This window comes from Afifella sp. JA880, from assembly GCF_025379905.1.
Classification (GTDB): domain Bacteria; phylum Pseudomonadota; class Alphaproteobacteria; order Rhizobiales; family Afifellaceae; genus Afifella; species Afifella aestuarii.
In genome coordinates this window covers 904,359-958,628 of record NZ_JAOANH010000002.1, presented here as the reverse complement: position 1 = coordinate 958,628, position 54,270 = coordinate 904,359, and the positions used below count along the sequence as shown (strand labels likewise).

Below are 54,270 nucleotides of genomic sequence, written 5' to 3'. Positions count from 1 at the left end.
CCGTCCCTATTCGGCGGCGGCCGATTCCGGTTCGCGGCCACCGTCGTTGAACTGCAGCTCGGCGAGGCGTGCATAAAGGCCGCTCTTGGAAATGAGCGCCTGATGGGTGCCTTCCTCGACGAGCGCGCCGTTCTCCATCACCAGGATGCGGTCGGCATTGCGCACGGTCGCGAGCCTGTGGGCGATGACGAGGCTGGTGCGGTCCTTCATCAGCGTTTCGAGGGCGGCCTGGACGGCGACCTCGCTTTCCGCGTCGAGCGAACTCGTCGCCTCGTCGAGGAGAAGGATCGGCGCATCCTTCAAAAGCGCGCGGGCAATGGCGATGCGCTGCTTCTGGCCGCCCGAAAGGGTGATGCCGCGCTCTCCGAGCACCGTGTCGTAACCTTCCGGAAGCGCGCGGATAAACTCGTCGGCATTGGCGGCCTTGGCGGCTGCCTCGACGTCTTCGCGGCTTGCCGTCTCGTTGCCGAAGCGGATGTTGTCGAAGGCGGTCGCGGCAAAGATCGCGACGTCCTGCGGGACGAGCGCGATGCGGCGGCGCACCTCTTCCGGGTCGGCCTCGGTGATCGGAACGCCATCGACCATGACGGAGCCCGTCTGCGGGTCGTAAAAGCGCATGAGGAGAGCGAAAACCGTCGATTTGCCGGCGCCCGAAGGGCCGACGATCGCTACACGTTCGCCGGCTCGGATGTCGAAGGCGACATTGTGGAGAACCGGACCTGAGCCTTGCGGATAGGCGAAGGAGAGCTCGTCGAAGCGCACCTCGCCGCGGGCCGGGGTGGGCAGGGCCACAGGATTTTGCGGCTTCTTGATTTCGGGTTCCGTCTCCAGAAGCTCGACGATCCGCTCGGTGGCGCCGGCTGCCTGGCTGATCTCACCCCAGACCTGGCCGATCTCGCCGAGGCCCGCGGCTGCAAACACCGAATAGAGAACGAACTGGCTGAGGCGACCGCCCGTCATGGTGCCGTCGACGACCGCCTGCGCGCCCCACCAGAGGACGACGACGACGCTCGCAAAGACGATGAAGATGGCAAAGGCGGTGAGGGCCGCGCGCGCCGCCGTGGCGCTGCGAGCGGCCTGGAAGGCATCCTCGATGCGCACGCCGAAATAACGCCGCGCCGGGGTCTCCTGATTGAAGGCCTGGACCGTGCGGACGCCCGAAATCGCTTCCGAGGCATAGGCGGAAGCTTCCGCCAGGCGATCCTGGGCGAAGCGTGAACGCTGGCGCACGCGCCGCCCGAACCACAGGATCGGCACGACGATGAAGGGGATCGCAGCAAGCACCAGAGCCGACAGGCCGGGGCTCGTCACCACCATCATGACGACCGAGCCAAGGAACATCATGATGTTTCTGAGCGCGACGGAGGCGGCAAAGCTGATCGCGGCGCGGATCTGTGTGGTGTCGGCGGTGAGGCGCGACAAAATCTCGCCCGAGCGCGCCGTGTCGTAGAAGCCTGCCGAAAGCTGCATCATCCGCGTGAAGAGACCGTCGCGCAGGTCTGCGACGATGCGCTCGCCAAGCGTGGTGACGAGGTAGAAGCGCGCGGCGCTCGCACCGGCGAGGACCGCGACCACCACGAGCAGCATGGTGAAGTAACTGTCGATGAAGCCGGCGTTATCGGCGGAGAAGCCGAAATCGACGACGCGCCTCACCGCCATAGGGATCGCGAGCGTTGCCAGTGTCGCAAGGATCAGCGCCGCAAGCGTCGCTGCGACACGTCCGCGATATCTGGCGAAATAGGGGACAAGCGCCTTGAGAGGGCGCAACGACGAGCGGCCGGCCTTGCGCGGCCTTTTAGAAGAGCGATCGGTCATTTGGTTTTGCAGGGAGCACGATTGGACATGTGGTGCAAGGGTTGCTGCACGGACTTGATAGCGCATGCCGGCTTCTGTATATCGCCGACGACAATTGCCTTTCTGCGCGGTGAAAGCCGTGGCATGACGATGGGCGCAGCGACGTAGGGCACGGACCTTGGGCGAAAGCGCCGAAGGCAGGCGGGCCGCTCCAACCGACGAGACGAGACATGAAGAAAGACATCCATCCGGATTATCATCCGGTCAAGGTCGTGATGACCGACGGCACGGAATACTGGACCCGTTCGACCTATGGTGAGGATGGTGCCTCGCTGCAGCTCGATATCGATCCTTCGACGCATCCGGCCTGGACCGGCGGCGGCCAGCACCTCATCGACCGCGGCGGTCGCCTGTCGCGCTTCAAGAACAAGTACGCCGGCTTCCTCGGCTAAGTCGCGTTGGCCGCTCCGAAAGGGCCCTTTCCCTAGGGAGCGGCAAGGCGCGGCAGCCGCAAAACGCCGCCTGCGTTCGTTGAACGTCAGAATCAAAAAGGCCGCTCCGAAGGGGCGGCCTTTTTTGCTGGCGCGATGTTTGTCGGTGGCATCGTTGTCGGCGGCATCTTCGTAGGCGGCGTCGGCGAAGAACGCCGGCAATGCCGATATGCGAGCCGAAACTGCGCCCCGGCGAGGAGCGTCGTTTCGCGGGGCGGCTCGAGCGTGCTTTGCCTTGCAGGCGTCAGCCGACACGTTTCTCGAAGGCGTCCTGAAGGGCTGCAAGCTGGCTTGCCACCGGGCTCGGCGCTTCCTCCAGGGTCGAACGACCATCGTCGAAAAGCGCCGCGTCGATCATCTGCACCCGCTTCTGCAGGGACACGGAGCGGTCGATCAGCGCCTTGAACCCTTCCGGAAGCTCTTCCCAGCCGGGACCGCGCATGGCGGTCAGCGCCTGATCGAGGTGGATCTTGTGCTTTTCTTCGGCCGCCTGATCGAGCGTCATCTCACCTTCGTTCACCGCGCGATGCAGGAGGAGCCAGGAGGCGAGCTGCATCAGCCGCGTGGTGAGACGCATGGATTCCGTTGCATAGACGATGGACGCGGGACGATTGAGCCCGGACGCGGCGGCCCGCCCGTCCCCATCGAGATAGGCTGCCGTCTCCTCGACGAGCTGCATGCCCGCCTGGAACAATTCGCTGAATGTCTGCGAATGCGCATATGCGCGCCCGAAAGACAGTGGCTCTTCGCGGCTACCCGTTTGACGCATGGACTTGATCCCTTTTGGCTATTCAAAGCCGAGGGCCGCGCCTCGGCAAGTGCGGGAGCCGGGTTCTCCACCGGCTTCTCGATCGTGGAGCCAGTTCAGACACCCCGACGAGGCCGAATTCAAACGGATTGTAATCAAATAGTAAAGATCGCGACGCGGCCTAAAAAAAGAGCCGCTGGGCGGCTCTTAGGCTGATACAGGGAGGCGTCAAACAGAGTGAACAGGATCACTCAGATCCAAACCTGATTGGATGGTGTCATTAGAAATTAGAAAGGTTAATCCGCGGTTAAGCGGGGAACGACAAGCTGAACGATCGGCCCTCAGCGCTTGAAAACCGCGTCCGCCGCGGCGCGTCCGCCCTTCTTGCGCGTCAGCTCCTGCTTGATGCGGACAATCTCTGCCTCGCAAAGCGCGATGCGTTCTTCGAGCTCGTGTTCTGAAAGGAGCGAGAGGTCTTCCCCCACCGTATGGACCGGCTTTTTCACCGGCCTGTCGTCGTCTGCAAACATCGTCGCCCATCTGGTTTCGGCCTTTGGCGCGAAGGATAACGCTGCATCCGCTGGCTGTCAGCGTTTCATTGTCGGCGCTTCACCCATTCAAAATCCGACTTTCACGCGCTAGGTTCACGGCAGATTGTGGGGAGGATGCATGAACATTCCGCAGACGATGGAAGCCGTTGCCATCACCGAGCCGGGCGGGCCGGAGGTGCTGGCGCTCGAAGAGCGCGCCGTGCCGCAGCCGGGAGAAGGCGAGCTTCTCGTCAAGGTCGCAGCGGCGGGCATCAACCGGCCGGACGTCCTGCAGCGGCTCGGCCGCTATCCCGTGCCGAAGGGGGCCTCCGATATTCCGGGGCTCGAAATCTCCGGTCATGTGGTGGCGGCAGGCGAGGGCGCGGAACGCTTCAGCGTCGGCGATGCGGTGGTGGCGCTTCTGCCCGGCGGCGGCTACGCCGAATATGCGACGGTGGCTGAGACGAACGCTCTGCCGCTGCCGCAAGGGCTGTCGCTCATCGAAGGCGCGGCCTTGCCGGAAACGACGTTCACCGTCTGGCACAATGTCTTCGAGCGCGGCTCGCTCAGGCCCGGCGAGACGCTCCTCGTGCATGGCGGCACGTCGGGCATCGGCACGACGGCGATCCAGCTCGCCAAAGCCTTCAACGCCCATGTTCTGGTGACGGTGGGGTCGGATGAACGCTGCGAGGCGGCGAGGCGCATCGGCGCCGACCGGGCGATCAATTACAACAGCGAAGATTTCGTCGAGGTGGTGCGCGAGTTCACCGGCGGCGACGGCGCTGACGTCATCCTCGACATGGTCGGCGGCAGCTATACGCAGCGCAATTTGCAGGCGGCGGCGGTCGACGGACGGGTCGTGCAGATCGCGTTTCTCAAAGGGCAGCGCGCGGAGGTCGATCTCGCGCTGATCATGCAGAAACGGCTCATCCTGACGGGCTCGACCTTGCGGCCTCAATCGGTGGAAGCGAAGGCCGAACTCGCGCGCATGCTGGAGGAAACGGTGTGGCCGGCGATCGCGGCCGGACGCTATACGCCGGTCATTCACGCGGTGGTGCCATTTGCCGATGTCGTGGAAGCGCACCAGATGATTGATGCTGAACATGTCGGCAAGATCGTCTTGAAAGTCGATCCGCGCGCATAGCTTTGCGACCTCAAGCTTATCGCAACGGCGCATTGCGTGCTTCGCCGGGTGCCCGTATATGTCGGGCAACTTCCCGTCCACCGACGTGAATCACGCTCTGCCGGAGACCCTCCGGCAGAGAACACAGGAGGATCATGCCATGGCGTCAACGCCTCTGATGCCGAAAGCGACCGCCGTATGGCTGGTCGACAATACTTCGCTCACCTTCGAGCAGATCGCACATTTCTGCCGGCTGCACCCTCTCGAAGTCAAAGCGATCGCCGATGGTGACGCCGCCCAGGGTATCAAGGGGATCGATCCGGTGATCGGCGGACAGCTGGCGCGCGATGAGATCGAAAAGGCCGAGCGCGATCCGACCTATCGGATGAAGATCCTGGTCTCCAAAGTGCGCGTGCCGGAGACGAAGCGGCGCGGTCCACGCTATACGCCCGTCTCCAAGCGGCAGGACCGGCCGAACGCCATTTTGTGGCTCGTGCGCAATCATCCGGAACTGAAGGATTCGCAGATCATCCGTCTCGTCGGCACGACGAAGCCGACGATCGAGGCGATCCGCGAGCGCACGCATTGGAACTCGGCGAACCTGCAGCCGGCCGATCCCGTCACGCTCGGCCTGTGCTCGCAGCTCGAACTCGACCTCGAAGTCCGCAAAGCGGCGAAAAACGCCCCGGCCGTGGAAGAAGAGGGCGCACGCCTTCTGTCCGCGGAAGAGACGACGCGCCGTCCGCAGCCTTCCGAAAGCGATACCGGACACGAGCGCGAGCCCGACATCGATCCGGATTCGGTTTTCGCCAAGCTCAAGAATTTGAAGTCGAGCGACGTCACCTGATCCCGCGTGAGCTCAGTTGTCAGCAGCTGAGTTTTCGGGAGGGCTTGTGGAGAAAATTCTGACGGTGGCGGGTGATCCCGCCACCCTTTCTTTGACCCTGGTGGTGCTCGTTGCCGGCACCGTCAGAGGCTTTGCCGGGTTCGGCGCCGGCCTCGTCTTCGTCCCCTTTGCAGGATCTCTGATCGGACCTCGCGCCGCGGTCATCATCTTGTGGGCGATCGATTCCCTGCCGACGCTGCCCATCCTCATTCCGGCTTTGCGTGTGTGCAATTACCGCTCCGTCCTGCCGGCGGCAGGCGGTGTGGCGTTGTGCGCGCCCTTCGGCGCCTATCTCCTTGCGACGGCCGATCCGCTCGTCTTGCGCTGGGGCATGTCGGGGGTGGTTCTCGCGCTCGTCGTCCTGCTCGGCTCCGGCCTGCGCTTCACCGGGCCACGGCGTCCCGCCTCCGCTTTCGGCGTCGGCATGCTGTCGGGGCTTCTCGGCGGTGCGACGCAGCTCTCCGGGCCGCCGGTCGTCGTCTATTGGATGAGCGGGCACGAGGCGGCAGCGGAAATCCGCGCCAATCTCATCGTCTTCTTCGCGCTGTCGACGGTGATCACGGGGTTGTCGTTCTGGGCGAACGGCATCTTCAGCGAAGACGCGCTGATACGTGCGGCGGTCGCCGCGCCCGTCTATTTCGTCGCGCTCATTCTCGGACAGAAGATGTTCGGCTTTGCCTCCGAAAAAGTGTTCCGGAGGGTGGCGCTCGGCCTCATCGTCGCCGCCGCCATCATGGCTTCGCCCGCCTTCGACGGGGTGCTGCGGTAAGCGTGCAATGCAGCCGGCCGGACGCCGGCTGCTGATTTTGGCGCGGTCTTTCCGAAGCCGCGTTTCTCAGATGCTCAGGCGGCGGAGAGCCGCTCCATGACATCTGCATCGACGTCGAAGTTCGCATAGACGTTCTGCACGTCGTCGTCGTCTTCGAGCGTGGCGATGAGCTTCATCAGCGTGCCGGCCTTTTCTTCGTCGACCGGTGTCAGGGTCTGCGGCTTCCAGATGGCGCGCACGGATTCCGCATCGCCGAGCGTTTCGGCAAGCGCGGAGGAGACGTCGCCCAGATCCTCGAACTCGGTGAGGATGGTGTGGCCTTCCTCGTCGCTTTCGACGTCGCTCGCGCCGGCTTCGATCGCGGCTTCGAGCACCTTCTCCGGGTCGCCGGCGGAGGCCGGGTAATAGATCTCGCCGACACGCTCGAACATGAAGGCGACGGAGCCGGTTTCACCGAGCGAGCCGCCGTTCTTGGCGAAATAGGAGCGCACCGCGCCGGCCGTGCGGTTGCGGTTGTCGGTCATCGCCTCGACGATGAAGGCGACGCCGCCGGGGCCATAGCCCTCGTAACGGATCTCTTCGTAATTGTCGCCGTCGCCGCCGGTCGCCTTCTGGATCGCACGCTCGATGTTGTCCTTCGGCATCGACTGCGCCTTGGCATTCTGCACGGCCAGGCGCAGGCGCGGATTCGAATTCGGATCGGGATCGCCGACCTTGGCGGCGACGGTGATCTCCTTCGACAATTTGGAGAACAGCTTGGAGCGGGCCGCATCCTGGCGGCCCTTGCGGTGCATGATGTTCTTGAACTGTGAATGGCCCGCCATTGCGGTTTTACCTGCGTCTTGTCGTGAATGTCTCTGGGGAACGGAGGATATAATGGGGAGTGGCGAAGGCGTCTAGGTGGGGAAGGAGACGATCGACTGTCGCCGCGCCGCATTTTGCGCCTGCGGCATAGCGGTCACTTGCCGCAATTGATGCCTGTGAGTAGGTGCTGAGGCAACGCGCGGGGTTTTGCCGCGCGATGGAGCCTTGATGCTGGAGATTGTCAGAGCCCTCTGAGGCTCCCCTGGACGTTTATCCAGGTGGAGACGCGAAGCGGCAGAACGAACGGGCGCGGCCTGAGGGCGGCGTGCGCGCTCTGCCCCGTGCTTTCTCCGATCCAGGCATTTTCCATGAATATCTCGAAGTTCGAGCAGCGCGTGTTGCACGCGCTCGCTCAGGGCGGACGCATTCGTCATGAACGAAGCGGTGGTCGCAAGATCACCCACGTCACCTGTTTTACCCGCGACGGTTTCGTGCTCTCCGATTGCACCTTGCCGGTCTTTTCCCGGCTTCTGTCGAAGGGGCTGATCGAATCGCGCGGCGGCGCGCCCTATCAGATTTCTGAACGGGGCCGCCGCAGCGTGCGGGCACAGCTCGATAATCGGTGAAAACCGCGGGCGGTGAAGGAAACCGTGGGCGGGGCGCTCTCCGGCTCTACGCCGTTTTGACCAGCAGAATACGGGTCGGTGGCCCGCCTTCATAAGACATCTCGGCATTCAGGCTCCTCGCCATGGCGGTGACGAGCTTGGTGCCGAGACCCGTGCCGGTGGGGGTTGCTGTGCCGTTGAAGCCTTTGCCGTCGTCCTCGACGCTGAGGCGGAAGCCGCCCGGCAGGGTCGTGAGATCGACGCGGATGTCGCCGTCCTCTTCCTCTCCATAAGCGTATTTGCAGGCATTGGAGACGAGCTCGTTGACGACGACGCCCAGCGAGACGGCCTGATCGGTGGTGAGGCGCAGCCCGTCGGTGGTGAGATGGACGCGCCGCGCCGCGGTCTCGCTCGACCAGGTCTCTTCCAGGCCGGCGGTGAGCGCGCTCAGATAGTCGCCCATGTCGACGCTGTTGATGTCCTGCGAGGTGTAGAGCCGGCGATGCACCTGGCCGATCGCATAGACGCGCTGCTGGGTGTCCTTGAGCGCGATCTTCGCCTCTTCCGCCTCGACGGCGTTGGCCTGCATCTGGATGAAGGAAGAGACGATCTGGAGCGAATTGGCGACGCGGTGGTTGGCCTCGCGCAGAAGCGCCGAGAGGCGCTCATTGGAGGCTTTGAGTGCGTGCTCCGCCTCATGCTGGGCCGCGATCAGACGCTGATGTTCAAGCGTCGTCGCGAAGGAGGAGGCGAGAAGGTCGAAGAATTCCTCACCGACGGTCTTCACGACGTAGTCTTGGGCGCCGGCCTTGAGAGCCGCCACCGCGATGGAGCTCTCCTCCGAGCCGGTGACATAGACGACCGGAGGAGGCGAGGGCAGCGCGTTGATGAGAGGAAGCGCGTCGAGCCCCGTCTTGCCGGGCATGTAATGGTCGATGGCGACGAGATCGAACCTGTCTTTCTCAAGAAGGGCGAGACCTTCGTCAGCGCTTCCGGCGGTGGTGAGTTCGTAACCTCGGCGGGCAAGCGCGCGGCGCGTCAGGCGCCGTAGCCCCTCGTCGTCGTCGATATAGAGAATGCGGGGCATTTCATCCGGTCTTCAAGGGGTAAATCAGGCTTCGATTTCGGGTTCGGGAACCTGGATAACCGAAATGAACAGGCCGAGCTGACGGATCGCCTGGGCGAAGGATTCGTACTCGACGGGCTTGGTGATATAGACGTTGGCGCCAAGATCGTAGCAGCGCTCGATCTCCATCTTGTCGTCGGTGGTCGTCAAAACCACGACGGGCGTGCGGCGGAGAGGACTGGTTTCCTCCTTCATCCTTATCAGGATGTCGGTGCCGCTCATGTCGGGCAGGTTGAGATCGAGAAGCACCAGTGCCGGGCCATTATGGGTCGGGCCCTCGGGGCTGTTGAAGAGGAATTCGACCGCGGCCGTTCCCTCGACGAAATGGCGGACCGGGTTGTTGACGCCTGCGCGCCGGATGTTTTTTTCGATGAGACGCGCATGCCCCTCATCGTCTTCGATCATGATGATGGTGACCGGTTGATGGCTCGACACGACGGGTTCCTACGCTTTCTGCAATTCTGGCGGCATTGAAAGGCGGAAGGTTGCGCCTTCGTCAAGCGTCGAATCGCACTCGATCGTTCCACCCAGGCGGTAGGCCAAAGCACGGACATGTGCGAGCCCGATGCCTTCGCCCGGCTGATCCTGCGATCCGGAACGGCGGAAGAGGTCGAAGATGCGCTCGTGATCCTTCGGATCGATGCCGCGTCCGTTGTCCTGGACCTCGATGATGATGCGCCCGGATTGCTGACGGCCCCGCACCTTGATGAGGCCGGGGCGCCCGGGCTTCAGATATTTGACGCTGTTTTCCACGAGATTGGAGATGATCTGCTCGATCGCCAGGCGATCGGTCACCAAAGTCGGTATCTGCTCGATGCGGATCTCGGCGTCGAGCTCCTGAAGGCGATGCTGCAGCGTGTCGGCGATGCCGGAGACGAGGCCGTTCATGTCGATCCTTTCCGGCGACAGAACCCGGCGTCCGGCCCGCGACAGATGCAGGATGGCGTTGATGAGGCGGTCCATCTTCTGCGTCGACGAGCGGATGAAGCCGATGGCCTCGGGCAGATCCTCCTCGATCGTCTGCCGCACCTCTTCGGTGACGAGGTCGGGCGCCTCTTCGCGGGCTTTTGCAATCAGCTCCGTCAGGGGCTTGATCGCCACCTCCAGCTCGCTGGTGAAGCCCATGACGTTGACGAGCGGTGAGCGCAGATCGTGGGAGACGATGTAGGCGAAGCGCTGGATCTCGTCGTTCGCCCGCTGCAATTCCGCCGTGCGCTCGCCGACAGCCGATTCCAGATCTTCGTTGAGGAGCTGCAGGCGCTCGCCGGCGGTCGTCAGGGCATGCACGTTGCGGCGCGTCGCCCAGATCGTGCCCCCTGCGAGAGCCACGAAGATGATGCTCGATAGCGCCAGCACGACATAAGAGAGCTGCACGTTGCGGAATTGGCGGGCGCGCCGCTCGACCAGCAGAGCCTCTTCGGCCTGCAGCATATCGGCGGCTGCGGCGCGAGCCCGGCGGATGACAGCGATATCCTCGTCATCGAACGTCGTCGTGCCGGCCGCGGCGCCTGCCCTCTGGCGGCGATTTTGAAGCGTGTCGCGCGCATAGGCGAGATGGGTTGCGACGAGTTCCCGCAGGGTTTCGAGGCGCTTCTGCTGTTCGGGATTGTCGGTAATGCGGGCTTCGACCGCATCCATGCGGGTCTCGATCTCGCCGGCGAGCTCTTCGAAGGCGTTGGCAAAACGCTCGTCCGCCGAGAGAAGATAGCCGCGCCGTGCCGTTTCCGAACGTTCGAGCGCAGCCCCGAGCTCGGCAAGGCTTGCGGCGACTTCCTGCGTGTGCACCACCCATTCCGCACTGATCTGGGTCTGGCGCAGCACGACCAGAAAGCTGACGCCTGCGGCAAGCAGCACGAGAAAGCCGCCGACGATTGCAGCCAAGATGAAGCGGCTGATGCGCCGTTCCGAATTTTTCATGGTTCTGGGTCACCCGGCAGGAAGAGAAGAGGCCATAGCCCGCTTGCAGGCGCGGCTCAATCGGCGGGAGGGACGCCGGCTAAATTGATCGCCTGATCCTTCCTCAGGCTGTCGGGGAAGGATCGATGGCTGGGGCTCGGCCTCCGTCGCCGTTATCCGCCCGGTGAACGGCTCGCCCGGCAGGCGCGGTGCCCTCAATCGGTGTCGTGGTCGGGCTCCGGATAGACGTCTTTGAGAACGGCGTCGAAATGATGTTTGACGGCATCGTTGCACTTGCACGAGCGGGCATGGAGTGCGGAATGATCGCGCACCAGCAGGGAGCCGCGCTGCGTTTCCAGAATGCCTTCCGCCTTGAAGGTCTGCATGACGCGGCTCGTATAGGAGCGACCGACGCCGAGCATGCGGGCGAGCTGCTCATGCGTCAGCGGAACAATGTGGTCGCCTGTCCGCTCCATCGTCGCGACGATCCATTTCGCCGCCCGCTGGTCGACGGAATGAATGGCATTGCAGGTGATCGACTGCAGCATCTGTGCGACCAGGCAATCGGCGTAGCGCGCAAAGAGGTGCCGCACCGCCCGCGATTGCTGTTTCGCCGCCTCGAGCTCCGAGAGCTTCAGGGCGACGAACGGGCCTTCGAATTTGACGATGATGCGGGAGAATGCGGGGAGACGGCCGGCGCTGACGATGCCGCCGACGGCGCCTTCGCGGCCGATCAGAATGGTCTCGGTGTCTTCGCCGTCCTCGTTGGCGACGAGAAACGAGGCGAGCGCCGGTCCGCACGGAAAGTAGACGATGTCGACGTTATCGCCCGGATTGTACATGACATGGTCGCTGTGGCGGTGCAGCAGCTGGAAATGCGGTGCGAGAAGGGCGTAATCTTCGTCCTTCAGCACCTTCAGGAGATTGTTGAGGGGGCGCGTCTCCGCCGAAGTCTCCCGGGCCGGATCGTGTAACATTGGCGCTCGTCCCGCGCGTGTCTCAGTTTCCCGGTTTTATGTGCGGTAGTGAACACAGCGCAACCCATGATGTGTGGCGATTGTGCCGCACTCCGTCGCATCTGGAGGCGAGCTTGTTGCCTCTTTGCAGAGCGCTCTCACCCCCGCAGGACGCCCGGGAGGATGATTAAACCCCGCAAAAGGCCGGTTTTTCGAGCCCTTTGCGGGTAAATCGGTATCCTTGCCCTACCTTGTGTTCACAAGTGAACAGACAGCGGGGCGGAGTTCGTGCTTGCTAGCGGCCCAGAGCTGGCCGAATTCGTGCGTCAGATTCGCTCCGCCCACCGCATCTGGGCGTAACAGCCAGTGGCACGTGATGCGGTTGCACCCGACTGTTCGTTAGGAAATTCTTTCATTGAGGTCTGTCCGCGCTCTTCTGCACGCCGCTACGGCCGAGCTTCATGCCGAGGTCGAAGCGCGTCTCAATCCGATGCTCGTTCAAGGCGAGACGGGGTATGCTTCGTTTCTGCGCGCGAATGCGGCCGCGATCCTCCCCGTCGAAGAGACGCTGGAGATTGCCGGTATCGAGGCGCTGCTTCCGGACTGGGACGAACGCCGGCGGAGTGCGGTGCTTCTCGACGACATCCAAATTCTGGGGGCGGAGCGCCCGCAATCCGTTTCTGCGCCTGAGATGCACGGCGAAGCCTTCATGCTGGGGGCGGTCTATGTGCTGGAAGGCTCGCGCCTCGGCGCGAAGATCCTGACACGAGACATCCTAGCCGAGGCGGGCCCGCGGATGAAGGTGGCCTCACGGTTTCTTCGTCACGGCGAAGGCCGGAAATTGTGGCCGAGCTTCGTCGAAAGACTGGAGGAATCGGCCGCCGTGCACGACGCGCCGGACGAGGCTGTGAAGGGCGCCGAAACCATCTTTGCGCTTTTCGATGCGGCAGCAGAGAGCGTTGCAAAGGCCGACCGGGTGCTCGCCCATGTCTGATCCGACCCAATTCGAAGTCGATCTGACGAATTGCGATCGCGAGCCGATCCATCTTCTGGGGGCGGTACAGCCGTTCGGATTCCTCGTGGCCGTGTCGCGCTCGAGCTGGGTGGTGACGCGCGTGTCGCGCAACGCGGCGGAATGGCTCGGACGTCCGGGCGAGGAGCTCGTCGGTCTGCCGATCGACCAGGTCTTTCTCGGGCAGGCCGTGCACACGATCCGCAACAATCTGCAGGGCGCGGTGATGGGCGAGACAGTGGCGCGCGCCTTCGGCGTGACAGTCACGGAAGCTGGCCTCGTCTGCGACATGGCGGTGCATCTCTCCGGCGACGAGGTGGTCGTGGAGTGCGAACGCTCCGTGGCCGAGCCCGCCGCCAATGCAGCCGCCATGGTGCGGGGCATGGTGGCGCGACTGCAGCGCACGGACGATCTCAGGAATTTCTACCGCATCGCCGCGCGCGAAATGCAGGCTTTGACCGGCTTCGATCGGGTGATGATCTACCGTTTCGATCATGACGGGTCGGGCGAGGTGATCGCGGAATCGGCGCGTTCCGGCATCGGCTCGTTTCTCGGGCTGCACTATCCGTCGACCGATATCCCGCGCCAGGCGCGCATTCTCTACGAGAAGAACTGGCTGCGGATCATCCCGGATATCTCGGCGGAGCCGTCGCCCGTCGAGCCGGCGCTCGACCGCAACGGTGAGCCACTCGATCTGTCGATGAGCATTCTGCGCAGCGTGTCGCCCATTCATATCGAATATCTGCAGAATATGGGCGTCGATGCCTCCATGTCGGTGTCGATCCTGCGCGAAGGGCGTCTGTGGGGTTTGTTCGCCTGCCATCATTACGCGCCGCATCACGTCACTTTCGAGCGGCGGACGGCGGCGGAACTCTTCGGTCAGATGTTCTCGCTTCTGGTGGAAAACCGCGAGCGCCAGACCGAAGCCGAATATGAGGAGCGCTCCAGCAAGCTGCACAATCAGCTCGTCGCCGTGATGGCGACCGAAGCGACGCGGTTTGAGAGCATCGTCGACCATCTCGACGAGATCGCCGACCTTCTCGTCTGCGACGGCATCGGCCTGTGGGTGGAGGGGCGCGCCACGTTGCGGGGCCTGACCCCCAATGAAGACGACTTTGCCGGGCTTGCGGGGTATCTGCGCGACAGGGGCGTGAACGCGGTGTGCGCCGAACACGAGATCGGGGCGAAATACGAACCCGCACGGCGCTTCTCAGATCGTGCCGCCGGCATGCTCGTCGTGCCCCTGTCTCGGCAGCCGGGCGATTATCTCGTCTTCTTCCGCAAGGAGGTGACGCGCAGCGTCAATTGGGCGGGAAATCCGGAAAAACCGGTGAGCGTCGGACCGCTCGGGGCGCGGCTCACGCCGCGCAAGAGCTTCGAGATGTGGAAGGAGACGGTGAGCGGACAGTCGATGCCGTGGTCGCCGGTGGAGGAGCGGATCGCCGAGGGCCTGCGCGTCAGCCTTCTGGAAGTCATCCTCCAATTGTCCAATCTGACGGAAGCGGAGCGCCGCCGCGCGCAGGAGCGGCAAAAGCTCCTCATCGCCGAACTCAACCATCGCGTCCGCAATATCCTGAGCCTCATTCGCGGCGTCATCAACCAGAGCAAGGACGCGACCAGCATCGAAGCTTTTACGGAAGTCGTCGGTGGACGCATCCAGGCTTTGGCGCGTGCGCATGACCAGATCACCTCGGACGATTGGAGCCCGGCTTCATTCCGCAATCTGGTGACGACGGAGGCGGGCGCCTATCTCGGCGGCAAGGCCGACCGGGTCGTGCTGACCGGCTCCGACGTGCTCGTGCAGCCGGAGGCGTTTACGACCGTCGCTCTCGTCATCCACGAGCTCATCACCAATTCGGCGAAATATGGCGCGCTGTCAGACAGCCGCGGCCAGATCGACATCATGACCGATTTCGATACGTTCGGCCGGCTCGTCATCGATTGGGGCGAGCGCGGCGGCCCACCGGTCAAGCCGCCGAGACGCTACGGCTTCGGCTCCACGGTGATCGAGCAGTCGATCGTGCATGATCTCGGCGGCGAGGCGAAAGTCGATTACGAACTGACGGGGCTCAAGGCGCGCTTTGTCATTCCGCCCAAACATTTCCAACGCAGCGAGATCGTCGTGGACACAGTGAAAGAGGCCGTCAGGGCCGACGAGCAGGAGATCGCTCTTCCGGCGGACGTTCTCGTCGTCGAAGACAACATGATCATCGCGCTCGACACCGAGCAGATGCTTCTGTCGCTCGGTGTCGGAAATGTCCGCACCGCGAGCGGCGTGAGCGATGCTTTGAAGGAGATCGAGCGTCAGGCGCCGGATTTCGCGCTTCTCGACGTCAATCTCGGCGCGGAGACGAGCCTCGAAATCGCCGAGCGGCTGGCGGAGATGGGTGTACCCTTTGCATTCGCGACCGGCTACGGCGAGCAGGCGGCACTGCCCGCGCCTTTCGACGTCACGCACAAAGTGCGCAAGCCTTACAGCGCGCAGTTGCTGCAGGAGGCGATGGTCGGCGCCGAGCGGGCCTAGCCCGAGTGCTCTACGAGGTCGCCTGGAAGGCCTCGTCGAAGACGATCTCGCCGGCGGGCAGAGCGTCGGTGAAGGGAAGAGCGAGCAGGTTTTCCGGCGGCACGCCCGGGATTTGGAGCTGCGGCAGATTTTCGAAGCCGAAGCGCTCGTAATAAGCCGGATCGCCGACGAGCACGCAGCCCTTGCTGCCGAGCGCGCGCAGCTTCGTCAGGCCAACTTCCATCAGCACCGAGCCGACGCCCTTCTTCTGCACCTCCGGAAGGACGGCGATGGGACCGAGCCCGTGCCAGCCAGTTGTCACCTGACCGTCGCTGCCGGTGATGGTGACGGGCGAGAAGGCGGCCTGGCCGAGGATGCGGCCATCGGCTTCCGCGACAAGGGCGATCGTCGCCATGCCGCGCGTCCATAGAGCGTCGATGATGAAGGCTTCGGTGCCCGCCGCGTACGGCTTATGAAGGAAGGCCTGTCGCACCACTTCCTTGACGGCGGTGCGGTCGGCCTCGTTTTGATCCCGGATCTGCAGCTCGCTCATCGTCCTCATCCGCCAGTCCGCGTTCGGGGCAGATAAAGGCAATTATTTCAAGGCGCAAGCGAGGCGCGAGGCCGCGGGAGAGAGGTTTGGAGGGAGCGCCCTCAGGCGCCCCCTCTGTGCGGGTGTCAGCCTGCGATCATGGCTTGCAGGCGCTTCAGCCCCTCGCGGGCGAAATCGAGGATGGCGGGGTCGACGAGACGACCGTCGCGCACCTTGTCTCCGACATTGCCGATGACGATCTGCGGCCCGCCGACGAGCCGACATTCGGCGGCGTGGAGCGTCTCGTTGAGCTGTGCCTGTGCCCTGACGCCGCCCGTGAAGGCGGGTGAGGCGGACACGACCAGAACCGGCTTGCCCATGAGAGAGGACGATCCGCGCGGGCGGGAGGCCCAATCGAGGGCGTTCTTCAAGACGCCCGGAATGCCGTGATTGTATTCCGGCGTGGCGATGACGAGGCCATCGCTTGCCGCGACCGCCTCACGGAATTCGCGCACCGCCTCCGGTGCGTCGTCGCCATCGAGATCGGCATTGTAGAGCGGCAGATCGACATGGCCGATCTGAAGTTCGACCGTGCCATCATTGTCTGCCGCGAGGCCCTGCAGAACGGCGCGGGAGTAGCTCTCGCGGCGAAGGCTCCCGGGCAGTCCGAGGAGTTTCGTTTTCGTGGCTGACATCGTTCAGGCCTGCGGCATGGCCGGGCCGGTGCCGGCACCGGTCGTTTCGATGGCCTTGGCGATGTCAGCGAGATCGTCTTTGGTCAGCTCGAGCGTTGCCGCATCGATCCAGCCATCGACCTGACCCGGATTGCGGGCGCCGACGATGGCCCCGGTGACGCCAGGCCAGGCGAGTGTCCAGGCAACAGCGACGGCCGGCACCGTGGTGCCGTGCTTGTCCGCGATCGGCTTCAGGCTGTCGGCAAGCGCCAGGTTTTTTTCGAGCTTTTCGCCGGTGTAGTCGGGATTTCTGGAGCGCCAGTCGTCCGCCGGCAGGGCCCGCGCGCGCTCGACACTGAAGCGACCGCTCAAGAGACCCGACTGCATCGGCGAATAGACGATGACGCCCGTCTCATGTGCGTCGCACCAGGGCAGTTCCTTTTCCGCCACCTCGCGCTTAATCGCCGAAAACGGCGGCTGCAGCGTGTCGACATGGCCAACGGCCTCGGCCTTTTGCAGCTGCTCGGCATTGTGGTTGGAGAGGCCCGCAGCGCGGATCTTGCCTTCCTTTTTCAGCTCCAGAAGCGTCTGCCAGTATTCTTCCACCGGCGTGCCGTCATTGGCCGGCCAGTGCATCTGGTAAAGATCGATGCGCTCCACGCCGAGGCGCTTCAGCGAGGCTTCCACCTCGCGGCGCAGGCTGTCGGCGGCGCCGATGCGCTCCGGCATTTTTTTGCGGTCGTTCTCGTCCCAGACGAGACCGCATTTGGTGAAGACATAGGGGCGTTCGCTGGCCGGGACATCGGCGAGCGCCTTCTTCACTACCTCTTCGGAATGGCCGAGGCCGTAAACGGCGGCGGTGTCGACCCAGTTGATGCCGCGGGATACGGCGTGACGGATGGCGGCGACGGATTCGGAATCGTCCTGCGCGCCCCAGCCGACGGCCCAGTCGGGACCGCCGATCGCCCAGGCGCCGAAGCCGACGCGGGTGATGTTCATATCGGTGCGGCCGAAGCGTTTCGTCGGCAGGTTCGTCTTCGCTGGTGTGTCGAGCATGGGGGAACTCCCGTTGTTTCCGTTGCGGTGCACATAAGGCCCGATCGGGGTTCTTCAAAGCGGGAGGCTGGATTGCGTGACTTGCCGGCGTGGATTTCAGGCGGCGGCCTCTTCGACGATTTGGTCTGTGATCACCTTGAAGCCGGCGAGACGCGAGGCGCCGAAACTCGTGGAGATCGCGACGTCGGTCGCGTCGCGCCCGCGCGCCATGAGGATGCGCCCGATGCGCGGATGGTTGTGGCGGGCATCGAACGTGTACCAGCGACCGTCGAGATAGGCCTCGAACCAGGCACTGAAATCCATCGGGTTCGGATCTTCCGGCACGCCGATATCGCCGAGATAGCCCGTGCAATAGCGGGCGGGAATGTTCATGCAGCGGCACAGAGCGACGGCGAGATGGGCGAAATCGCGGCACACGCCCGTCTGCTCGTAATTGCCGTTCACGGCGCTGCGCATCGGATCGGCCTTCAGATAATCGAAGGTGATGCGCTCGTGGGCGTAGTCGCAGATGGCTTGGATCATCTGCCAGCCGGGCGCCACATGCCCGAAGAGCGACCAGGCAAGATCGGTCAGCCGGTCCGTCTCGCAGTAGCGACTGCCGAGAAGGAAGAGGAGCACGTCGTCGGGAAGCTCGTCGACCGGCGTCTGGCGGGCGTCGGGCGCGACCTCGTCGGGCAGGCCATCGTCGCGGATGGTGAATTGGGTCGACATGCGCAAAAGCCCGGCCGGGGCCACGATGCGGGTGCAGATGTTGCCGAAATCATCACGGTAATCGCGGGAGGGGATTTCGGGGTCGAAGGTGATGTGGTGCGGGGTCTCAAGATCGCGGAGCCGCGAGGGGTGCACCGACAGGACGAGCAGCATCGGCGTCGGCTGCGCACACTCATATTCGATGTCGAAACCAGCTCTGATCTTCATTTCTCCTCAAGTGGTTGGAGGGTCGTGCGGTTCCCGCGGAAGCGGGCGCAATTTTAGGCAAACTTCACCCTTCATCCTCGCGGGCGACCTTGACCATCACCTCCATGCCGAGATCGTCGTCCGGCATGCCGAGATACGAGCCCGACAGGGGCAGGGCTTCGCTCGGATCGCGGGCGACGGCGATGCGGATCAAACCTTCATTGCCGAGGATGGCATTGGTCGGGTCGATGTCGATCCAGCCGGCGCCGGGGAGATAGACCTGCACCCAGGCATGGGTGGCGCCGCCGCCATGGATGTCGTGGCTGTCGCGGGCCGGCACGTAGAGATAGCCCGAGACGAAGCGTGCGGGCAGGCCGAGGGCGCGCAAAGCCTCGATCATCAGCTCCGTGAAATCGCGACAGGTGCCGCTGCGCAGCGTGAGCGTTTCGGCGGGATCCTGGATGCCGTGGTCGCGCCGACTATAGGCATGGTCGTGCCGGATCGCGTGGATCATCGCGGTCAGAAGCTCGAAGGTCGGAAGCGGCTCCGACGGGTCGAGGAAGCTTTCCGCCCAGCGCAACAATGTGCCGTCAGGATCTGGATAGCGGCGGACAAGGAAGGGGCGCAGATCCTCCTTGTCCTCGTCGCTGAGCGAAACCGGCAGGAAGCGCGCCTCCTCGTCGAGATTGATGCCGGCGGGATGCGCGCGGAAATGGGCGACGCGGATGACGCTTTCGAAGACAAGCGACGTGGCGAGGACGGAATTGCTGCCGCCACTGAAGCGCGCGACGCCGACGCGGTTGCCGAGCGCATCTTCGTGCCAGCGCAGGCTGACCGGCTCCGGCGTGATGGTGAGCGTGGAGGAGAGGAGATGCTGATCGTGCCCCTCGCGCGGCAGGAACATCATGCGATGCTCCCCGAAGCCGACCCGTTTCCGGTAGCGATAGGTCGTGACGTGAGTGACTGTGTAGATCGGCACGACGCTGCGCTTACCTCTCCTCGGGCGTTCCGGCAGGGGTGTTCTGCGGGCGTCCTTCTGGGTGTTCCGGCTTTTGCTCCAACCATCATAGCGCCAAAACGCTTGCGCCGGCGTGGCGATCGCAACGGCCGCCTGCTCAGCCGCGGAATTGCCGGGGATGCGGCGTCAGGGGTGGGGCGCGTCCGGGCGGTGGCGGGTGTCGTCGTCGTATTTCGCCAGAGTGTCGTCGAGATGCAGCCAGAAGAGTTTGGCCGTCACATAGGCGTGGCGGTCCGGCGAGAGGCGGTCGGCCTCGTCGAAGAGCCCGGCATGGATGTAGATCTCGCCGGGCAAGCGGGAATCCAGATAGGTCAAGGGCGTGCCGCAATCGGCGCAGAAGGAGCGGGTGACACCCGGAGAGGATTGCCGGTCTTTCGGGGCGCCGTGCCAGACGACGAGATCGCTCGGAAACCCGGCCCAGACAACGGCGGGCGCGCCGGTCTGACGCCGGCAGTCGCGGCAATGGCACCAGGAGACCTGAAGGGGTTCGCTTTTCGCCTCAAAGCGAACGGCGCCGCAAAAGCAGCGCCCGTGCAAAGGCAGGTCGACCATTTCACGCGCCTTTCTCTCGACGACCGGCCCGGGGGGCGGCGAGTGCTCGCTCAGTCTTCGTCGTCCCAGAAGGTCGGTACGGATCGTTCCAGATGCGGCCCGAGCCTCACGGCCGCGACCTTCCTCGCCAGGCCGGTCGTATCATCGACGTCGACGGCGATCCCCGACAAGGTCGCTTCTTCCATGGCAGGCCCGAGACGGCCGGAAGAAATTTTCGTCACAGCGCGGTGCAGAGGTTCGTCTTTCTGCATGCCGATGATGGAATCGTAATCGCCGCACATGCCGATGTCGGTCATCATGGCCGTGCCGCCAGGCTGAATGCGGTAATCGGCGGTCGGAACATGCGTATGCGTGCCGACGACGAGGCTCGCCCGGCCGTCGAGGAAAGCCGCCATGACCTGCTTTTCGCTCGTCGCTTCGGCATGGAAATCGACGATGATGGCGTCGCAGTCGCGGCCGAGCGGCATCGCCGCGATTTCCCGCTCCACGGCTGCGATCGGGTCATCGAGGGCGGTCATGAAGAGCTGCCCCATGACGTTGATGACGAGGACGCGCGCACCGGAACGGGCCGTATAAATGTTGGCGCCGCGGCCCGGCGTCTGCGGCGGATAATTGAGCGGACGCAGGAACCGTTCCTGCCGTTCGGCAAAAACGAGCGCTTCCTTCTGATCGAAGGCGTGGTTGCCCGTGGTGATGCAATCGGCGCCCGCGTCGAGAAGCTCCTGAAAGATCTTTTCGGTGATGCCGAAGCCGCCGGCGGAGTTCTCGCCATTCACGACGACGAAATCGAGCTTCCAGCGCTCGACCATGGAGGGGAGGTGATGTCGGACTGCCTTGCGGCCGGAGCGGCCGATAACGTCACCGAGAAACAGGATCCTCACAGGGCCTCCGTGGGCTTGGCGGTGGTGTCGATGAGCTCGTCTTCGGTGGCGATGAGGGGCAGGGGGATATCGTGGTCTTCCATGGGAACAATATCGACCTCCTGACACGAGAAGGCGAGCCCCACAAGACGAGGTGCGTGACCGCGCTCCCGCAGCTCGGCCACGGCCGTGTCGTAATAGCCGCGGCCATAGCCGATCCGCCCGCCGGCGCGATCGAAGGCTGCGAGCGGCGCAACGATCAGATCGGGCGTCGCTTCGCCGTGATGGGGCGAAGGGTGCCTCGTGCCGAAAGTGCCGGCCTCGAGGCCTTCTTCATCGAGAAAATGGCGGAAGACGAGGCGGTTCTCGACGATTGCCGGCAAAGCCGCTGTGCCCTCCTGTGCCGCGATCAGCGGCAGAAGCGGGCGCGGATCGATCTCGTCGCGGATCGGCCAGAAAAGCGCCACCGTCTCTTCGGGGCGCAGGAGCTTTTCGATGTGGCGGACAGCGTGGGCGGAGCGCAGGCGCCGCTCGCTCTCGCCGAGGGCTGCGCGCCGCAGCAATGCCTGCGTGCGAAGCTTGGCCTTGGCTGAGGAGACGTCCATGAGAAAAATCGACGAGGAAGGGGGTTGAGAGCGCGGCCGCCATGGCCGGTGGAGTGTACGATCCCGGGAAACCTACAAAGTAGGTGGGCGCCGTTTTGGTCAAGCCCACGGGCGAGACCAGGGACAGCTCCCTTCGAGATCGATAAGGCCCCGGGGAATGTGACTCCTGTCGAACCGGGCAGCCGCGCGAAGGCGAGATATAGGGAGAGGCTCAGGCCTCGGCAAACGAAACCTGATGGCGGGGTTTCGATATCCTCCAAAGAAGCTTGCGGCGGAGCGGTCTGTAAAATTGTCCGCGGGAGAGATGCGAGGGGGAGACAGGATGCCGCGCCGGTGTGTGCGTAACGGCGCCTCGTCGAGCCGCGTTTCTTTCTGGCCCACATGACCTAGGCTTAGGGACAGCACGACCAGGGAGGCTTAAGATGTTTCGGACCATTCTCGTGCCTGCGGATCTTGCCCATGCCGACAAGCTCGATCGAGCTCTGGAGGCTGCCGCGGGCCTTGCCAAACAATACGGCTCGCGCCTCATTCTGGTGGGTGTCTCGTCTGCCCTTCCCGGCTCTCTTTCACATAATCCGGCAGAGTTCGCCGAAAGACTTAGTGAATTCGCAGCTCGGCAGAGCGATAAGCACGGCGTTACATTTGAAGCCAAGGCGGTGACAAGCCACGATCCGGCGCGAGATCTAGACCAGACGTTGAGCGAGCAGGTTCATGAGACGGGCGCCGATCTCGTCGTCATGGCTTCGCATGTGCCCGGTTTCGCCGAGCACGTTTTCTCTTCGCGTGCCGGCTATCTCGCGACGCACAGCGAGATTTCCGTCTTTGTCGTTCGCTGAGCGGACGGCAATCGGACGAGAGGGTGGGGCAAGGCCGGAGCTACCAGGAGGTGATTGTCGGCCGAGCCAGCGGAATGTACCAATTGACGGGGAGGAAACACATATGACAAGCCGATATCACGAGGTTTACAAGTCCTGGGAAGAGGATCCGGAAGCCTTCTGGGCCAAAGCCGGCGAAGAGATCGACTGGTCGAAGCCGGCCGATAAGATCTTCGATCCCGAGATGGGCATGTATGGGCGCTGGTTTGCCGGTGCCGAAACCAACACCTGTTACAATTGCGTCGACCGGCATGTGGAGCGAGGCCGTCCCGGCCAGCCGGCGATCATCTACGACAGCCCCATCACCGGTGCGAAACGCACGATCACCTATCAGGAGCTCCTCTCCGAGGTGGAGGCTCTCGCCGCTGTGCTGCGCGAGAAGGGCGTCGAGAAGGGCGACCGCGTCATCGTCTACATGCCGATGGTGCCCGAGGCGCTTTTTTCCATGCTCGCTTGCGCCCGGCTCGGAGCCGTGCATTCGGTGGTCTTCGGCGGGTTCGCGGCAAACGAGCTTGCGACGCGCGTCAACGATTGCGAGCCGAAGGCGATCATCTCCGCCTCCTGCGGCATCGAGCCGAACCGGGTGGTGAAGTACAAGCCGCTTCTCGACCATGCGCTCGACATTGCCCGCCACCAGCCGGAGTTCTGCCTCGTCGTGCAGCGCGAGCAGGGCCCGTGCGAGCTGACCGAAGGGCGCGACTACGATTACCTGGAGCTCGTCGAGGCGGCCAAGAATGCCGGCACGAAAGTGCCGCCGGTGCCGGTCGCGGCGACCGATCCGCTCTACATCCTCTACACCTCCGGGACGACCGGACGGCCGAAGGGCGTCGTGCGCGACAATGGCGGGCACATGGTGGCGCTGAAATGGTCGATGAAGGCGATCTACGACATCGATCCGGGCGAGGTCTTCTGGGCCGCCTCCGATGTCGGCTGGGTCGTCGGCCATTCCTACATCGTCTACGCGCCGCTTCTGCACGGGTGCACGACGATCGTCTTCGAGGGCAAGCCGGTTGGCACACCCGATGCCGGCGTCTTCTGGCGCGTTATCGAGGAGCATAAGGTGTCCGCGCTCTTCACGGCACCGACGGCCTTCCGCGCGATCAAGAAGGAAGATCCGCAGGGCGAGCATGTCGGCCGCTACGATCTCAGCCAGATGCGCACGCTGTTTCTGGCTGGCGAGCGCGCCGATCCGGATACGATCCGCTGGGCGCAGGACCAGCTCGGCGTGCCGGTGATCGACCATTGGTGGCAGACGGAAACGGCCTGGGCGATCGCCGCCAATCCCGCCGGTCTCGGCCTGTTGCCGGTCAAGTACGGCTCGCCGACGGTCGCCATGCCGGGCTACAAGATCGAGATCCTCGACGATGCCGGCCATCCGGTTGCCGCGAACACGCTCGGCAACATCGTTGTCAAACTGCCGCTGCCGCCGGCGTGCCTGCCCACCTTGTGGAACGCCGATGAGCGCTTCAAGGAGAGTTATCTCCTGGAGTTCCCGGGCTATTACAAGACGGCCGATGCCGGCATGCTCGACGACGAGGGCTATGTCTACGTCATGTCGCGCACCGACGACATCATCAACGTTGCCGGTCATCGCCTGTCGACGGGCGCGATGGAGGAGGTGCTCTCCAACCATCCGGACGTCGCCGAATGCGCCGTCATCGGTGCCGCCGATGCGCTCAAGGGCCAGATGCCGATGGGCTTCGTCGTCCTGAAGGCGGGACGCGACCGCGACCCGATGGAGATCCAGAAGGAATGCATCCGTCTGGTGCGCGAGGAGATCGGACCGGTGGCCGCCTTCAAGACGGTGCATGTCGTGCACCGCCTGCCGAAGACGCGTTCGGGCAAGATCCTTCGTGCCACGATGCGCCATATCGTCGATCACGAGGATTTCCGCATGCCGGCGACGATCGACGATCCGGCGATCCTCGACGAGATCAAGGGCGTCGTGGAACACGTCGATCAGATGCGGGCGAGCTGAGACTTTTCTGGGCCGCCAGAGTTTCGCTGGTGGCCTTGATTGCTTCGCGTGAATGACGGTGATGCGGTCGCTTTCGAGCGGCCGCTTTTTTTCTCGGCCGTCCCCGAACTTCAATCGGCCGCGGGTGAGGGGGATACCGTCACAGATGGCGGTGGCGTGTGTCTCGTTACGCCGGCTCGAAGCGGACGAGGCCGTGGCGTTCGCGGCCCAGATAGCGCGTCGTCAGAAGTACGGCCGCGGCGGCCAGCCCCGAAGCCAGACCCCACCAGACTCCAACGCCGCCCCAGTCCAGGACGAAGCCGAGGACATAGGCGGTCGGCGTGCCGATCACCCAGTAGCTGACGATGGCGATGATCATCGGCATCCGCGTGTCCTTGAGGCCGCGCAGGATGCCGGCTGCCACCGCCTGCAGCGAATCGACGATCTGGAAGACCCCGGCCACCAGGAGCAGCGGTACCGCATAGGCCAGCACCTCGTCGGCATTGACATTGGCGGGGTCGAGATAGAGCCCGATCAGCTCTTCCGGCAGCAGGCGGAAGGTGATCGCGGCGCCGACCGCGATCGCCGCGCCCATCACCAGAGCGACCGTGCCGGCACGCCCGAGCCCGACCTTGTCGGCTCGCCCGAACGCCAGGCCGACGCGTACCGTGGCTGCGCTCGCCAGCCCCAGCGGAATCATGAAGGTGATCGAGGAGATCTGCAGCGCGATCCCGTGGGCGGCGAGCGGCACGGCGCCGAGCCAGCCGATCATCACCGAGGAGGCGGCGAACAGGCCGACTTCGGCGATGATCGTGGCGCCGATCGGCCAGCCCAGCCGCACGATCTCGCGAAAGCCGTACCAGTCGGGCCGCCAGAACCGAACATAGAGTTCATAGCGGCGCAGCCCTTCCGCCTGTGCCGAATAGGCTGCGAGCAGACCCGCCATCAGCAGATTGGACACCAAGGTGGCGATCGCCGCGCCCACCAGGCCGAGCGCGGGGGCGCCGAGATGGCCGAAGATCAGGACGTAGTTCAAAAGCGCGTTGGCGAGCGCGCCGACGACGATGACGGCGAGCACCAGATAGGCGCGGCCCACCACCGTCAGATACGAGCGCAGGCCCATGATCAAAAGGCTCGGAAACATCGACCACTGGGCCACATGTATGTAATCGGCCGCCATCGCTGCGAGATCGGGTTCCTGACCGAAGGCGAGGAGGATCGCCTCGATCTCCCACAGCGGGATCATCATCGCTGCGCCGTAGAGCCCAAGAACCCATAGGCTCATTCGGACCGAGCGGCGCACGCCGCGCAGGTCGCCACGGCCCTCGGCATTGGCGGCGAGCGGCAGCGCGGCCTGGGCGAAGCCGACGCCAAACATGAAGCAGAGGAAGAAACTCTGGGTGGCAAGCACCGCTGCGGCGAGCTCGCGCGCGCCCAGCCAGCCGATCATCACCGTGTCGGTGACGTTCATCGTAATCTGGGCGAGCTGTGCGCCGATTAGCGGCAAGGCCAGGACGGCGGTTGCGCCGGCATGGCCAAGCCAGGACAGTTCGTTGCCGCCGGAGACGGCGGCCGGGACTTCGTATGCCGTCACTTCGCGTGGAGGACGGGTGCGATTCTCGCGTTGCATGTTTCACCACCAGGAGCCTGGGGGAGTACATGGCAAGGGCGATGAAAGCCAACCGGCTTTCGGTTGAGCAGAAAGGCCGTATTCAACCTATCGGTCGGAGAATGTCCGTCTGCACTGGACGGCGAGAGGGCGAGCGCTAGGCTAGTAAGCCGGCTCCTCGACCTTCAAGTATCATCCCCACATGACAGACAACGCGTTCACGCCGATCGAAGATCACGCCATCATCGGCGACATGCAGACGGCGGCGCTCGTCGCGCTCGACGGCACGATCGATTTCTTCTGCTATCCGAATTTCGATTCGCCCACCGTCTTCGCCTCGCTCCTCGACCGGGAGAAGGGCGGGCATTTCAAGCTGCATGCGGCCTGCGACGGGCTTCGCTCGCGCCAGCTCTATCTGCCGGACACCAATATCCTCATCACCCGCTTCCAGGGCGACGAGAGCGTGGCGGAGGTCTCCGACTTCATGCCGCTCGACGGGTCGGGACGGATCGTGCGGCGGGCGAAAGCGATCCAGGGCGATGTCGATTTTGAGCTCTCCTGCGCGCCGCGCTTCGATTATGGGCGCGGCACGACGCATGCGGAGGCGATCCCGTATGGGGTCAAGTTCTGCGATGGGGAAAGACAGCTCTTCCTCTATAGCCGTGTCGAGCTCGGTATAGCGGACGGCGCGGCCGAAGCACGTTTCCGTTTGAAGGAGGGCGAGCACGCCTTCGTCGTGCTTTGTCCCGGCCGCGCCGACGCTCCGCCGATCGATGCCGATTACGTTTCGAGGAGCTTCGTCGAAACGAGCGATTTCTGGCACGGTTGGGTGGCAAAGGGTCACTATCCGTCGCGCTGGCGCGATGTCGTGGTGCGCTCCGGGCTCGTCCTGAAACTCCTCTCCTCGCAGAAACACGGCTCGATCGCGGCGGCGGCCACTTTCGGGCTGCCGGAAGTGCCGGGCAACAGCCGCAACTGGGATTACCGCTATTGCTGGGTCCGCGACGCGGCGTTTTCCGTCTACGCGTTCACCCGTCTCGGCCGCTACGAGGAAGCGCATCAGTTTACGACCTTCCTTCTCGGTCTGACCGAGGGGCGCGACGATGGCGAGATGCAGATCATGTACGCCATGGACGGACGCCACGATCTCAATGAGGTTTCGCTCGACCATCTGGAGGGCTGGCAGAATTCGCAGCCCGTGCGGATCGGCAACGCCGCCTACGAGCAATTGCAGCTCGATATCTACGGCGAGCTTTTGGACACGATCTATATCTCGGCGAAATCGCTCGGCCAGCCTTCGATCCGAGCCTGGCGGGAAATCGTCAAGATGCTCGACTGGCTCAAGGAGAACTGGCGTCGGCCGGACGAGGGCATCTGGGAGGTGCGTGGCCCGAGGCGGGAATTTCTGTCTTCGCGGCTGATGTCGTGGGTGGCCTTCGACCGCGCGGCCCGCATGGCGGTGAAATATTCTCTGGCGGGACCGGTGGAAGCCTGGCGGGCGGAGCGCGACACCATCTATCGCTCCATCATGGAAGAGTTCTGGGACGAAGAAATCGGCGCCTTCGTACAGTATAAGGGCTCCAAGACGGTGGATGCCTCCGTGCTCTTGATGCCGCTCGTGCGCTTCATCAATCCCCGCGACCGCTATTGGCTCCGGACGATGCGTGCCGTGGAGCAGCGGCTCGTCAAAGACTGCCTCGTCCTGCGCTACGACGACGAGGCGGAGGGCGCCGAGGACGTCGACGGGCTTTCCGGGCGCGAAGGCGCCTTCACCACCTGCGCCTTCTGGTATGTGGAGGCCTTGGCGCGGACGGGCGATCTGCCGCGGGCAAGGCTTTTGTTCGAAAAGCTGCTCTCCTACGCCAACCATGTGGGCCTCTACGCGGAAGAGCTCAGCCCATCCGGGAGGCATCTCGGGAACTTCCCTCAGGCGCTCACGCATCTGTCGCTGATTTCAGCCGCCCACTGGCTCGAGCGGGCGCTCGACGGCGATGAGGGAACCCGGTTCGCAGCCTGACGTTCGCCACCCAAGGGGCGAAGTTTCAATGCAACGCTCCATCGGGAGACGTTCGACGAAGAGACTTTCCAACGGGACGCAGGACGGTTCAGGATGCTGGCGGCTTCTTATGAGGTGATCCGCCGTAGCGAGAGGCTGCTCGGCCGACACCGCTTGCGTCCTTCCACGCATTCACGATCAGGAGGGGCTCAGTGGCAGCTCAAAACGGACTAAGCCTGGAAGGCCAGAACGCCGTCGTGACAGGGGCAAGCTCAGGAATCGGAGCGGCCGTTGCGGCGGGGTTGGCGAAGGCGGGTGCCGATGTCGTCATCAACTTCCATTCCGACGAGGAAGGGGCGGAAAAGACCCTCTCCGCCGTCGAGCGGGCCGGCAGCCGGGGCGTCATCATCCGCGGCGACGTCGGACGTGAGCGCGATGTCCACAAACTTTTCGATTGCTGCGAAGCGGAGCTCGGTCCGGTCGACATCGTCTTCTCCAACGCTGGCATCCAGCGCGACTGTGCCTTTGGCGAGATGTCGCTCGACGATTGGGAGGCGGTCATCTCCACCAATCTCACTGGGGCCTTCCTGGTCGCCCGTGAGGCCGTCAAACGCTTCCGCAAAAAGGGGTTGCGCGAAGAGGTGAGCCCGGCGCTCGGCAAGATCGTCTTCAATTCCTCCGTCCATGAGCGCATTCCGTGGGCCGGGCGCGTCAATTACGCGGCCTCCAAGGGGGGCGTTTCCCTTCTCATGCAGTCTCTCGCGCAGGAGGTGGGGCATGAGAAAATCCGGGTGAATTCGGTGGGGCCCGGCGCCATCGCGACCGACATCAATGCCGATGAGCGCGCCGACGATGCGGATGCGATCCGCAGCCTCATCCCCTATGGGCGGATCGGCGATCCGGAGGATATCGCCCAGGCCGTCGTCTGGCTCGTTTCGGACGCTGCCGATTATGTGCACGGCCATTGTCTGTTTGCCGATGGCGGCATGACGCTTTATCCCGGCTTCATCGGCAACGGCTGAGGCGAGTCGGCCGCTGCCGATGGGCCGGAACGGGCCACAAGGGAAGATGCCAATGTCGCTGGAAAACAAGGTCGCCATCGTGACCGGTGGAGCGAAGGGAATCGGGCGTGCCGTCGCCAAGCGCTTCCTCTCCGAAGGGGCGCGGGTGGTCCTCGCCGATATCGACGACGATGCAGGCAGCGCTTCGGTGGAGGCGCTCGGCGACCTCGGGCCCGTGCGCTTCGTGCATTGCGACGTCGCCGAAAAGCTCTCGGTGCGCAATCTGCTGGCGACGACGGTCGACGCCTATGGGGACATCGACGTCCTCGTCTCCTGTGCCGCGATCGCGCTCAAGGCGGATTTCCTGGCGCTGACGGAGGAGGAGTTCGACCGCGTCCTCAACGTCAATTTGAAGGGAGCGTTTCTCGTCGGCCAGGCCGTCGCCAAGCGCATGGTCAAACAGATCGAAGCGGGCGGCGATCCGGGCGTCATCATCCATATGAGCTCGGTCAATGCCGTCGTCGCGATTCCCGACCAGGTGCCCTACACGGTCTCCAAGGGGGGCGTGAACCAGCTTACCAAGGTGATGGCGCTTGCCCTTGCGCCGCATGGGATCCGCGTCAACGCGATCGGTCCTGGCTCCATCATGACCGACATGCTGGGGCATGTGGCCGACGATGCCGAAGCCCGTCAGCGCATTTTGACGCGCACGCCGCTGCGCCGTATCGGCGAGCCGAGCGAGGTGGCCGCGGTTGCCGCTTTCCTCGCCTCCGACGATGCAAGCTATATGACCGGACAGACGGTTTATGTCGATGGCGGGCGCCTGCCGCTCAATTTCACGGTTTCGACCGAGGATTCTTAAGCTGCGCCGTTCCTCCCGGTCTTCGCTATGATCGGCCGATGAAGCAGACGATTCGCATCATCGGCATCGACCCTGGCCTGCGCCGCACCGGTTGGGGTGTCGTCGATATGTCCGGCACACGGCTCGCCTTCGTCGCGGCCGGCACGGTGCGCTCCGACGAAAAAGACGCGCTGTGTGACCGGCTGGCGGCGCTCTATGACGGGCTCGTCGCCGTGATTTCCGAACACAGCCCCGGCGAAGCGGCGGTGGAAAACACCTTTGTCAACCGCGATGCGGGTGCCACGCTGAAGCTCGGGCAGGCGCGCGGCATTGCCCTTCTCGCTCCGGCGAAGGCGGGGCTCGAAGTGGCGGAATACGCCCCCAACATGGTGAAGAAGTCGGTCGTGGGCGCCGGCCATGCGCAGAAGGGGCAGATCCGCACGATGGTCTCCATCCTGATGCCGAAGGCGACCTTCGACAGCGACGATGCCGCCGACGCGCTCGCCATCGCCATCTGCCACGCGCATCACCGCGGCAGCGCCGTGGCCCAGGCGGGGGCAAACCCTGCGGTCGAGGCGAAGAGCCGGCGTGGCGGGCGGGGGATCGAGGCGATCAAAGGCTCGCGCACCGCGAACGAACATCTTTCGTCGGACGAACTCATGCGGTTGGTGCGCGGCCGGGGGTGAAGCCCAGGAGAATGCGCCTCGTCTCCTTGCCGACGTTTCTGTAATGTTCTATTTCTTACCTGGGTAGCATTACAAGGGTGGCTCCGATGCGCATGACCTCGAAGGGGCAGGTTACCGTGCCCAAGCACTTACGTGATCTCGCCGGCTTGCGACCGGGCAGCGAGGTTCGCTTCAGCTTTGAGGAAGGCAGAGTTACTCTGAGCAGAGCAGATGCTGAGGAGCGACCGGGCAAAACACGTGGCGACCGGGCTGTAGAAGCGATCGTTGGCACCAGGACGGTCAATCGTGGGCTCTCGACCGACGAGATCATGCGGCTCATGCGCGGCGATGCGTGACACGCTCGTTGATACGAATGTCCTTCTCGATATTTCGGAGGCGAACCAAGTCTGGTTCGGATGGTCTTCGATGGCGCTGCGCGATGCAGCCAACCGAGGTGAGCTTGTCGTCAATCCGGTGGTCTATTCGGAGCTCGCCAGCGGATATGCACGGCGGGAGGAGCTCGAGGCGATGCTGATGCATGCCAGCATCCGCAAGGAAGAACTCCCCTGGGATGCCGCTTTCATGGCCGGTTTGGTTTACAGGACCTATCGGGGAAAAGGCGGCGAACGGACACGGCCTCTTCCAGATTTTTATATCGGCGCGCATGCTTCGGTCCGAGGCTACCGGCTTCTTACGCGCGACCGCGGCTATTATCGCGGTTATTTCCCAACGATCGAGATCATCTCGCCGGACACCCATCCATGATTGGCAAACTCAAAGGGCGCATCGATTCCTACGGACCCGACTGGGTCATCGTCGATGTCGGCGGCGTCGGCTATGTCGTGCATTGCTCGACGCAGACGCTGCAGGCGCTGCCGTCTCCCGGAGAGGCGGCGACGCTTTCGATCGAGACCTATGTGCGCGAGGATCAGATCCGACTTTTCGGTTTCGCCTCGGATGTGGAGCGCGAATGGTTCCGGCTGTTGAATTCGGTGCAGGGGGTGGGCACGCGGATGGCGCTCGGCGTGCTCGGCACGCTGCGGCCCGCCGATCTTTCCTCGGCGATCGCGCTGCAGGACAAGGCGATGATCGCGCGCTCGCCCGGCGTCGGGCCGAAGCTTGCCGGGCGCATCTGTTCGGAGCTCAAGGACAAGGCGCCGGCGCTCGGCAGTGGCATCGGTGGCGATCCGTCGCTGTCGCGCCTGCAATCGGATCTCGGCGATCAGGTCGCGCCGCAGCCGATCGCCGATGCGGTTTCCGCCCTCGTCAATCTCGGCTATGCCCAGGCGCAGGCCTCGGCCGCGATCGCCAAAGCGATGCGTGATGCGGGCGAGGGGGCCGAAACCGCGAAATTGATCAGGCTCGGCCTGAAGGAGCTCAGCCAGTGAGCACAGACCGTCTCGTCAGCGCCGATGCGCGCGTCGAGGACAGCGATCCCGACGCCTCGTTCCGGCCGGAGCGGCTTGCCGATTTCGTCGGCCAGGAGAAGGCGCGGGGCAATCTCAAAGTCTTCATCGAGGCGGCGCGGTCGCGCTCGGAGGCACTCGATCATGTGCTTTTCGTCGGGCCGCCAGGGCTCGGCAAGACGACGCTCGCCCAGATCGTGGCGCGCGAGCTCGGCGTCAATTTCCGTTCCACGTCGGGACCGGTCATCGCCAAAGCGGGCGATCTCGCAGCCCTTCTCACCAATCTCGACGAGCGCGACGTGCTCTTCATCGACGAGATCCACCGCCTCAACCCGGCAGTGGAAGAAATTCTCTATCCGGCGATGGAGGATTTCGAGCTCGATCTCATCATCGGCGAAGGGCCGGCGGCGCGTTCGGTGAAGATCGATCTCGCGCCCTTCACTCTGGTCGGCGCGACCACGCGGCTCGGGCTTTTGACGACGCCGCTCCGAGACCGCTTCGGTATTCCCGTGCGGCTCGATTTCTATACCGAGGCGGAGCTTGAAAAGATCGTGCGCCGGGGGGCGCGCATTCTGGGCGCGCCGATTTCCGATGAAGGGGCGAGCGAGATCGCCCGGCGGGCGCGGGGCACGCCGCGCGTCGCCGGCCGGCTTCTGCGGCGCGTGCGCGATTTCGCGGCCGTCGACGGGGCGGAGCGGATCGAACGCTCTCTTGCCGACAAGGCGCTTCTGGCGCTCGAGGTCGATGCCCGCGGGCTCGATCTCCTCGACCGACGCTATCTTTTCATGATTGCGGAGAATTTCGGCGGCGGCCCGGTGGGGATCGAGACGATTTCGGCGGCGCTGTCGGAGCCGCGCGACGCCATCGAAGACATCGTCGAGCCCTATCTCATCCAGCAGGGGTTTATCCAAAGAACGCCGCGCGGCCGCCTGCTGACGCCGAGAGCCTTCCAGCATCTGGGCCTTGCGGTGCCGACGCAGGACCGGGCCGCGCAGATGGGACTTTTCTTGAATGACGACGACAGCTGACGCGCCCGCCGAACTTTCCGGCCGGCTGACGGCGGATGGGCATATCCTGCATCAACGGGTCTATTTCGAAGACACGGATTTTTCCGGCCTCGTCTATCACGCCCGCTATCTGCATTTTCTGGAGCGGGGGCGCTCGGATTTTCTACGCCTTCTCGGCGTGCATCATCACGTGCTTGCCGCGGACGGCCTTGCCTTTGCCGTGCGGCGGATGACGATCGAGTTCGAAAAGCCGGCGCGTATTGACGATATCGTGACCGTTCTCACGAGGCCCGAGAAAGTGGGCGGGGCGCGGGTCACGCTGGCGCAGGAGTTGCGCTCAGGCGACGCCATTCTCGTCAAGGCTGTCGTTGAAGCGGCGCTTCTGACCGGGGAAGGCCGTCCGGCGCGCCTGCCGGGAAAAGTGCGAGAGGCTCTGAGCGCCTCTTTCAAACAAAGCCCGTAAAAATTTACGCGGCCAGTCCTCCGAGAGCGACCAGGAAGACGGAGAGGCCAAGCGCAGAAACGACCAAGGTGTCGGTGAAGCGCGAGTCGGTCTCGGTCGGCTGATCTGCAGTCTGATCAAGGCGGGCGTCAAAGCGCGACATGGGATTCCTCTTGGCCTCAATGGCCAGCTGTTTCGAATTCCAAACGCCTTCCGACTCCAACGGTTCCAATCGTTTATCGTGGACAAGAAAAGTTTGCTGTGAGGACACGCTCCTAACGGTTCGTTAACCGTGATGATCTCTCATCCTTTAGACTGGTTTCATCGGGGCAGGCTCTCTCAGGCCGTGCTTTTGTCACATTCGGCGGTCAAGAGCCGCCAAGATCGAAAAAGAGCGATCTCATTCCATGGATCAAGTTGCCCAGACAGCGCTCGCCGATCCGGCGGGTGGCTTTTCCCTGCTATCTCTATTCTGGCAGGCGCATATCGTCGTGAAGATCGTCATGCTCGGCCTGCTCGGAGCTTCCGTGTGGTGCTGGGCGATCATCATCGACAAGACGCTCCTCTACCGCCGGATGAAGGGTCAGCTCGACAAGTTCGAGGACACGTTCTGGTCGGGACAGTCCCTCGAACAGCTCTACAACCAGGTGTCGGCGCGCGAAGCGCACGGCATGGCGGCGCTTTTCGTCGCTGCGATGAAGGAGTGGAAGCGCACCTATGAGGGGGGCGCGAAATCGCTCGCAGGCCTCGGGCAGCGCATCGACCGGGTGATGGATGTCACGATCGCACGTGAGGTCGACCGGCTCGAACGGCGGCTCCTGGTGCTCGCGACCGTCGGCTCGGCCGGCCCGTTCATCGGCCTCTTCGGCACGGTGTGGGGCATCATGACCTCGTTTCAGGCGATCGCGGCCTCGAAGAACACCAATCTCGCCGTGGTGGCGCCCGGTATCGCCGAAGCGCTTCTTGCGACGGCGTTCGGCCTTTTCGCCGCCATTCCGGCCGTCATGTTCTACAATAAATTCGCCAGCCAGGTTTCCCGACTCGCCACGCGCATGGAGGGTTTTTCCGACGAATTCGCGGCGATCCTGTCACGCCAGATCGACGAGCGGAGAGCGGCCTGATGGGCGCCGGGATGATCGCACCGAGCAGGGGCGGCAGCAGCCGCCATCGTCTGCGCCGCCGCCATGCGCTGGTGGCGGAGATCAACGTCACGCCGTTCGTCGACGTCATGCTGGTGTTGCTGATCATCTTCATGGTGGCGGCGCCGCTTCTCACCGTCGGCGTGCCGATCGACCTGCCGGAAACGCAGGCCAAGGCGATGGATGCCGACACGGAGCCCTTGACGGTGTCGGTCAATGCCGATGGGTCGATCTATCTGCAGGAGCAGGAGGTGTCGTCCGACAAGCTGGTGGCGACGCTGCAGGCGCTTGCGAAAAACGGACTCAACGAGCGCATTTTCGTGCGCGGCGATCGCAATGCCGATTACGGCACGATCATGCGGGTGATGGGCCGTCTCAATGCAGCCGGCTATCGCCGGATCGGTCTCGTCACCCTGCAAGAGACTGATGGGTAAGGAATGCGTGTCGGCCTCGGCGTCTCACTTGCGGCTCACCTGGCGCTGATCTCGCTCGGGCTCTTCGCGTTTCCCGACGCGAAGCCTTTCAGCGTGGATCACACGGAAGCCCTGCCTGTCGATCTCGTGCCGATCTCCGAAGTGACCGATCTTCTCGCCGGCTCCAAGACGGCAAAGCCGAAGCCTGACGAAAAGCCTCAGCCCAAGGCGCAAGCCAAGGCCGATCGGCCGGACCCGAAACCGGCGGAAAAGCCGGCGCCGAAGCCTGTTCAATCGGTGAAGGAACCGACGCCGCGGCCGACGCCGAAGGTGGAGGAAAAGCCGAAACCGGAAGAGACCAAGGTCGCCTCTGTGCCGCCGGAACCTGAGCCCGAGCCGGAGCCCGCGCCACGTCCCGATGCGCAGCCGGAGAAGGCGCCGGAGGCCACGCCGCAAGAGGCGGCGCCCGCGCTCGACACCCTGCCGAAGATGCGCCCGACGCCGCCCAAGGACATCAAGCCGCCGAAGCCGGCGGAGACCAAACCCGCACCGGAAAAGCCCGTGCCGGAAAAGCCGAAGGTGACGCAAAAGCCCGAGCCGAAGCGGGATTTCCGGCCCGACGATATCGCGGCACTTCTCGACAAGCGCGATCCGACGGGCGGCGGGGACCCCGATCCCGCTCCCGATCCGCAGACGTTCGGCGCGCGCGAGGGCAAGGCCGAGGCGGCGATGACGCAAAGCGAGATCGAGGCGCTAAAGGCACGGCTTTATCAGTGCTGGAACCCGCCGATCGGCGTGCGCCAGGCGGGCGGGCTTCGGGTGACGGTCGCCATCAGCCTGCAGCCGGACGGAACGCTTGCGGCACCGCCCCGCCCGGTCGGCGGCGGTTTCGACGAGCTTTCCCGGGTCGCGATGGAGAGCGCCATCCGCGCCGTCCACGAATGCGCCCCTTACGACATACTACCGCCAGAGAAATACTCCTTGTGGCGGGATATCGAATTCACCTTCGACCCGAGCGAAATGCTCGGCGGATGAGATTTGACGGAGCTTCACGCCCATGTCCTTTACCGACCGCTTGAGAAGTCGGGCTTTCCCCTTCGCCATCGCCGCAGCGCTTGCCCAGTTCGCGCTGGTTGGCGCTCTGATCGGCAGCGCATCGGCGCAGCTGCGCGTCGACATCACGCGCGGCACGATCCAGCCGATGCCGATCGCCATCCCGGCCTTCGTCGGGACAGGTGGCCAGCCCGACCAGCTCAGCCAGCAGATCTCCGACGTCATCACGGCCGATCTGAAGAATTCGGGCCTCTTCGCCCCGGTCGATCCGGCTGCCTTCATCCAGCCGACGATCCCGCCGGACGTGACGCCCGATTTCGCCAATTGGCGTCCGCTCAACGCCCAGGCGCTCGTCTCCGGGCGGGTTGCGGCGACCCCCGACGGGCGGGTGCAGGCGGAATTCCGCCTCTGGGATATTTTTGCCGGCCGGCAGCTGACGGGCCAGCAATTTGTGGCGAGCCCCGACAATTGGCGAAGGGTGGCGCATATCATCGCCGATGCGATTTATGAGCGCCTGACCGGTGAGAAGGGCTATTTCGACACCCGCATCGTCTTCGTCGACGAATCCGGCTCCAAGGAACGGCGCATCAAGCGGCTGGCGCTCATGGACCAGGACGGCGCCAATGTGCGCTATCTGACCGACGGCAGCGATCTCGTGCTGACGCCTCGCTTCTCGCCCACGCGCCAGGAAATCACCTATGCGGCTCTTTCGGGCGATCAGTGGCAGGTGTTTCTCCTCAACACGGAGAACGGGCAGCGGGAGAAGATCGGCAATTTCTCCAACATGACCTTCTCGCCGCGGTTTTCTCCGGACGGTCAGAAGGTGGTTCTGTCGCTCGCCCAGGGAGGCAATTCCAACATCTATCTGCTCGATCTCAGGAACCGGCAGATGACGCGGCTGACCGATTCGCCGTCGATCGATACGGCGCCGTCGTTTTCGCCGGACGGTCAGCGCATCGTCTTCGAATCCGACCGGGGCGGCACGCAGCAGCTCTACGTGATGGGTGCGAATGGCGGCCCGGCGCAGCGGATTTCCTTCGGGCAGGGACGCTATGCGACGCCCGTCTGGTCGCCGCGCGGCGATCTCATCGCCTTCACCAAGCAGGAAGGCGGCCGCTTCGGCATCGGCGTGATGGCGCCGGACGGGTCGGGCGAGCGCGTCATCACGGAAGGTTTCCACAACGAGGGTCCGACCTGGGCGCCCAACGGCCGCGTGTTGATGTTCTTCCGCGACCAGTCCGGCGGCGGCGGCCCGCAGCTCCTTTCCGTCGACATCACCGGCTATAACGAGCGGGTCGTGCCGACGCCGAATTATGCCTCCGATCCGGCGTGGAGCCCGCTCCTCGATTGATGCTGGCGGCCCGGTGCCGGAGGGCAGGCAAATTCCATGAGCTCATATTGCGATGAACGCCTGGCGGGTCTTTACGACCTGCTCAATCCGCCGGGCGAGGACACGCGCTTCTACATTCAACTTGCCGGACAGCTCAAAAGGCAGCCCGAGGGGGTGCCTGAAGCGCAGGGTGAAGAACAGAGCGGCGGACGCGAGCCGCTTGCGATCCTCGACATCGGCTGCGGCACCGGCGCCCTGGCGCGTGCGCTTGCCCGACGCGGGCACAAGGTGACGGCGGCCGATCCGGCGCCGGCGATGCTGGCGGTTGCACGCCGCGGGGCCGGGGCGGAGCGCGTCGATTGGGTGGAGGGCGATGCCACCACCCGTCACGCGGCGGCGCCGTTCGATCTCGTCCTGATGACCGGACACAGCTTCCAGTGCCTGTTGAGCGACGAGGTCATCGAGGCCACCTTCCAGGCGGTGCGGGAGCAGCTTTCACCGGGCGGCCGGTTCGCTTTCGAAAGCCGCAATCCGATCGTCGAGGGCTGGCGGCAATGGACGCCCGGGCGAAGCCGTCGCCTCATACGCCCGATCGGGAGCGCGAGCGTGGAGACCTATCTGTCCCTGGTGTCAGCGGAAGACGACATCATCGCCTACCGCACGCATCTGCGCTTTCCCGGCGAGGAAGAAGTCATCCTGGAAGATCAAGTGCGGTTCACATCGTGCGATCTTCTCAAGGAGAAACTGGCCGAGGCCGGGTTTTCGGAGGTCAATCTCTACGGCTCCTTTGACCGCAGCGAGTTCGGCCCAAAAAGCCCGGAGATCATCGTCGTCGCGGGATAAGGCCTCGCTCATCGGCAATTGAGGCGCCGAGGCCGCGCTTTGTGGCCAAAAAGGTGCGCGAGCGCCAAGCTTCCGCCGCATTCGGTGGCCACCGCTCTCTTTCGGACATTTTGTTTTGCGTCGCCCATCTGTCTGCGTTCACGCCTTCTTAACCCTAATCGTTCATGAGGCCTTAACCCTGTCAGGGTTATCAAAGCCCTTCGATTCCACCAGGAGCTTGCGGCGATGAGCTTTCGCCTGAACATCCGTATTCTAGCTGCTGCCTTCGGCGCAGCCCTTCTTCTGACGGCTGGCGGTTGCGCCAACCAGCAAAAGGCGTTGGATCTGGCCGGTTCCGGAGGAGGCGCAGGTGCGGCCACGCCCGGCAGCCCGCAGGACTTCCAGGTCAATGTCGGCGACCGCGTCTTCTTCATCGTCGATTCCTCGTCTCTGACGCCGGAAGCACGGGCGACGCTCGACCGCCAGGCGGCGTGGCTGAACCAGTATCCGAATTACACCATCACCGTCGAAGGCCATGCCGACGAGCGCGGCACGCGCGAGTACAACCTTGCCCTCGGCGCCCGGCGCGCGGCCGCAACCCGCGATTATCTCGCTTCGCGCGGCATCAATCCCGGCCGCATGCGCACGATTTCCTACGGCAAGGAGCGCCCGGTCGCGGTCTGCGACGCGGCCTCGTGCTGGAACCAGAACCGCCGCGCGGTTACGGTCGTGGGCGGCGCCGGCAGCTGATCGCCGTCGCAGTCCTGCCACAGAAGTAAAGAAAAGGCGGCTTCGGCCGCCTTTTTTGCGTTCCTGTCACACGTGTCGAAGTTTGGCCGAATTGATCTGGAGGTGGTGGAGCCTCACTCAGTCATGCTAGCGACCTTGTCATGAGCGGACGTATTCTTTTTGTATTTGCCGGCCTTCTCCTTTTCCCGGGTCTTGCCCAGGCGCAGAGCCCGCAGGAGATCGGCCAGATGCGGCTCTACATCCAGCAGCTGGAAGAGCGGGTGCGCCAGCTGACCGGTGAGGTGGAGCAACTTCAGCACGAACTGCAGGTCACCCGCCGTCAGGCCGGTATCGCCGGCCCGCCGCAAAGCGGGGAAGATGCCCCGATGGACCAGAGCTTTGGCTGGAACGGCGGACAGCCGGGCGCCCAGCCGAACGCCCAGCCCGATGGTGGCCAGCAATTCGGGGCCGGCTCCAACACCTATGGTGGCGCGACCTATGGCGGCGCGACGGGCGGCAGCGTCAATCCTTCCAACAATTCCAGCAGCGTGGCAGGCGCGCCGCCGCAGGATCTCGGCACGGTGGGCATCTCTCCGGATGATCCGCGCATCGCGCAGGACGGCGAGGGCGGCTTCGATGCCGGTGCGCCGATCGATCTCTCGACGCTTGCGGGCGGTGGTCCGGAGGGGCCTGCCCCGGCCGTCGGTCCCGTCGATGATATGGGCAACGGTGGCGAACAGCCTCAAGGGCCGGCGCTCGCCTCCCTCTCCGGCGATCCCAGGCAGGATTACGATTTCGCCTATGGCTATATCCTGACCGGCGATTATTCCGAGGCGGAGCGGAGTTTCGCGGCCTGGCTGGAACGTTTCCCCAACGAGGCGCAGGCGAACGATGCGCGCTTCTGGCTGGGCGAGAGCCAGCTGCAGCAGAACAAGGACAGGGCGGCGGCGAATACGTTTCTGGAGCTTTACAAAACCGCTCCGAAGAGCCGTAAGGCCCCGGACGCTCTGATGAAGCTCGGCATCGCTCTTGCCGCGCTGGGCGAAAAGGATGCTGCCTGTGCCACCTTCGACGAAGTCGGCCGCAAATACCCGGACGCGTCCGGTGCGCTCACCAACCGCGTCGCCGCAGAAGCGAAACGCGCCGGCTGCTGAGGGCGCCCCGGCGGCTGAGGGGGCGATCGATGCGGCGGAGGCGGAACCGCTCCTTCGCGAATGGCTCGACCGGGGAGCGCTGATCGCGGTCTCCGGCGGGCCGGATTCCCTGGCGCTGCTGGCGCTTGCGGCAGAGATTGCAGCGCATCGCGGCGCCCCGGCGCCGCAGGTTTTTACCTTCGATCACGGCCTGCGGGCGGAGAGTGCCACCGAGGCATGGATGGTGGGAGAAGTCTGCACGCGGCTTCACCTCCGCCACCATGTGCGTCGCTGGGAAGAGGCGGAGCGGCCGCAAAGCGGCATCGCCGCGGCCGCCCGGCTGGCGCGCTATGCGGCGGCCATCGAAGTGGCGACGCGGGCAGGCTGCCGCGCCGTCCTGACCGCCCACCATGCGGACGATCAGGCCGAGACGGTGCTGATGCGCATGGCACGCACCGCCGAGCCGCGTGCGCTCAAGGGGATCGAAGCCGCGTTAAGACGGGAGGGATGGCCGACGATCGCGCGGCCGCTCCTACAATTCTCGAAAGCCCGGCTGCGCCTGAGCGCAGAGGCTCGCAAGCTTCCGTTTTGCGATGATCCGACGAATTCTGATCCCGCGCAGGAGCGGGCGCGTGTGCGCCTTGCCGCGCCGGAGCTTTCTGCCATCGGGCTGACGGCCGAACGGCTCGCCGTCTTCGCCGCGCGCGAAGGGCACATCCATCAAATGTTTGAGCGCGCGGCGCTTCAGGCTGCCGAAAGCGCCACGGTGAGCGAGGCCGGAGCGATCACGATTTTGCGACCGGTTTCGGTGCGCCGGGAGATGGAATTCGAAGCCTGGCTCGCGCTTCTGCGCCGGCTTTTGATGGCCGCATCCGGTCGCGTGGCGACGCCTTTGCGCGAGGCGCTCGTTTCGCTCGATGAAAGGCTGAGTGCGATGGTGGGGGGCGGAGGCTCCCTCGTTGCGACACTGCACGGAGCCCGGCTCGATCTCAGCGAGGATCGTCTCGTCGTCAGCCGCGAATGGGGCCGGCAGGGGCCGGGAGATTGCGATCTCGCAGCGGGGCGCGATGTGGTCTTCGACGGGCGTTATATCGTCGCGCCGCACGCGCTCGCCGGCGAAGACGCACGTGTTCGTGGCTTCGGGCGGTGCGGACGCGGCAATGCGTTCGAGCGCACAATGCCGGCGCTGTTTGCCGGGGACACCTGCATCGCCGTTCCGCCTCTCCTCGGGGCCAAAGGGGATGCCGGATGCCGCACGGATCTCGGCATTCGACAAATTGTCGACGACCGGCTTTGCGATCCCCATATCGGGGGTCTCTACGATCGGTTGATGGTGGAAAACCGCTTGCCGCCAAGACCGGCCGAGATGCACAATATCAATTAGTTGAGCGCGTGACGGGCTTACCGGCTTGCCGGAAGCTGCCGTTTGCGGGCCGCACTCCATTTCTGTGCCTTCACATCAACCCCCTCGCAACCTATCTAGGGGATGTTTGACAGGACGCCCTCACGGATCCGGCGCCGAAAGCGCCATCGGGGAAAGCCAGAATGAACCAGAATTTCCGGAATTTCGCGCTGTGGATCGTGATCCTGCTCCTCTTGGTGGCGCTCTTTAACTTGTTTCAGAGCCCGTCCCGCCAGGGTACGACGCAGGAAATCACTTATTCGCAGTTCCGCAGCGAAGCGATCGACGGCAACATCAAGAACGTCACGATCAGCGGCCAGCAGATTACTGGCACCTACAGCGACGGCAAGCGCTTTACGACTTACGCGCCGGACAACTCAGAATATGTGACGCTGCTTGAAGACAAGGGCGTCACCATCAAGGCCGAGCCCGACGAGAGCGAGATGTCGTTCTTCTCGGTGTTGATTTCCTGGTTCCCGATGCTGCTCCTCATCGCGGTGTGGATTTTCTTCATGCGGCAGATGCAGGGCGCCGGCGGCAGAGCCATGGGCTTCGGCAAGTCCAAGGCAAAGCTTCTGACCGAAGCGCATGGACGCGTGACCTTCGAGGACGTGGCCGGTGTCGACGAAGCCAAGGAAGACCTTGAAGAGATCGTGGAATTTCTGCGCGATCCGCAGAAATTCCAGCGGCTTGGCGGCCGTATTCCCCGCGGCGTGCTCCTCGTCGGCCCTCCGGGCACCGGTAAGACGCTGATCGCCCGCGCCGTGGCGGGTGAGGCGGGCGTGCCCTTCTTCACCATTTCCGGTTCCGACTTCGTCGAGATGTTCGTGGGCGTCGGCGCAAGCCGTGTGCGCGATATGTTCGAGCAGGCGAAAAAGAATGCGCCGTGCATCATCTTCATCGACGAAATCGACGCCGTCGGACGGCATCGTGGCGCAGGCCTTGGCGGCGGTAACGACGAGCGCGAGCAGACGCTCAACCAGCTGCTCGTCGAGATGGACGGCTTCGAGGCGAACGAAGGCATCATCCTGATCGCCGCCACCAACCGTCCGGACGTCCTCGACCCCGCGCTTCTGCGGCCGGGCCGCTTCGACCGCCAGGTCGTGGTGCCAAATCCGGACGTCGTCGGCCGCGAGAAGATCCTGAAGGTGCATGCGCGCAAGGTGCCGCTCGCGCCCGACGTCAATCTCAAGACGGTGGCGCGCGGGACGCCGGGCTTCTCCGGCGCGGATCTCATGAACCTCGTGAACGAGGCGGCGCTGCTTGCGGCACGACGCGGCAAGCGGCTCGTGACGATGCTCGAATTCGAAGACGCCAAGGACAAGGTGATGATGGGTGCCGAACGGCGCACGCTCGTCATGACCGAGGACGAGAAGCGGCTGACGGCGTATCACGAAGGCGGCCACGCCATCGTTGCGCTCAACGTGCCGTCGACCGATCCCGTGCATAAGGCGACGATCATCCCGCGCGGACGTGCGCTCGGTATGGTCATGCAGTTGCCGGAGCGCGACCAGCTCTCCATGACCTACCAGCAGATGACCTCGAGGCTCGCCATCATGATGGGCGGCCGCGTGGCGGAGGAGATCACCTTCGGCCATGACCGGGTCACTTCCGGTGCGGCCTCCGATATCGAGCAGGCGACGAAGCTTGCGCGAGCGATGGTGACGCGCTGGGGCTTCTCCGAAGAGCTCGGACGCGTCGCCTATGGTGACAACCAGGAAGAGGTCTTCCTCGGCCATTCCGTGGCGCGGCAGCAGAACATCTCCGAGCAGACGTCGCAGAAGATCGACCGCGAGGTCCGCCGTCTCGTCGACGAAGGTTACGACAAGGCGCGTGAGATCCTGACCACGCATCACGATCAGCTGGAGACGCTGGCACAGGGTCTGTTGGAGTTCGAAACCCTTTCGGGCGAAGAAATCCGCGCCCTCCTCAATGGCAAGCGTCCGGTGCGCGAGGATCCGAGCGACGATCTTCCGCCGGCCAAGGGCTCGGCCGTTCCGACAACGGGGTCGCGGCCGCGTCCGGGCAACGATGGCGGGTTGGAGCCACAACCCACGTGATATGTCCAAGTCCTGTTGCAGCTTCGCAACGGGCGCGCTGATATATTCGTATACACAAAGTGAGGCCCGGAGATCGCTCCGGGCCTTTATTGTTCCTTGAGAAAAATGCGGCACCGTTTCGTTTTCGACGGTGCAGACCGAACGAGCCGGAGCGCGAGCAACCGCGCAGCGCAGGAGAGGGCGCAGGCAAGAATGACACGAAGCTATTTCGGAACCGACGGTATCCGCGGCACGGCGAACGCCTTCCCGATGACGCCGGAGATCGCCATGAAGGTGGCACAGGCGATCGGCCTCTATTACCGCAACGGCCATCGCCAGCGCGTCGTCATCGGCAAGGATACGCGGCTGTCCGGCTACATGCTGGAGAACGCGCTGGTCGCGGGCTTTACGTCCGTCGGGGTCGACGTGTTTCTGCTCGGACCGATCCCGACGCCTGCCGTTGCCATGCTGACGCGCTCCATGCGCGCCGATTACGGCGTCATGATTTCCGCCTCCCACAATCCTTTCGACGACAACGGCATCAAGATTTTCGGCCCGGAAGGCTTCAAGCTGTCCGACGAGGTCGAGACGGCGATCGAGGAACTCGTGGAATCGGATCTGTCGCGCCGGCTTGCGGGTCCGCGCGAACTCGGCCGCGCCAAGCGTGTCGACGGGGTCGTCGACCGCTACATCGAGTTTGCCAAGCGCACCCTGCCGCGCCACCTCGACTTCGATGGGCTGCGGGTCGTTATCGACTGCGCCAATGGGGCCGCCTACAAATCCGCTCCGAACGTTTTATGGGAGCTCGGTGCGGAAGTGATCCCGATCGGCATCGAGCCGGACGGCTTCAACATCAACCGCGATGTCGGCTCCACCTCGCCGGCGGCGCTCGCGCGCAAAGTGCATGAGGTGCGCGCCGATCTCGGCATCGCGCTCGACGGCGACGCGGACCGGGTCGTCATCGTCGACGAAAAGGGCAATGAGGTCGACGGCGATCAGCTGATGGCCGTCGTGGCTTCTTACTGGCAGGCCAAAGGGCGGCTCGCCGGAAACGGCATCGTCGCCACCATCATGTCCAATCTCGGTCTTGAACGCTTTCTCGGCGGCCTCGGCCTGTCGCTGGCGCGCACGCCCGTCGGCGACCGCTATGTCTCCGAATATATGCGCCAGCACGGCTTCAATGTCGGCGGCGAGCAATCCGGGCACATCATCCTGTCGGATTATACGACGACGGGCGACGGCCTCGTGGCTGCGCTGCAGGTGCTTGCCGTCGTCTGCAAGGAGGCGAAGCCGGTCAGCGAGGTCTGCCACCGCTTCGATCCCGTGCCGCAGGTGAAGAAGAACATCCGCTACAAGGGCAATCTGCCGCTTGAGCAGGAGCAGGTGCAGAAGCTCATCATCGCGGCGCAGACGAAGCTTGGAAATTCCGGGCGTCTCGTCATCCGGCCCTCGGGCACGGAGCCCGTGATCCGGGTGATGGGCGAGGGCGATGATCGCGATGTCGTCAACTCCGTGGTCGACGATATCGTCTCCGTGTTGCAGAGTGCGGCCTGAGCGCGCAATTCCTGCAAGGCTGCCATTCTCTTATGGCTTGCGACACAAGGACGGCGCGACGCAAACGACGTTGACTTCCAGGACCGATTTCGCCACGAGTTCGCCCATGCAAGAACGTCCGAGCCTCAGCGATTTCGCGCTGCCCGCAGGCCCCGCTCAGCGGCGCCAGTCGGTTGCCGTCAACGTCGGTGGCGTGATGGTCGGAAGCGATCATCCGATCGCCGTCCAATCCATGACCAACACCGATACGGCCGATATCGATGCGACCGTCGCACAGGTGATGGCGCTGGCCCGGGCCGGCTCCGAGCTGGTGCGGGTCACGGTCGATCGCGAGGAGGCGGCTGCGGCCGTCCCGCAGATTCGCGACAAGGTGCGCGCGGCCGGCGTCAACGTGCCTTTGATCGGCGACTTCCATTATATCGGCCACAAGCTTCTGGCCGAATATCCGGGCTGCGCCGAGGCGCTCGACAAATACCGCATCAATCCGGGCAATGTCGGCTTCCGCAAAAAGCGCGTGAGCCAGTTCGATGCCATCATCGAGACGGCGCTGCGTTACGACAAGCCGGTGCGGATCGGCGTCAATTGGGGGTCGCTCGACCAGGAGCTGCTGACGCTCCTCATGGACGAGAACGGCCGCCAGGCGCATCCGATCTCCGCCACCGCGGTGATGCGCGAGGCGATGGTGCGCTCTGCACTTCTCTCCGCCGCACGTGCCGAAGAGATCGGCATGCCGCGCGACAAGATCATTCTGTCGGCGAAAGTCTCCGACGTTCAGCAGCTCATCACCGTCTACCGCATGCTGGCGCAGCGCTGCGATTACGCGCTGCATCTCGGCCTGACGGAAGCCGGCATGAGTTCCAAGGGGCTGATCGCCTCTTCGGCTGCCATGGGCATCCTGCTGCAGGAAGGTATCGGCGACACGATCCGTTATTCGCTGACGCCGGAGCCGGGCGGCGACCGCTCGCTCGAGGTGAAGGCGTGCCAGGAGCTCCTGCAGAGCATGGGCTTCCGTCAGTTCCTGCCGATCGTTTCGGCCTGCCCCGGATGCGGGCGCACGACCTCGTCGCTCTTCCAGGAGCTGGCGCGCGACATCCAAAACCATATCGCTGCACGCATGCCCGTCTGGAAAGAGACCTATCCGGGCGTCGAGGCGATGTCGGTTGCCGTGATGGGCTGCGTCGTCAACGGGCCGGGTGAATCCAAGCACGCCGATATCGGCATCTCGCTGCCGGGCACGGGCGAACAGCCGGCCGCGCCGGTCTTCATCGACGGCGAGAAGGCGACGACCTTGCGCGGGCCGAAGCTTGCGGAAGATTTCACCGCGCTCGTCGAAGATTATGTCGCGCGCCGCTATGGCGGTGCTACCCGGCAGGACGATGCGGCCTGAGGCGGAGCGCCTCGCGGACCGTTTTCTCGAGGTCATCGAGACCGATATCCTGCCGTTGACCGAGACGGGGGTCGCCGCCGGCAACAAAGTGTTCGGCGCGGCGATCCTGAAGAAGGCCGATTATTCTCTGGTCGTCGCCGCCTCCAACCAGGAGCGGACGAACCCGCTCTTTCACGGCGAGGTCGCGGCCCTCAACGCCTTCTACCGCTTGCCGGATGCGAGACGTCCGGCGACCGCCGATTGTCTGTTCCTTGCCACGCACGAGCCCTGTTCGCTGTGTCTTTCGGCGATCACCTGGGCGGGCTTCGACAATTTCACCTATCTCTTTCCCTATGAGGTGACGCGCGACGCCTTTGCGATCCCGCACGACCTCGCCATCCTCAAGGAAGTCTTCGGGATCAAGGACGGGGCCTATCGTGGCGCCAACGCCTTCTGGACCGCGACGGCGCTCGTCGAACTGATCGACGCCTCCTCCGACGATGCGCAGGTCGCCTTCGCCGAGCGGGTCGCGCGGATCAAAGACGCGTATCAGCGGCTTTCGGGCGCCTATCAGGCGGAAAAGTCGGGCTCCGGTATCGCGCTTTCGTGAGAGATGCGTCTGGCGCCCTTGCGCGCGGCAGACGACGGCCCAAATCTCCGCCCGGATCCGGTTGAAGATTTCGGGGCGATGCGGCGTTTCGGCAAAACACTTCTGGCTTTCGCGATCATGGGGCTTTCGGCACCACGGGCGATCGCGTGGGAGGAAGGTGCAGTCGTCGGCATCGGGCCGCCGGCGAAGGTGCCGCCCGCTTTCGAAAAGGTTGTCGCCGAACCGGAGGCGATCTGCGCGTCGATCGAATTGCAGGCCAAGCGCTTCGGGCTCGATGCCGCCTATTTCGCCCGGCTCATCTTCAAGGAAAGCCGGTTTGATGCCGGTGCCGTCAGCCCGAAAGGCGCTGAGGGCATCGCCCAGTTCATGCCGGCGACGGCACGGGCTCGGGGCCTTGCCGATTCCTTCGACATCGCCCCGGCGCTTTATCATTCCGCTTCGTATCTGCGCGAAAATTGGAGCCTCTTCGGTAATTGGGGATTGGCGGCGGCCGCCTACAATGCCGGACCCAACCGCGTGAGACGCTGGCTTGCCGGCGACAGCGGCCTTCCCTTCGAGACGCAGAATTTCGTTCTCTCCATCACCGGCGAGCCGGCGGAGCGTTGGAAGGAAAGAGATGCCGAGCTCGGCGATCTCAGTCTCGACCCCGACCTTTCATTTCTGGAAGCGTGCCGGAAGCTTCCGGCAGCGCGCACGAGCCCGCGCATGGCCATTGCCTCCGGCGACTGGAAGCCGTGGGGCGCCCAGGTTGCAGGCAGCTTTTCGCAGGCTGCGGCTCTGTCGCAGTTTCAAAGGCTGAAGGGCCGTTACGCGTCGCTCTTCGGCGATAAGCCGCCGATGGTGGTGCGGGCGAAGACGCCTGCGCGCGGCCGTGCCTCGATCTATGCCGTCCGGCTCGGTGCCGACAGCAAAACGGAGGCGAGCCGGATCTGCGAGCGGCTGCGCGCCAAGGGAGGGGCCTGCGTGGTGATGAAGAATTGAGCCGCATCGACAGCCCCGAGGATATCGCCGAAGGCCTCGCCCAACTCCCCCGCCTCGACGATCGGCTGGTGCCGGTGGTGGCGCTTGCCGGCGACGTACCGCTGCGCCGTCATCACGGCGGCTATCAAGGGCTCGCCTCCATCATCGTGGCGCAGCAGGTTTCCAAGGCGGCGGCCGACAGCATCTGGCGACGTCTTGCCGACAAGCTTCAGGAGGTCGGGCCGCAGAGCGTTCTCGCCGCCGATGAGGAGGAGCTCAAGGCTTGCGGTCTGTCGCGGCCTAAGATCCGCACGCTGCGGCGGCTTGCCGAGAGCTGCGTCGCCGATTTCCGCTTCGAGGGGCTGGAAGACCTGCCGGCGGAGGAGGCGATCGCCGAAATGACGGCACTTCATGGCGTCGGGCGCTGGACGGCCGAGGTCTATCTACTCTTCTGCTGCGGCCATCGGGACATCTTTCCAGCCGGCGACATTGCGTTGCAAAATGCGGTGCGCCACGCCTTTGCGTTCGCGGAGCGACCCTCGGAAAAGGAATTGCGGGGGATCGCGGAAGCCTGGTCACCGTGGCGCGGCGTCGCCGCCCGCCTGTTCTGGCGCTATTACGCCGTCACTGCCAAAAAAGACGTGATACCTCTCGGAGATTCCTGATGCCTTTAACCCTCCTCGACGGACCGCGAATCGCTCCAGCCTCGGGAGGCGCGGCAAAAAGTCTCGTCGTCTTCCTTCATGGCTTCGGCGCGGACGGCAACGACCTCATCGCGATCGGTCGCGAATGGGCGCGGGCGCTGCCGGATACCGCCTTCGTCGCCCCGCATGCGCCGGAGCCGTGCGCGGCCGCGCCGATGGGCCGGCAATGGTTCGACCTCACCCGCCAGAACCCGGACGTCTACAAGCTCGGTGTGGCAGAGGCGGCGCCCTCGCTCGACCGTTTCCTCGATCAGGAGATGCAGCGGGTGGGTGTCGACGAGACGAAGACGGCGCTCGTCGGCTTTTCGCAGGGCACGATGATGGCACTCCATGTCGGGCCGCTGCGGCCGAAAAAGCTAGCCGGTATCGTGGGTTTCTCCGGTCTTCTCGCCGACAAGGCGGCGATCGCGGCGCCTGCGGCGCAGAAGCCGCCGGTGCTTCTCGTGCATGGAGATAGCGATCAGCTCATCCCGGTGCAGGCGCTCTTCATGGCGAATGAGGGGCTGACGGAAGCCAAGATTCCGGTCGAATGGCATATCAGCCAGGGGATCGGCCACGGCATCGGGCCGGACGGGCTCAGCCTGGCGCAGCAGTTTCTGCAGCGGGTGCTCGGCGCGGACTGAGGAGGGCCTAGACGCAAGCGCTGCCTCTTTGCGGCGCTTGCAAGATCCTTATTCGCCGACGTGACAGATGAGCTTCACAAGCGTGTCACAGAGCGTATAGACTATGCCTGCGACTAAGAGGAGGCCGTTGACTTCGATGGCATTAGCGCAGCGCCATGACGATACACGTCTCGCCTAACGCGCATCCCGCACTCGTTCTGAACGCCGATTATCGGCCGCTCAGCTACTATCCTTTGTCGCTCTGGTCGTGGCAGGACGCCATCAAGGCGGTGTTTCTCGACCGAGTGAATATCGTCTCCGAATACGACTTTCAGATCCGAAGTCCGAGCTTCTCCATGAAGCTTCCTTCCGTCGTATCCTTGAAGACCTACATCAAGCCCTCCAGAAATCCCGCCTTCACACGCTTCAACGTCTTTCTCCGCGACCGTTTTGAATGCGCCTATTGCGGCTCGGAAGACGATCTCACCTTCGACCATGTGATCCCGCGCTCGAAAGGCGGCCAGACCACCTGGACCAACGTCATCACCGCCTGTGCGCCGTGCAATCTGAAGAAGAGCAACAAGAGCTGCGAGGAGATCAAGATCTGGCCGCGGCATATGCCGTTCGAGCCGACGACCTACGATCTGCATCGCAACGGCCGGCTCTTCCCGCCGAACTATCTGCACGAAAGCTGGATGGACTATCTCTACTGGGATACGGAGCTGGAGCCGTAAGCCGCTTCGGCGTTGGCTCCAGGCCGTCTCAGCGCCGCTTAGCCAGCGTCCTGTAAAGCGCGTAGATCGTCAGCGCGACAAGGAACAGCGAGGCGACCGCATTCCAGCCGGCGAAGGAGAGGCCGAAGAGGTGCCACAGCGCCTCGTCGCAGCTCGGCCCCGACACCCCGCTCTGCAGCGAATTGAACATCGATGCGGCATCGCCCGGACCGCCCGTCTGCACGCAGGTGTCCGGCCCCTTCCACCAATGATATTCGACGCCGGCATGATGCACGCCGAGCCCGAAGCTGACGGCCCAGATGATTGCGAGAACGCCGAAGAGGGCCGCGAGGAGGCCACGTGGCGCGCCCCGCCAGACCGCCAGCACCGTCACCAGCGTGATCGGCAGAGCGATGTAATAGGGCAGGCGCTCGCGCAGGCAGAGGGCGCAGGGCTGATAGCCGCCAATATGTTCGAAGCCGAGTGCGGTCAGAATGGTGGCGCCCGCCGCCAGAAAGAGGAGGAGGGCCAGAAGGCGCAGGGTGCGATCGGTTGCAGCCATCAATGTGAGCCTGGCAGGATATATTTGATGAGGATGAAGCCTCCCACCAAGAGCAGCAGGAAGACGGTGAAGACGAGCCCGAGCCGTTTTTCGATGAAGGTTCTGATCGGCGGCCCGAAGGCATAAAGGAGGCCGGCGACCGCGAAGAAGCGGATGCCGCGGGCGATGACGCTCGCCACCATGAAGACGACGAGCGACAAATGTGTGGCGCCCGAGGCGATGGTGATCACTTTGTACGGAAAGGGCGTGACGCCGGCGATCAGGACGGCCCAGGCACCCCATTCGTTGTATTTGGCGGCAAATGCCTCGAAGGCGTCGCCATAGCCGTAAAAGGCGAGAATGGGGGCGGCGACGGCCTGATAGAGAAAGGCGCCGATGAGATAGCCGAAGAGGCCGCCGATGACTGAGGCGATGGTGGCGACGGTCGCGTAATACCAGGCCTTCGACCGGTCGGCGAGGATCATTGGGATGAGGAGCGCGTCCGGCGGGATTGGAAACACCGAACTCTCGACAAAAGAGACGCCGGCAAGCGCGGCCGTCGCATGGCGGCTCGCGGCGAGGTTCATCGTCCAATCATAGAGGGCGCGAAGCATGGGCCTTGCCGGTCGGGGAGTGATGAGGGCTTATCGCCTTCCGTCGCTGCGGGCTCAAGCCCTAACTTTTTGAGATGGCGGCGCCGGCTGCGCGAGCCCGCTTCGCCTGACCAGGCTTTAGCTCAGTCGCTTCTGCGGATGAGATTTCTTTCCGCGTCTTGAGGAAATCCTGGCGCACAGCATCTTGCGCTGACGGCCGGCAACGCCTAAGCATCTGCGCGGATTTCCGGACGCCCCTTGCGGGCAGGCCGGAACCCTTGCGGGCGTGGCGGAACTGGTAGACGCGCTGGACTCAAAATCCAGTTCTGGTGACAGAGTGTCGGTTCGATTCCGACCGCCCGCACCACCCTCTCTCTCCGACCCTCAGAGCTTTGTCGCGCCGCCTGGCGCCGATGCGGATGAACCATCTGGCGCGGCACGACTTTTGACCGTGCAACGAAGCTCGCGATAAGCTCTGGTGATGTCTGTCGCGGCGCACGTCGATGCCGGAGGAAGAATGCCCGCCCCACATCTCGACCGCTCGCTGGTGAAGGATCTCGGCGTCTTTGCAACGCTTTCAGACGAGGATCTCGATGCAGTCCTCGCTTCGGCCACGACGCGGCGGATTCCGATCAACACCGCGGTCTTCAACCAGGGCGATCCGGCGGGAGAGTTTTTTGCCCTCTTGCATGGGCGCCTCAAGGTGACGCAGTCGACGCCCGACGGGCAGCAGATCGTCGTGCGCCACGTCAATCCGGGCGACATTTACGGCATCGCCAAGGCGATCCAGCGTCCGGACTATCCCGGCACGGCGACGGCGGTCGCCGACAGCCTGACACTCGCCTGGCCGATGAGCCAGTGGGACACGCTCGTCGCGCGCTGCCCGGCGCTTGCCGTCAATGCGCTGGCGACGGTCGGACAAAGGCTGCAGGACGCCCATACGCGCATCCGCGAACTCTCCACCGAAGAGGTGGAGCGGCGGGTCGCGCATGCCCTTCTGCGCCTCGTCAAGCAGGCGGGCCGCAAGACCGACGAAGGCGTTCTGATCGATTTTCCGATCACCCGTCAGGACGTGGCGGAAATGACCGGCACGACGCTGCACACGGTGAGCCGGCTCCTGAGTGCCTGGGAGGCGAGGGGCCTCGTCTCGAGCGGCCGAAAGAAGATCGTGGTGTGCGATCCGCATGCCCTCGTTGTCATCGCTGAGGGGGCCGAATAACGGCGATTGAAACCTGCCTGCCTTATTGAGGCGATCGGGGGCTCTGGGCTGCCATGAGATCGGTGAGCGTGAAGCAGGTCCGGCGAAGGAGATGTCCGTCCTCGTCGACCACGAAGGTCGCGCGCCGGTCGTGATGGAAGAAGACGAGCCGGAAGGTGCCGGCGTCGCGGTCCTGGCCGCGCTCGAGCCGGCTCTTGATCTCGCCCTGGCGCATGAGCGTGCGCACCTCTTCGACCTCGAGCGCGAAGGCATCGGCGAGGAGGCCGGCATCGATGTCGAAGCCGTGATCGGTGCGTGTGATCGGCTTGCCGGTCTCGGCGGGATTTCTCATGGGCATAGGATTCAAGGCCCCTCCTTTCGCGGCTCGGACGTTTCGGCCTGATACTCCGGGCGCTCATGCGGGATCATGTGCTCTGCAAGCTCGCGCAGAAGCGGTTCCGGCTCGATTCCGTGCTCGGTGCAGGCGTCGCGCACGGAGTGCATGTGGCCGAACGGACAGCCGATGCACAAGAGCCGGCGGCGCATGAAGACCGGGATGGCGTTTTTGTAGCGGGTGAGGAATTCGTCGACGGCCATGTCGGCGACGTTCCACGACAAAGGCGGTGCGGGCATTGGTGTCTCCTCTCGAACCGAAAGGATCCTATGCCGGGTCGCGGCCGCTCTTCTTTGTCGGGCGACAATCTCGAGGGCGGCTCGTGGGCTCGCGTCGCAGAGGTCGCAGGAGACTGCCGACGCGGTGCAGAACGCTCCGCGTCGGCGATTGTCAGAGAAAATGGCTCAGCCTCACCAGGAGGCGATGACGGCACCGTTGAAGCGCTCGTTGATGAAGTCGCGGATCGCGTCGTCATGATAGGCCTTGACGAAGCGCTTCACCCATTCGGCGTCCTTGTCTTCGCTGCGCACGGCGATGACGTTCACGTAAGGCGACTTCGCCGATTCCTTGGCGATGGCATCGGCGCGCGGGTCGAGGCCGGCTTCCAGCGCGTAATTGGTGTTGATTGCGGCCGCATCGACATCGGGCAGGGAGCGCGGCAGCTGCGCTGCGTCGAGCTCGATGATGTCGATGTTCTTCGGGTTGTCGGTGACGTCGAGCGGCGTCGCCTTCAGGCCGGCATCCGGATCAAGCGTGATGAGGCCGGCATCCTGGAGGAGGAGAAGCGCGCGGCCGCCATTGGTCGGATCGTTCGGGATGGCGACCTTGGCACCTTCCGGAAGGTCGTCGATCTTTTCGACCTTGTTGGAATAGACGCCCATCGGCGTGTTGATCGTCGGCGCGACGGCGACGATGTCGAAGCCGCGATCGGCGATCTGGGCGTCGAGATAGGGCTGATGCTGGAAGGCGTTGGCGTCGAGCTCACCGTCGGCCAGCGCCTGGTTCGGGACGACGTAGTCGGAGAATTCCAGGACCTTGATGTCGAGGCCGTCTTTGGCGGCGATTTCCTGGACCTTTTCCATGATCTCGCCCTGCTCGCCGGGCGTCACGCCGACGGTGATGGTTTCTGCGAGAGCGGGAACGGCGAGGCCGAGGGCCAGCGAGCCTGCGAGGAGGAGTGTTTTCAAAGCCATGACGATACTTTCCGTTTTGAGAGGGTCTTTGAAGCTCAGTTGCTGCGGCTGCGCTTGTCAAAATGGCGGGCGAGCTTGTCGCCCGTCGACTGCACGGCCTGAACGAGGACGATGAGGACGACGACCACCGCCAGCATCATCTCCGGCATGAAGCGCTGATAGCCGTAGCGGATGCCGAGATCGCCGAGGCCGCCGCCACCGACGGCGCCGACCATGGCGGAATAGCCGATGAGACTGACGACGGTGAGGGTGAGGCCGAGGGTGATGGAGGGCCGCGCTTCCGGCACCAGCACTTTGAGGACGATCTGCAGCGGGCTCGCGCCCATGGCGCGCGCCGCCTCGATCAACCCCGGATCGACCTCGCGGATCGAGGATTCGATGAGGCGCGCGACGAAGGGGAAGGTCGCTACCGTCAGGGGCACGATTGCCGCCGTGGTGCCGATCGAGGTTCCCGTCAGAAGCCGGGTGAAGGGGATGATCGCCACCACCAGGATGATGAAGGGCGTGGAGCGCAGGGCGTTGACGATGGCGCCGAGGATGCGGTTG

Annotated in this window: 58 protein-coding genes, 1 tRNA gene, 1 other RNA gene and 1 pseudogene (1 of these 61 cut by a window edge); 36 read left to right on the top strand and 25 right to left on the bottom strand. The window is 64.2% G+C overall.

The annotated features are described in order from the left end of the window. Positions 1–6: 6 nt before the first annotated feature. Positions 7–1,815, bottom strand: coding sequence for an ABC transporter transmembrane domain-containing protein (locus NYQ83_RS12705; protein WP_261215056.1), 1,809 nt, complete (start codon positions 1,813–1,815; stop codon positions 7–9). 209 nt (positions 1,816–2,024) lie between these two features. On the opposite strand from NYQ83_RS12705, the gene rpmE reads away from it, so the two are divergent. Beyond that, positions 2,025–2,246: a 50S ribosomal protein L31 gene (gene rpmE / locus NYQ83_RS12700; RefSeq protein WP_092816464.1), complete on the top strand. Its 222-nt coding sequence runs from the start codon at positions 2,025–2,027 to the stop codon at positions 2,244–2,246. A gap of 283 nt (positions 2,247–2,529) precedes the next feature. Here rpmE and NYQ83_RS12695 read toward each other — a convergent pair whose 3' ends face one another. Further along, positions 2,530–3,054 (bottom strand): DUF1465 family protein, encoded by a 525-nt coding sequence (locus NYQ83_RS12695; RefSeq protein WP_128290981.1) that lies wholly within the window; start codon positions 3,052–3,054, stop codon positions 2,530–2,532. A 320-nt stretch (positions 3,055–3,374) separates the two neighbouring features. Beyond that, a complete protein-coding gene (locus tag NYQ83_RS12690) occupies positions 3,375–3,563 on the bottom strand; it encodes a DUF1192 domain-containing protein (protein ID WP_261215054.1) in 189 nt (62 codons plus the stop codon). A gap of 139 nt (positions 3,564–3,702) precedes the next feature. On the opposite strand from NYQ83_RS12690, the gene NYQ83_RS12685 reads away from it, so the two are divergent. The 3 genes from NYQ83_RS12685 to NYQ83_RS12675 all read left to right on the top strand — a co-directional run bounded on the left by NYQ83_RS12685 (position 3,703) and on the right by NYQ83_RS12675 (position 6,341). Next, positions 3,703–4,707 carry an NAD(P)H-quinone oxidoreductase gene (locus tag NYQ83_RS12685; RefSeq protein ID WP_261215052.1) on the top strand — a complete coding sequence of 335 codons (1,005 nt, stop codon included), beginning with the start codon at positions 3,703–3,705 and terminating at the stop codon, positions 4,705–4,707. Positions 4,708–4,846: 139 nt separating this feature from the next. Then, positions 4,847–5,533 carry a DUF1013 domain-containing protein gene (locus NYQ83_RS12680; protein WP_092815458.1) on the top strand — a complete coding sequence of 229 codons (687 nt, stop codon included), beginning with the start codon at positions 4,847–4,849 and terminating at the stop codon, positions 5,531–5,533. Positions 5,534–5,579: 46 nt separating this feature from the next. Then, positions 5,580–6,341: a sulfite exporter TauE/SafE family protein gene (locus tag NYQ83_RS12675; protein WP_261215051.1), complete on the top strand. Its 762-nt coding sequence runs from the start codon at positions 5,580–5,582 to the stop codon at positions 6,339–6,341. A 74-nt stretch (positions 6,342–6,415) separates the two neighbouring features. On the opposite strand, the gene NYQ83_RS12670 is transcribed toward NYQ83_RS12675, so the two are convergent. Further along, on the bottom strand, positions 6,416–7,165 hold the full coding sequence (locus tag NYQ83_RS12670; RefSeq protein ID WP_128290984.1) for a YebC/PmpR family DNA-binding transcriptional regulator: 750 nt from the start codon (positions 7,163–7,165) through the stop codon (positions 6,416–6,418). Positions 7,166–7,513: 348 nt separating this feature from the next. On the opposite strand from NYQ83_RS12670, the gene NYQ83_RS12665 reads away from it, so the two are divergent. After that, complete coding sequence (locus NYQ83_RS12665; protein ID WP_128290985.1) at positions 7,514–7,771, top strand: YjhX family toxin; 258 nt, start codon at positions 7,514–7,516, stop codon at positions 7,769–7,771. 46 nt (positions 7,772–7,817) lie between these two features. On the opposite strand, the gene NYQ83_RS12660 is transcribed toward NYQ83_RS12665, so the two are convergent. From NYQ83_RS12660 to NYQ83_RS12645, 4 genes are all read right to left on the bottom strand, one after another. Beyond that, a complete protein-coding gene (locus NYQ83_RS12660; protein ID WP_128290986.1) occupies positions 7,818–8,837 on the bottom strand; it encodes a histidine kinase dimerization/phosphoacceptor domain -containing protein in 1,020 nt (339 codons plus the stop codon). 24 nt (positions 8,838–8,861) lie between these two features. Continuing rightward, a complete protein-coding gene (locus NYQ83_RS12655) occupies positions 8,862–9,281 on the bottom strand; it encodes a response regulator (RefSeq protein ID WP_205649856.1) in 420 nt (139 codons plus the stop codon). A 39-nt stretch (positions 9,282–9,320) separates the two neighbouring features. Beyond that, positions 9,321–10,793, bottom strand: a complete 1,473-nt coding sequence (locus NYQ83_RS12650) for a sensor histidine kinase (protein ID WP_261215049.1) — start codon at positions 10,791–10,793, stop codon at positions 9,321–9,323. A 194-nt stretch (positions 10,794–10,987) separates the two neighbouring features. After that, entirely contained in the window at positions 10,988–11,749 is a 762-nt protein-coding gene (locus NYQ83_RS12645; RefSeq protein WP_261215048.1) for a Crp/Fnr family transcriptional regulator, read from the bottom strand. Positions 11,750–12,143: 394 nt separating this feature from the next. Between NYQ83_RS12645 and NYQ83_RS12640 the strand changes: the two genes are divergently transcribed. Beyond that, positions 12,144–12,722, top strand: coding sequence for a biliverdin-producing heme oxygenase (locus NYQ83_RS12640; protein WP_261215047.1), 579 nt, complete (start codon positions 12,144–12,146; stop codon positions 12,720–12,722). Beyond that, positions 12,715–15,264 (top strand): HWE histidine kinase domain-containing protein, encoded by a 2,550-nt coding sequence (locus tag NYQ83_RS12635; RefSeq protein WP_261215046.1) that lies wholly within the window; start codon positions 12,715–12,717, stop codon positions 15,262–15,264. The genes NYQ83_RS12640 and NYQ83_RS12635 overlap by 8 nt, the downstream gene beginning before the upstream one ends. Before the next feature lie 10 nt (positions 15,265–15,274). On the opposite strand, the gene NYQ83_RS12630 is transcribed toward NYQ83_RS12635, so the two are convergent. The 9 genes from NYQ83_RS12630 to ssrS all read right to left on the bottom strand — a co-directional run bounded on the left by NYQ83_RS12630 (position 15,275) and on the right by ssrS (position 21,625). Beyond that, on the bottom strand, positions 15,275–15,796 hold the full coding sequence (locus tag NYQ83_RS12630; protein ID WP_261215045.1) for a GNAT family N-acetyltransferase: 522 nt from the start codon (positions 15,794–15,796) through the stop codon (positions 15,275–15,277). 125 nt (positions 15,797–15,921) lie between these two features. Then, on the bottom strand, positions 15,922–16,470 hold the full coding sequence (locus tag NYQ83_RS12625) for an NADPH-dependent FMN reductase (protein ID WP_261215044.1): 549 nt from the start codon (positions 16,468–16,470) through the stop codon (positions 15,922–15,924). Between the two features lie 3 nt (positions 16,471–16,473). Continuing rightward, positions 16,474–17,505, bottom strand: coding sequence for an aldo/keto reductase (locus NYQ83_RS12620; protein WP_205649813.1), 1,032 nt, complete (start codon positions 17,503–17,505; stop codon positions 16,474–16,476). 96 nt (positions 17,506–17,601) lie between these two features. Then, positions 17,602–18,423, bottom strand: a complete 822-nt coding sequence (locus NYQ83_RS12615; RefSeq protein WP_261215043.1) for a transglutaminase-like domain-containing protein — start codon at positions 18,421–18,423, stop codon at positions 17,602–17,604. A gap of 64 nt (positions 18,424–18,487) precedes the next feature. Then, a complete protein-coding gene (locus NYQ83_RS12610) occupies positions 18,488–19,381 on the bottom strand; it encodes a transglutaminase family protein (protein WP_261215041.1) in 894 nt (297 codons plus the stop codon). Between the two features lie 165 nt (positions 19,382–19,546). Beyond that, positions 19,547–19,972: a GFA family protein gene (locus tag NYQ83_RS12605; protein WP_128290996.1), complete on the bottom strand. Its 426-nt coding sequence runs from the start codon at positions 19,970–19,972 to the stop codon at positions 19,547–19,549. A 50-nt stretch (positions 19,973–20,022) separates the two neighbouring features. Next, complete coding sequence (locus NYQ83_RS12600; protein WP_128290997.1) at positions 20,023–20,853, bottom strand: TIGR00282 family metallophosphoesterase; 831 nt, start codon at positions 20,851–20,853, stop codon at positions 20,023–20,025. Beyond that, positions 20,850–21,437, bottom strand: a complete 588-nt coding sequence (locus NYQ83_RS12595) for a 5-formyltetrahydrofolate cyclo-ligase (RefSeq protein ID WP_261215037.1) — start codon at positions 21,435–21,437, stop codon at positions 20,850–20,852. Before NYQ83_RS12595 ends, NYQ83_RS12600 begins: the two co-directional genes overlap by 4 nt. A 29-nt stretch (positions 21,438–21,466) precedes the next feature. Continuing rightward, positions 21,467–21,625: non-coding RNA, 6S RNA (gene ssrS, locus NYQ83_RS12590), on the bottom strand. A 234-nt stretch (positions 21,626–21,859) separates the two neighbouring features. On the opposite strand from ssrS, the gene NYQ83_RS12585 reads away from it, so the two are divergent. After that, positions 21,860–22,273 (top strand): universal stress protein, encoded by a 414-nt coding sequence (locus NYQ83_RS12585; protein ID WP_128290999.1) that lies wholly within the window; start codon positions 21,860–21,862, stop codon positions 22,271–22,273. A 103-nt stretch (positions 22,274–22,376) separates the two neighbouring features. Next, positions 22,377–24,290 (top strand): propionyl-CoA synthetase, encoded by a 1,914-nt coding sequence (locus NYQ83_RS12580; protein ID WP_261215034.1) that lies wholly within the window; start codon positions 22,377–22,379, stop codon positions 24,288–24,290. Between the two features lie 166 nt (positions 24,291–24,456). Here NYQ83_RS12580 and NYQ83_RS12575 read toward each other — a convergent pair whose 3' ends face one another. Beyond that, on the bottom strand, positions 24,457–25,899 hold the full coding sequence (locus NYQ83_RS12575) for an MATE family efflux transporter (RefSeq protein ID WP_261215032.1): 1,443 nt from the start codon (positions 25,897–25,899) through the stop codon (positions 24,457–24,459). Positions 25,900–26,080: 181 nt separating this feature from the next. On the opposite strand from NYQ83_RS12575, the gene NYQ83_RS12570 reads away from it, so the two are divergent. The 9 genes and pseudogenes from NYQ83_RS12570 (at position 26,081) to ybgC (ending at position 33,257) form a co-directional block, all read left to right on the top strand. Beyond that, positions 26,081–27,895 (top strand): glycoside hydrolase family 15 protein, encoded by a 1,815-nt coding sequence (locus NYQ83_RS12570; RefSeq protein ID WP_261215030.1) that lies wholly within the window; start codon positions 26,081–26,083, stop codon positions 27,893–27,895. 191 nt (positions 27,896–28,086) lie between these two features. Next, on the top strand, positions 28,087–28,896 hold the full coding sequence (locus NYQ83_RS12565; protein WP_261215029.1) for an SDR family oxidoreductase: 810 nt from the start codon (positions 28,087–28,089) through the stop codon (positions 28,894–28,896). Between the two features lie 52 nt (positions 28,897–28,948). Next, the gene (locus NYQ83_RS12560) at positions 28,949–29,737 is read left to right on the top strand and encodes an SDR family NAD(P)-dependent oxidoreductase (RefSeq protein WP_092815525.1); all 789 of its coding nucleotides are present in this window, start codon (positions 28,949–28,951) and stop codon (positions 29,735–29,737) included. 38 nt (positions 29,738–29,775) lie between these two features. After that, positions 29,776–30,270 (top strand): annotated as a pseudogene (gene ruvC / locus NYQ83_RS12555) (crossover junction endodeoxyribonuclease RuvC); the annotation flags it as partial. Between the two features lie 218 nt (positions 30,271–30,488). Next, positions 30,489–30,737 (top strand): AbrB/MazE/SpoVT family DNA-binding domain-containing protein, encoded by a 249-nt coding sequence (locus tag NYQ83_RS12550; RefSeq protein ID WP_092815531.1) that lies wholly within the window; start codon positions 30,489–30,491, stop codon positions 30,735–30,737. After that, a complete protein-coding gene (locus NYQ83_RS12545) occupies positions 30,730–31,146 on the top strand; it encodes a type II toxin-antitoxin system VapC family toxin (RefSeq protein WP_092815534.1) in 417 nt (138 codons plus the stop codon). Before NYQ83_RS12550 ends, NYQ83_RS12545 begins: the two co-directional genes overlap by 8 nt. Then, positions 31,143–31,769, top strand: coding sequence for a Holliday junction branch migration protein RuvA (ruvA, locus tag NYQ83_RS12540; protein WP_234629033.1), 627 nt, complete (start codon positions 31,143–31,145; stop codon positions 31,767–31,769). The genes NYQ83_RS12545 and ruvA overlap by 4 nt, the downstream gene beginning before the upstream one ends. Further along, on the top strand, positions 31,766–32,815 hold the full coding sequence (ruvB, locus tag NYQ83_RS12535; RefSeq protein WP_205649814.1) for a Holliday junction branch migration DNA helicase RuvB: 1,050 nt from the start codon (positions 31,766–31,768) through the stop codon (positions 32,813–32,815). The genes ruvA and ruvB overlap by 4 nt, the downstream gene beginning before the upstream one ends. Further along, positions 32,799–33,257, top strand: coding sequence for a tol-pal system-associated acyl-CoA thioesterase (gene ybgC, locus NYQ83_RS12530; RefSeq protein ID WP_304504496.1), 459 nt, complete (start codon positions 32,799–32,801; stop codon positions 33,255–33,257). The genes ruvB and ybgC overlap by 17 nt, the downstream gene beginning before the upstream one ends. Positions 33,258–33,261: 4 nt before the next feature. Here ybgC and NYQ83_RS12525 read toward each other — a convergent pair whose 3' ends face one another. After that, a complete protein-coding gene (locus NYQ83_RS12525; RefSeq protein ID WP_234629031.1) occupies positions 33,262–33,399 on the bottom strand; it encodes a hypothetical protein in 138 nt (45 codons plus the stop codon). Positions 33,400–33,643: 244 nt separating this feature from the next. Here NYQ83_RS12525 and tolQ point away from each other — a divergent pair, with 244 nt between their 5' ends. From tolQ to NYQ83_RS12445, 16 genes are all read left to right on the top strand, one after another. After that, complete coding sequence (gene tolQ, locus NYQ83_RS12520) at positions 33,644–34,357, top strand: protein TolQ (protein ID WP_128291011.1); 714 nt, start codon at positions 33,644–33,646, stop codon at positions 34,355–34,357. Continuing rightward, positions 34,357–34,809 (top strand): protein TolR, encoded by a 453-nt coding sequence (gene tolR / locus NYQ83_RS12515; RefSeq protein ID WP_092815545.1) that lies wholly within the window; start codon positions 34,357–34,359, stop codon positions 34,807–34,809. Before tolQ ends, tolR begins: the two co-directional genes overlap by 1 nt. A gap of 3 nt (positions 34,810–34,812) precedes the next feature. Further along, positions 34,813–35,823, top strand: coding sequence for a cell envelope integrity protein TolA (locus tag NYQ83_RS12510; protein ID WP_128291012.1), 1,011 nt, complete (start codon positions 34,813–34,815; stop codon positions 35,821–35,823). Positions 35,824–35,845: 22 nt separating this feature from the next. Next, on the top strand, positions 35,846–37,192 hold the full coding sequence (tolB, locus tag NYQ83_RS12505; RefSeq protein WP_261215026.1) for a Tol-Pal system beta propeller repeat protein TolB: 1,347 nt from the start codon (positions 35,846–35,848) through the stop codon (positions 37,190–37,192). A gap of 36 nt (positions 37,193–37,228) precedes the next feature. Next, positions 37,229–38,014, top strand: coding sequence for a class I SAM-dependent methyltransferase (locus tag NYQ83_RS12500; RefSeq protein ID WP_261215025.1), 786 nt, complete (start codon positions 37,229–37,231; stop codon positions 38,012–38,014). Positions 38,015–38,239: 225 nt separating this feature from the next. Then, entirely contained in the window at positions 38,240–38,743 is a 504-nt protein-coding gene (gene pal / locus NYQ83_RS12495; RefSeq protein ID WP_128291015.1) for a peptidoglycan-associated lipoprotein Pal, read from the top strand. A gap of 140 nt (positions 38,744–38,883) precedes the next feature. Continuing rightward, the gene (gene ybgF / locus NYQ83_RS12490) at positions 38,884–39,876 is read left to right on the top strand and encodes a tol-pal system protein YbgF (protein WP_261215023.1); all 993 of its coding nucleotides are present in this window, start codon (positions 38,884–38,886) and stop codon (positions 39,874–39,876) included. After that, entirely contained in the window at positions 39,827–41,239 is a 1,413-nt protein-coding gene (gene tilS, locus NYQ83_RS12485) for a tRNA lysidine(34) synthetase TilS (protein ID WP_261215022.1), read from the top strand. Before ybgF ends, tilS begins: the two co-directional genes overlap by 50 nt. Positions 41,240–41,400: 161 nt before the next feature. Then, entirely contained in the window at positions 41,401–43,317 is a 1,917-nt protein-coding gene (ftsH, locus tag NYQ83_RS12480; protein WP_128291018.1) for an ATP-dependent zinc metalloprotease FtsH, read from the top strand. 192 nt (positions 43,318–43,509) lie between these two features. Then, positions 43,510–44,850: a phosphoglucosamine mutase gene (glmM, locus tag NYQ83_RS12475; RefSeq protein WP_128291019.1), complete on the top strand. Its 1,341-nt coding sequence runs from the start codon at positions 43,510–43,512 to the stop codon at positions 44,848–44,850. A gap of 106 nt (positions 44,851–44,956) precedes the next feature. Continuing rightward, positions 44,957–46,237: a flavodoxin-dependent (E)-4-hydroxy-3-methylbut-2-enyl-diphosphate synthase gene (gene ispG, locus NYQ83_RS12470; RefSeq protein ID WP_128291020.1), complete on the top strand. Its 1,281-nt coding sequence runs from the start codon at positions 44,957–44,959 to the stop codon at positions 46,235–46,237. Further along, positions 46,227–46,826 carry a nucleoside deaminase gene (locus NYQ83_RS12465; RefSeq protein WP_261215020.1) on the top strand — a complete coding sequence of 200 codons (600 nt, stop codon included), beginning with the start codon at positions 46,227–46,229 and terminating at the stop codon, positions 46,824–46,826. The genes ispG and NYQ83_RS12465 overlap by 11 nt, the downstream gene beginning before the upstream one ends. A gap of 78 nt (positions 46,827–46,904) precedes the next feature. Next, a complete protein-coding gene (locus tag NYQ83_RS12460) occupies positions 46,905–47,807 on the top strand; it encodes a transglycosylase SLT domain-containing protein (RefSeq protein ID WP_261215019.1) in 903 nt (300 codons plus the stop codon). After that, positions 47,804–48,451, top strand: coding sequence for a DNA-3-methyladenine glycosylase family protein (locus NYQ83_RS12455; RefSeq protein ID WP_261215018.1), 648 nt, complete (start codon positions 47,804–47,806; stop codon positions 48,449–48,451). Before NYQ83_RS12460 ends, NYQ83_RS12455 begins: the two co-directional genes overlap by 4 nt. Then, the gene (locus NYQ83_RS12450; RefSeq protein WP_261215017.1) at positions 48,451–49,113 is read left to right on the top strand and encodes an alpha/beta hydrolase; all 663 of its coding nucleotides are present in this window, start codon (positions 48,451–48,453) and stop codon (positions 49,111–49,113) included. Before NYQ83_RS12455 ends, NYQ83_RS12450 begins: the two co-directional genes overlap by 1 nt. Before the next feature lie 155 nt (positions 49,114–49,268). Further along, entirely contained in the window at positions 49,269–49,826 is a 558-nt protein-coding gene (locus tag NYQ83_RS12445) for an HNH endonuclease (protein WP_128291025.1), read from the top strand. 28 nt (positions 49,827–49,854) lie between these two features. Here NYQ83_RS12445 and NYQ83_RS12440 read toward each other — a convergent pair whose 3' ends face one another. Together NYQ83_RS12440 and NYQ83_RS12435 are read right to left on the bottom strand one after the other, a co-directional pair. Then, the gene (locus NYQ83_RS12440) at positions 49,855–50,367 is read right to left on the bottom strand and encodes a disulfide bond formation protein B (RefSeq protein ID WP_261215016.1); all 513 of its coding nucleotides are present in this window, start codon (positions 50,365–50,367) and stop codon (positions 49,855–49,857) included. Further along, entirely contained in the window at positions 50,367–50,960 is a 594-nt protein-coding gene (locus NYQ83_RS12435) for a YqaA family protein (protein WP_261215015.1), read from the bottom strand. The genes NYQ83_RS12440 and NYQ83_RS12435 overlap by 1 nt, the downstream gene beginning before the upstream one ends. Positions 50,961–51,219: 259 nt before the next feature. Between NYQ83_RS12435 and NYQ83_RS12430 the strand changes: the two genes are divergently transcribed. Then, positions 51,220–51,306: transfer RNA gene (locus tag NYQ83_RS12430), tRNA-Leu, on the top strand. Positions 51,307–51,456: 150 nt separating this feature from the next. Next, on the top strand, positions 51,457–52,158 hold the full coding sequence (locus tag NYQ83_RS12425) for a Crp/Fnr family transcriptional regulator (protein WP_261215013.1): 702 nt from the start codon (positions 51,457–51,459) through the stop codon (positions 52,156–52,158). Positions 52,159–52,180: 22 nt separating this feature from the next. On the opposite strand, the gene NYQ83_RS12420 is transcribed toward NYQ83_RS12425, so the two are convergent. The 4 genes from NYQ83_RS12420 to NYQ83_RS12405 form a co-directional block, all read right to left on the bottom strand. Continuing rightward, positions 52,181–52,495 (bottom strand): DUF6522 family protein, encoded by a 315-nt coding sequence (locus NYQ83_RS12420; RefSeq protein ID WP_261215012.1) that lies wholly within the window; start codon positions 52,493–52,495, stop codon positions 52,181–52,183. A 5-nt stretch (positions 52,496–52,500) separates the two neighbouring features. Then, a complete protein-coding gene (locus NYQ83_RS12415; RefSeq protein ID WP_128291029.1) occupies positions 52,501–52,770 on the bottom strand; it encodes a DUF1858 domain-containing protein in 270 nt (89 codons plus the stop codon). 171 nt (positions 52,771–52,941) lie between these two features. Further along, positions 52,942–53,718, bottom strand: coding sequence for a MetQ/NlpA family ABC transporter substrate-binding protein (locus NYQ83_RS12410; protein WP_261215200.1), 777 nt, complete (start codon positions 53,716–53,718; stop codon positions 52,942–52,944). A gap of 41 nt (positions 53,719–53,759) precedes the next feature. After that, on the bottom strand, positions 53,760–54,270 hold the 3' portion of the coding sequence (locus tag NYQ83_RS12405) for a methionine ABC transporter permease (protein ID WP_092815597.1). It continues 155 nt past the right edge of the window; the window shows 511 of its 666 coding nt (coding positions 156–666); its start codon lies beyond the right edge, outside the window — the gene reads right to left on this strand; its stop codon occupies positions 53,760–53,762.

Coding starts and splice junctions, on each gene's coding strand:
- NYQ83_RS12435 (WP_261215015.1), bottom strand. CDS start 50,960: ATGCTTCGCGCCCTCTATGATTGGACGATGAACCTCGCCGCGAGCCGC.
- NYQ83_RS12665 (WP_128290985.1), top strand. CDS start 7,514: ATGAATATCTCGAAGTTCGAGCAGCGCGTGTTGCACGCGCTCGCTCAG.
- pal (WP_128291015.1), top strand. CDS start 38,240: ATGAGCTTTCGCCTGAACATCCGTATTCTAGCTGCTGCCTTCGGCGCA.
- tolQ (WP_128291011.1), top strand. CDS start 33,644: ATGGATCAAGTTGCCCAGACAGCGCTCGCCGATCCGGCGGGTGGCTTT.
- NYQ83_RS12705 (WP_261215056.1), bottom strand. CDS start 1,815: ATGACCGATCGCTCTTCTAAAAGGCCGCGCAAGGCCGGCCGCTCGTCG.
- NYQ83_RS12545 (WP_092815534.1), top strand. CDS start 30,730: ATGCGTGACACGCTCGTTGATACGAATGTCCTTCTCGATATTTCGGAG.
- NYQ83_RS12460 (WP_261215019.1), top strand. CDS start 46,905: ATGCGGCGTTTCGGCAAAACACTTCTGGCTTTCGCGATCATGGGGCTT.
- NYQ83_RS12650 (WP_261215049.1), bottom strand. CDS start 10,793: ATGAAAAATTCGGAACGGCGCATCAGCCGCTTCATCTTGGCTGCAATC.
- ybgF (WP_261215023.1), top strand. CDS start 38,884: ATGAGCGGACGTATTCTTTTTGTATTTGCCGGCCTTCTCCTTTTCCCG.
- rpmE (WP_092816464.1), top strand. CDS start 2,025: ATGAAGAAAGACATCCATCCGGATTATCATCCGGTCAAGGTCGTGATG.
- NYQ83_RS12420 (WP_261215012.1), bottom strand. CDS start 52,495: ATGCCCATGAGAAATCCCGCCGAGACCGGCAAGCCGATCACACGCACC.
- NYQ83_RS12575 (WP_261215032.1), bottom strand. CDS start 25,899: ATGCAACGCGAGAATCGCACCCGTCCTCCACGCGAAGTGACGGCATAC.
- NYQ83_RS12510 (WP_128291012.1), top strand. CDS start 34,813: ATGCGTGTCGGCCTCGGCGTCTCACTTGCGGCTCACCTGGCGCTGATC.
- NYQ83_RS12635 (WP_261215046.1), top strand. CDS start 12,715: ATGTCTGATCCGACCCAATTCGAAGTCGATCTGACGAATTGCGATCGC.
- NYQ83_RS12655 (WP_205649856.1), bottom strand. CDS start 9,281: ATGATCGAAGACGATGAGGGGCATGCGCGTCTCATCGAAAAAAACATC.
- NYQ83_RS12695 (WP_128290981.1), bottom strand. CDS start 3,054: ATGCGTCAAACGGGTAGCCGCGAAGAGCCACTGTCTTTCGGGCGCGCA.
- NYQ83_RS12595 (WP_261215037.1), bottom strand. CDS start 21,437: ATGGACGTCTCCTCAGCCAAGGCCAAGCTTCGCACGCAGGCATTGCTG.
- NYQ83_RS12550 (WP_092815531.1), top strand. CDS start 30,489: ATGCGCATGACCTCGAAGGGGCAGGTTACCGTGCCCAAGCACTTACGT.
- NYQ83_RS12440 (WP_261215016.1), bottom strand. CDS start 50,367: ATGGCTGCAACCGATCGCACCCTGCGCCTTCTGGCCCTCCTCCTCTTT.
- NYQ83_RS12690 (WP_261215054.1), bottom strand. CDS start 3,563: ATGTTTGCAGACGACGACAGGCCGGTGAAAAAGCCGGTCCATACGGTG.
- NYQ83_RS12445 (WP_128291025.1), top strand. CDS start 49,269: ATGACGATACACGTCTCGCCTAACGCGCATCCCGCACTCGTTCTGAAC.
- NYQ83_RS12570 (WP_261215030.1), top strand. CDS start 26,081: ATGACAGACAACGCGTTCACGCCGATCGAAGATCACGCCATCATCGGC.
- NYQ83_RS12685 (WP_261215052.1), top strand. CDS start 3,703: ATGAACATTCCGCAGACGATGGAAGCCGTTGCCATCACCGAGCCGGGC.
- NYQ83_RS12670 (WP_128290984.1), bottom strand. CDS start 7,165: ATGGCGGGCCATTCACAGTTCAAGAACATCATGCACCGCAAGGGCCGC.
- NYQ83_RS12450 (WP_261215017.1), top strand. CDS start 48,451: ATGCCTTTAACCCTCCTCGACGGACCGCGAATCGCTCCAGCCTCGGGA.
- NYQ83_RS12500 (WP_261215025.1), top strand. CDS start 37,229: ATGAGCTCATATTGCGATGAACGCCTGGCGGGTCTTTACGACCTGCTC.
- NYQ83_RS12615 (WP_261215043.1), bottom strand. CDS start 18,423: ATGAAGATCAGAGCTGGTTTCGACATCGAATATGAGTGTGCGCAGCCG.
- NYQ83_RS12620 (WP_205649813.1), bottom strand. CDS start 17,505: ATGCTCGACACACCAGCGAAGACGAACCTGCCGACGAAACGCTTCGGC.
- NYQ83_RS12625 (WP_261215044.1), bottom strand. CDS start 16,470: ATGTCAGCCACGAAAACGAAACTCCTCGGACTGCCCGGGAGCCTTCGC.
- ybgC (WP_304504496.1), top strand. CDS start 32,799: ATGACGACGACAGCTGACGCGCCCGCCGAACTTTCCGGCCGGCTGACG.
- NYQ83_RS12415 (WP_128291029.1), bottom strand. CDS start 52,770: ATGCCCGCACCGCCTTTGTCGTGGAACGTCGCCGACATGGCCGTCGAC.
- ftsH (WP_128291018.1), top strand. CDS start 41,401: ATGAACCAGAATTTCCGGAATTTCGCGCTGTGGATCGTGATCCTGCTC.
- ispG (WP_128291020.1), top strand. CDS start 44,957: ATGCAAGAACGTCCGAGCCTCAGCGATTTCGCGCTGCCCGCAGGCCCC.
- NYQ83_RS12465 (WP_261215020.1), top strand. CDS start 46,227: ATGCGGCCTGAGGCGGAGCGCCTCGCGGACCGTTTTCTCGAGGTCATC.
- NYQ83_RS12585 (WP_128290999.1), top strand. CDS start 21,860: ATGTTTCGGACCATTCTCGTGCCTGCGGATCTTGCCCATGCCGACAAG.
- NYQ83_RS12580 (WP_261215034.1), top strand. CDS start 22,377: ATGACAAGCCGATATCACGAGGTTTACAAGTCCTGGGAAGAGGATCCG.
- NYQ83_RS12630 (WP_261215045.1), bottom strand. CDS start 15,796: ATGAGCGAGCTGCAGATCCGGGATCAAAACGAGGCCGACCGCACCGCC.
- tolB (WP_261215026.1), top strand. CDS start 35,846: ATGTCCTTTACCGACCGCTTGAGAAGTCGGGCTTTCCCCTTCGCCATC.
- glmM (WP_128291019.1), top strand. CDS start 43,510: ATGACACGAAGCTATTTCGGAACCGACGGTATCCGCGGCACGGCGAAC.
- ruvA (WP_234629033.1), top strand. CDS start 31,143: ATGATTGGCAAACTCAAAGGGCGCATCGATTCCTACGGACCCGACTGG.
- NYQ83_RS12605 (WP_128290996.1), bottom strand. CDS start 19,972: ATGGTCGACCTGCCTTTGCACGGGCGCTGCTTTTGCGGCGCCGTTCGC.
- NYQ83_RS12560 (WP_092815525.1), top strand. CDS start 28,949: ATGTCGCTGGAAAACAAGGTCGCCATCGTGACCGGTGGAGCGAAGGGA.
- NYQ83_RS12425 (WP_261215013.1), top strand. CDS start 51,457: ATGCCCGCCCCACATCTCGACCGCTCGCTGGTGAAGGATCTCGGCGTC.
- NYQ83_RS12660 (WP_128290986.1), bottom strand. CDS start 8,837: ATGCCCCGCATTCTCTATATCGACGACGACGAGGGGCTACGGCGCCTG.
- NYQ83_RS12645 (WP_261215048.1), bottom strand. CDS start 11,749: ATGTTACACGATCCGGCCCGGGAGACTTCGGCGGAGACGCGCCCCCTC.
- NYQ83_RS12525 (WP_234629031.1), bottom strand. CDS start 33,399: ATGTCGCGCTTTGACGCCCGCCTTGATCAGACTGCAGATCAGCCGACC.
- NYQ83_RS12680 (WP_092815458.1), top strand. CDS start 4,847: ATGGCGTCAACGCCTCTGATGCCGAAAGCGACCGCCGTATGGCTGGTC.
- tolR (WP_092815545.1), top strand. CDS start 34,357: ATGGGCGCCGGGATGATCGCACCGAGCAGGGGCGGCAGCAGCCGCCAT.